Annotated in this window: 47 protein-coding genes and 1 pseudogene (1 of these 48 running past the window's edge); 15 read left to right on the forward strand and 33 right to left on the reverse strand. The window is 47.3% G+C overall.

Translation table 11 applies throughout. The features are described 5' to 3' along the window. From A372_RS34105 to A372_RS0116745, 5 genes are all read right to left on the reverse strand, one after another. A partial coding sequence (locus A372_RS34105; protein ID WP_019422026.1) for a non-ribosomal peptide synthetase occupies positions 1 to 6,279 on the reverse strand: 6,279 nt, incomplete at its 3' end. A 675-nt stretch (positions 6,280 to 6,954) separates the two neighbouring features. Continuing rightward, positions 6,955 to 7,101 (reverse strand): hypothetical protein, encoded by a 147-nt coding sequence (locus A372_RS37420; protein ID WP_157259593.1) that lies wholly within the window; start codon positions 7,099 to 7,101, stop codon positions 6,955 to 6,957. A gap of 430 nt (positions 7,102 to 7,531) precedes the next feature. Continuing rightward, a complete protein-coding gene (locus A372_RS0116730; RefSeq protein WP_019422028.1) occupies positions 7,532 to 7,873 on the reverse strand; it encodes a hypothetical protein in 342 nt (113 codons plus the stop codon). 629 nt (positions 7,874 to 8,502) lie between these two features. Continuing rightward, entirely contained in the window at positions 8,503 to 8,964 is a 462-nt protein-coding gene (locus tag A372_RS0116740) for a GNAT family N-acetyltransferase (protein WP_019422031.1), read from the reverse strand. A gap of 320 nt (positions 8,965 to 9,284) precedes the next feature. Continuing rightward, positions 9,285 to 9,464, reverse strand: a complete 180-nt coding sequence (locus tag A372_RS0116745; protein WP_019422032.1) for a hypothetical protein — start codon at positions 9,462 to 9,464, stop codon at positions 9,285 to 9,287. 235 nt (positions 9,465 to 9,699) lie between these two features. On the opposite strand from A372_RS0116745, the gene A372_RS0116750 reads away from it, so the two are divergent. Genes A372_RS0116750 through A372_RS0116770 form a run of 5 tightly spaced genes read left to right on the forward strand, consistent with a single transcriptional unit; the run spans position 9,700 to position 13,218 of the window. Next, on the forward strand, positions 9,700 to 10,077 hold the full coding sequence (locus A372_RS0116750; RefSeq protein WP_019422033.1) for a hypothetical protein: 378 nt from the start codon (positions 9,700 to 9,702) through the stop codon (positions 10,075 to 10,077). Positions 10,078 to 10,089: 12 nt separating this feature from the next. Next, a complete protein-coding gene (locus tag A372_RS0116755; RefSeq protein ID WP_233696910.1) occupies positions 10,090 to 10,287 on the forward strand; it encodes a hypothetical protein in 198 nt (65 codons plus the stop codon). A gap of 25 nt (positions 10,288 to 10,312) precedes the next feature. Then, positions 10,313 to 11,035 carry a glycosyltransferase family 2 protein gene (locus tag A372_RS0116760; RefSeq protein WP_019422035.1) on the forward strand — a complete coding sequence of 241 codons (723 nt, stop codon included), beginning with the start codon at positions 10,313 to 10,315 and terminating at the stop codon, positions 11,033 to 11,035. Next, complete coding sequence (locus tag A372_RS0116765; protein WP_019422036.1) at positions 11,025 to 12,170, forward strand: glycosyltransferase; 1,146 nt, start codon at positions 11,025 to 11,027, stop codon at positions 12,168 to 12,170. The genes A372_RS0116760 and A372_RS0116765 overlap by 11 nt, the downstream gene beginning before the upstream one ends. Positions 12,171 to 12,177: 7 nt before the next feature. Then, positions 12,178 to 13,218 carry a polysaccharide pyruvyl transferase family protein gene (locus A372_RS0116770; protein ID WP_019422037.1) on the forward strand — a complete coding sequence of 347 codons (1,041 nt, stop codon included), beginning with the start codon at positions 12,178 to 12,180 and terminating at the stop codon, positions 13,216 to 13,218. A gap of 220 nt (positions 13,219 to 13,438) precedes the next feature. Here A372_RS0116770 and A372_RS0116775 read toward each other — a convergent pair whose 3' ends face one another. From A372_RS0116775 to A372_RS0116805, 7 genes are all read right to left on the reverse strand, one after another. Then, positions 13,439 to 14,308 carry a GNAT family N-acetyltransferase gene (locus A372_RS0116775; protein ID WP_237728547.1) on the reverse strand — a complete coding sequence of 290 codons (870 nt, stop codon included), beginning with the start codon at positions 14,306 to 14,308 and terminating at the stop codon, positions 13,439 to 13,441. Between the two features lie 154 nt (positions 14,309 to 14,462). Then, the gene (locus A372_RS0116780) at positions 14,463 to 15,284 is read right to left on the reverse strand and encodes a DUF2935 domain-containing protein (RefSeq protein WP_019422039.1); all 822 of its coding nucleotides are present in this window, start codon (positions 15,282 to 15,284) and stop codon (positions 14,463 to 14,465) included. Between the two features lie 79 nt (positions 15,285 to 15,363). Then, positions 15,364 to 16,500 (reverse strand): ABC transporter permease, encoded by a 1,137-nt coding sequence (locus A372_RS0116785; RefSeq protein WP_019422040.1) that lies wholly within the window; start codon positions 16,498 to 16,500, stop codon positions 15,364 to 15,366. After that, positions 16,497 to 17,369 carry an ABC transporter ATP-binding protein gene (locus A372_RS0116790; RefSeq protein WP_019422041.1) on the reverse strand — a complete coding sequence of 291 codons (873 nt, stop codon included), beginning with the start codon at positions 17,367 to 17,369 and terminating at the stop codon, positions 16,497 to 16,499. The genes A372_RS0116785 and A372_RS0116790 overlap by 4 nt, the downstream gene beginning before the upstream one ends. Continuing rightward, complete coding sequence (locus tag A372_RS0116795; protein WP_019422042.1) at positions 17,341 to 18,180, reverse strand: hypothetical protein; 840 nt, start codon at positions 18,178 to 18,180, stop codon at positions 17,341 to 17,343. The genes A372_RS0116790 and A372_RS0116795 overlap by 29 nt, the downstream gene beginning before the upstream one ends. Next, the gene (locus A372_RS0116800; RefSeq protein ID WP_019422043.1) at positions 18,158 to 18,727 is read right to left on the reverse strand and encodes an RNA polymerase sigma factor; all 570 of its coding nucleotides are present in this window, start codon (positions 18,725 to 18,727) and stop codon (positions 18,158 to 18,160) included. Before A372_RS0116800 ends, A372_RS0116795 begins: the two co-directional genes overlap by 23 nt. 191 nt (positions 18,728 to 18,918) lie before the next feature. Next, positions 18,919 to 22,167, reverse strand: a complete 3,249-nt coding sequence (locus A372_RS0116805; protein WP_019422044.1) for a DEAD/DEAH box helicase — start codon at positions 22,165 to 22,167, stop codon at positions 18,919 to 18,921. Positions 22,168 to 22,451: 284 nt separating this feature from the next. On the opposite strand from A372_RS0116805, the gene A372_RS0116810 reads away from it, so the two are divergent. Further along, positions 22,452 to 23,060: a CatB-related O-acetyltransferase gene (locus A372_RS0116810; protein WP_019422045.1), complete on the forward strand. Its 609-nt coding sequence runs from the start codon at positions 22,452 to 22,454 to the stop codon at positions 23,058 to 23,060. A 41-nt stretch (positions 23,061 to 23,101) separates the two neighbouring features. Here the strand turns inward: A372_RS0116810 and A372_RS0116815 are convergent, their stop codons facing one another. Continuing rightward, complete coding sequence (locus tag A372_RS0116815) at positions 23,102 to 23,419, reverse strand: thioredoxin family protein (RefSeq protein WP_026011119.1); 318 nt, start codon at positions 23,417 to 23,419, stop codon at positions 23,102 to 23,104. Positions 23,420 to 23,716: 297 nt separating this feature from the next. On the opposite strand from A372_RS0116815, the pseudogene A372_RS39590 reads away from it, so the two are divergent. Further along, a pseudogene (locus A372_RS39590) lies at positions 23,717 to 23,806 on the forward strand (hypothetical protein); the annotation flags it as partial. A 51-nt stretch (positions 23,807 to 23,857) separates the two neighbouring features. On the opposite strand, the gene nagA reads toward A372_RS39590, so the two are convergent. Together nagA and A372_RS0116825 are read right to left on the reverse strand one after the other, a co-directional pair. Next, positions 23,858 to 25,006: an N-acetylglucosamine-6-phosphate deacetylase gene (gene nagA / locus A372_RS0116820; RefSeq protein ID WP_019422047.1), complete on the reverse strand. Its 1,149-nt coding sequence runs from the start codon at positions 25,004 to 25,006 to the stop codon at positions 23,858 to 23,860. After that, a complete protein-coding gene (locus A372_RS0116825) occupies positions 25,003 to 25,791 on the reverse strand; it encodes a DeoR/GlpR family DNA-binding transcription regulator (protein ID WP_019422048.1) in 789 nt (262 codons plus the stop codon). Before A372_RS0116825 ends, nagA begins: the two co-directional genes overlap by 4 nt. 251 nt (positions 25,792 to 26,042) lie before the next feature. Here A372_RS0116825 and A372_RS0116830 point away from each other — a divergent pair, with 251 nt between their 5' ends. Next, entirely contained in the window at positions 26,043 to 28,100 is a 2,058-nt protein-coding gene (locus A372_RS0116830) for a DUF5693 family protein (protein WP_019422049.1), read from the forward strand. A gap of 375 nt (positions 28,101 to 28,475) precedes the next feature. Here A372_RS0116830 and A372_RS0116835 read toward each other — a convergent pair whose 3' ends face one another. The 4 genes from A372_RS0116835 to A372_RS0116855 all read right to left on the reverse strand — a co-directional run bounded on the left by A372_RS0116835 (position 28,476) and on the right by A372_RS0116855 (position 36,701). Beyond that, a complete protein-coding gene (locus A372_RS0116835; protein ID WP_019422050.1) occupies positions 28,476 to 30,575 on the reverse strand; it encodes an S-layer homology domain-containing protein in 2,100 nt (699 codons plus the stop codon). 85 nt (positions 30,576 to 30,660) lie between these two features. Continuing rightward, positions 30,661 to 34,446, reverse strand: coding sequence for a DUF4073 domain-containing protein (locus tag A372_RS0116840; RefSeq protein ID WP_019422051.1), 3,786 nt, complete (start codon positions 34,444 to 34,446; stop codon positions 30,661 to 30,663). 204 nt (positions 34,447 to 34,650) lie between these two features. Then, positions 34,651 to 36,009 (reverse strand): HAMP domain-containing sensor histidine kinase, encoded by a 1,359-nt coding sequence (locus A372_RS0116850; protein ID WP_019422053.1) that lies wholly within the window; start codon positions 36,007 to 36,009, stop codon positions 34,651 to 34,653. Then, the gene (locus A372_RS0116855) at positions 36,006 to 36,701 is read right to left on the reverse strand and encodes a response regulator transcription factor (RefSeq protein ID WP_019422054.1); all 696 of its coding nucleotides are present in this window, start codon (positions 36,699 to 36,701) and stop codon (positions 36,006 to 36,008) included. Before A372_RS0116855 ends, A372_RS0116850 begins: the two co-directional genes overlap by 4 nt. Positions 36,702 to 37,044: 343 nt before the next feature. Between A372_RS0116855 and A372_RS34110 the strand changes: the two genes are divergently transcribed. Next, positions 37,045 to 37,719, forward strand: coding sequence for an NlpC/P60 family protein (locus A372_RS34110; protein WP_019422055.1), 675 nt, complete (start codon positions 37,045 to 37,047; stop codon positions 37,717 to 37,719). Positions 37,720 to 38,606: 887 nt separating this feature from the next. Here A372_RS34110 and A372_RS0116870 read toward each other — a convergent pair. Further along, positions 38,607 to 39,110: a C39 family peptidase gene (locus A372_RS0116870; protein WP_019422057.1), complete on the reverse strand. Its 504-nt coding sequence runs from the start codon at positions 39,108 to 39,110 to the stop codon at positions 38,607 to 38,609. Between the two features lie 210 nt (positions 39,111 to 39,320). Between A372_RS0116870 and A372_RS0116875 the strand changes: the two genes are divergently transcribed. The 3 genes from A372_RS0116875 to A372_RS36445 are packed head-to-tail and all read left to right on the forward strand — an operon-like array spanning position 39,321 to position 41,577. After that, complete coding sequence (locus A372_RS0116875; protein WP_019422058.1) at positions 39,321 to 39,875, forward strand: dTDP-4-dehydrorhamnose 3,5-epimerase family protein; 555 nt, start codon at positions 39,321 to 39,323, stop codon at positions 39,873 to 39,875. A 38-nt stretch (positions 39,876 to 39,913) separates the two neighbouring features. Next, entirely contained in the window at positions 39,914 to 40,849 is a 936-nt protein-coding gene (locus A372_RS0116880) for a Gfo/Idh/MocA family protein (RefSeq protein WP_019422059.1), read from the forward strand. Then, entirely contained in the window at positions 40,846 to 41,577 is a 732-nt protein-coding gene (locus tag A372_RS36445; protein WP_019422060.1) for a glycosyltransferase family 2 protein, read from the forward strand. Before A372_RS0116880 ends, A372_RS36445 begins: the two co-directional genes overlap by 4 nt. Before the next feature lie 119 nt (positions 41,578 to 41,696). Here the strand turns inward: A372_RS36445 and A372_RS38645 are convergent, their stop codons facing one another. The 4 genes from A372_RS38645 to A372_RS0116905 form a co-directional block, all read right to left on the reverse strand. Beyond that, positions 41,697 to 41,807, reverse strand: a complete 111-nt coding sequence (locus A372_RS38645) for a hypothetical protein (protein ID WP_019422061.1) — start codon at positions 41,805 to 41,807, stop codon at positions 41,697 to 41,699. A 151-nt stretch (positions 41,808 to 41,958) separates the two neighbouring features. Next, positions 41,959 to 42,831, reverse strand: a complete 873-nt coding sequence (locus A372_RS0116895) for a polysaccharide deacetylase family protein (RefSeq protein ID WP_019422062.1) — start codon at positions 42,829 to 42,831, stop codon at positions 41,959 to 41,961. Positions 42,832 to 42,925: 94 nt separating this feature from the next. Next, entirely contained in the window at positions 42,926 to 44,404 is a 1,479-nt protein-coding gene (locus A372_RS0116900; RefSeq protein ID WP_019422063.1) for an oligosaccharide flippase family protein, read from the reverse strand. 86 nt (positions 44,405 to 44,490) lie between these two features. Beyond that, positions 44,491 to 45,627 carry an amidase domain-containing protein gene (locus A372_RS0116905; protein ID WP_026011121.1) on the reverse strand — a complete coding sequence of 379 codons (1,137 nt, stop codon included), beginning with the start codon at positions 45,625 to 45,627 and terminating at the stop codon, positions 44,491 to 44,493. A 196-nt stretch (positions 45,628 to 45,823) separates the two neighbouring features. Between A372_RS0116905 and A372_RS34115 the strand changes: the two genes are divergently transcribed. Beyond that, a complete protein-coding gene (locus A372_RS34115) occupies positions 45,824 to 46,618 on the forward strand; it encodes a divergent polysaccharide deacetylase family protein (protein WP_237728548.1) in 795 nt (264 codons plus the stop codon). 203 nt (positions 46,619 to 46,821) lie between these two features. Here A372_RS34115 and hprK read toward each other — a convergent pair whose 3' ends face one another. Together hprK and A372_RS0116920 are read right to left on the reverse strand one after the other, a co-directional pair. Continuing rightward, positions 46,822 to 47,727 carry an HPr(Ser) kinase/phosphatase gene (gene hprK / locus A372_RS0116915; protein WP_019422066.1) on the reverse strand — a complete coding sequence of 302 codons (906 nt, stop codon included), beginning with the start codon at positions 47,725 to 47,727 and terminating at the stop codon, positions 46,822 to 46,824. A 151-nt stretch (positions 47,728 to 47,878) separates the two neighbouring features. Then, entirely contained in the window at positions 47,879 to 49,057 is a 1,179-nt protein-coding gene (locus A372_RS0116920; RefSeq protein WP_019422067.1) for a cation:proton antiporter, read from the reverse strand. 361 nt (positions 49,058 to 49,418) lie between these two features. On the opposite strand from A372_RS0116920, the gene A372_RS0116925 reads away from it, so the two are divergent. Further along, positions 49,419 to 50,006: a TetR/AcrR family transcriptional regulator gene (locus tag A372_RS0116925; protein WP_019422068.1), complete on the forward strand. Its 588-nt coding sequence runs from the start codon at positions 49,419 to 49,421 to the stop codon at positions 50,004 to 50,006. Between the two features lie 38 nt (positions 50,007 to 50,044). Here A372_RS0116925 and A372_RS0116930 read toward each other — a convergent pair whose 3' ends face one another. From A372_RS0116930 to A372_RS0116960, 7 genes are all read right to left on the reverse strand, one after another. After that, entirely contained in the window at positions 50,045 to 51,124 is a 1,080-nt protein-coding gene (locus A372_RS0116930; protein WP_019422069.1) for a hypothetical protein, read from the reverse strand. 17 nt (positions 51,125 to 51,141) lie between these two features. Next, complete coding sequence (locus tag A372_RS0116935) at positions 51,142 to 52,284, reverse strand: AI-2E family transporter (RefSeq protein WP_019422070.1); 1,143 nt, start codon at positions 52,282 to 52,284, stop codon at positions 51,142 to 51,144. A gap of 142 nt (positions 52,285 to 52,426) precedes the next feature. Further along, positions 52,427 to 52,816, reverse strand: coding sequence for a DUF350 domain-containing protein (locus A372_RS0116940; protein ID WP_019422071.1), 390 nt, complete (start codon positions 52,814 to 52,816; stop codon positions 52,427 to 52,429). Next, positions 52,813 to 53,502, reverse strand: a complete 690-nt coding sequence (locus A372_RS0116945) for a hypothetical protein (RefSeq protein ID WP_019422072.1) — start codon at positions 53,500 to 53,502, stop codon at positions 52,813 to 52,815. The genes A372_RS0116940 and A372_RS0116945 overlap by 4 nt, the downstream gene beginning before the upstream one ends. A 5-nt stretch (positions 53,503 to 53,507) precedes the next feature. After that, entirely contained in the window at positions 53,508 to 54,698 is a 1,191-nt protein-coding gene (locus A372_RS0116950) for a glutathionylspermidine synthase family protein (protein WP_019422073.1), read from the reverse strand. Beyond that, a complete protein-coding gene (locus A372_RS0116955; protein WP_019422074.1) occupies positions 54,698 to 55,369 on the reverse strand; it encodes a hypothetical protein in 672 nt (223 codons plus the stop codon). Before A372_RS0116955 ends, A372_RS0116950 begins: the two co-directional genes overlap by 1 nt. Positions 55,370 to 55,401: 32 nt before the next feature. After that, positions 55,402 to 55,611, reverse strand: coding sequence for a hypothetical protein (locus A372_RS0116960; protein ID WP_019422075.1), 210 nt, complete (start codon positions 55,609 to 55,611; stop codon positions 55,402 to 55,404). Positions 55,612 to 56,115: 504 nt separating this feature from the next. Here A372_RS0116960 and A372_RS0116970 point away from each other — a divergent pair. Then, positions 56,116 to 57,671 carry the 5' portion of an acyltransferase family protein gene (locus A372_RS0116970; RefSeq protein ID WP_019422077.1) on the forward strand. Its footprint extends 370 nt past the window's final position, so only the first 1,556 of its 1,926 coding nucleotides appear in the window; its start codon is at positions 56,116 to 56,118; the stop codon falls past the right edge of the window.

Here is a 57,671-nt window from a genome sequence, read left to right on the forward strand (position 1 = left end):
GCTGTTCGGCACGCTTGTCTGCAGATGCGCCTGCGTGAGCATCACGCTGATTGCTGTATCTTCCAGCATGGCATTAATCCGTTCTTGAGGATAGGAAGGATCGATCGGAACGTATGCCCCGCCGGCTTTGAGGATTCCCAGCAGTCCGACCACCATCTCCAAGGATCTCTCCGCGCAAATGCCGACCAGTGTGCCTCGTGCTACGCCTCGATCCCGCAAGAGATGAGCAATTCGATTGGCAGCGGCATTCAGCTCCGCATAGGTCAACCGTTTGTCCTCAAATATCACCGCCACCGCGTCCGGAATTCGTTCTTCCCGTTCTTCAAACAATTGATGAATCGTCTTCTCCCGCGGGTACTCGACAACTGTGTTGTTGAACACATCCACAATCTGCGCTTTCTCCGCTGCTGTCGCCAGTTCCAGTTCTCCCACCGGTATTTGCGGGTTGGCCGCGATTTGCTCCAGCATGTTCACTAAATGACCCTTCAACTGCTCCATACTCGTTCTGTCAAACACGATTCCGTTATAATCCAGACGAATCACAATTTCGTCCCCGGGCATGATGACCAGGTTGAAGTCATAGTTCGTTTGTTCCGTTACCATGACATCCTTCAATTTCAGCCCTTTGCCGTCGAGGCTTTCCAATTGCTCGATTTGCTCTTCCATCGGGTAGTTCTCGAATACCATGATATGATTGATCAGTTCTTGCTTCTGCGCGCTCTGTGCCTGAATCTCATACAGCGGATAGTGATCGTGCTTGGCGGATGCCAGCGCCTGTTCCTGCAGCCTGCACATGATGTCGGCGAAGCTCTCCCCCGCATCGGCGGTAACGCGAACAGGAATCGTGTTGATGAACAGGCCGATCATCTCTTCAATCCCCGGCATGTCCGCCGGTCTCCCCGATACGACGCCGCCGAATACCACGTCGCCGGTTCCGTTATACTTCTGCAACATGATGCCCCATGTTGTTTGCAGTAACGTACTCAGGGTCACCAAATTCCGTTTCGCCGCCTCGTTGAGCCGCACGCTCAAGTCTTTGCCCAGTTCGCAATCGATGTGCTCCGCAGCGTATGCTTCGCTTCGTCCTTGATCTTTCCCTTGCGGCAGCGCCGTATGCTGGTCGTATCCAGCCAAATACTCGGACCAATATGCGGATGCCGCCTCTTCATCTTGCTGTTCCAACCATTCAATATATTGACTGTACGCAGGTACCGTTGTCTTTTCGAGATGCCGATGCCGCACATAGGCAGAGTACGTATCGAACACTTCTTTGGCAACCAGCGGCAAGCACCAGCCGTCCATCAGGATATGATGCGAGCTCCAGAGCACGTGATAGCTCTCTTGTGCCGTACGCATCACTAACACCCGCATAAGTTCATCTTGCTCTAAGTCAAACCCGCGCAGCTTGTCTTCATTCACAGCGTTCTCGATATGCGCTCTTTGCTTAGCCGGCTTCAGAGCGCTCACATCTTCATAAGCGAACCCAATCCGCTTGTCACGGTATACGATTTGCAGCGGTTCGCCCTTCCAACCGTTGTGGAAATTCGTCCGCAACACAGTATGCCGCGCTGCCAATGCGGTCCAGCTCTTGGCGAAGGCATCCACGTCGAGATCCCCTTGCAAGGTAAACCGCGTTTGTTCAAAATACGCGCCCGCCTGCCGATCCATGGCGCTGTGGAACCACATACCTTTCTGCATCGGTGTCAACTTGTACATATTTTCAATGTCCCCGATGTGCTGTGTCTGTTCCACGATCTGCTCCAGTTCCTCCACACTCAGTCCCTGCAGCAAGACATCGCTCGGGGTCAATTCCGGCCGCTCCTTCGCAGTGCAGTGCGCAATGATTTCCCGCAGGATCTCTTGCAGCATCCCGGCAAGATCCTCAATCGTCTCCCTTCGATATTCCTTGCTGCCATAGCTTAGATCGAAGACTAACGAGCCATCCATAATCATTCCGTTGATGTCCAGCGCGTATTGGCGCGCTTGGTTGCCGCTTGTGTTCGAGCCGCTCGACAAGGGAGACATGAGCATCCCGTTGCTTTGCAAATCCTGATCGAACTGCCCCAGGTAGTTAAAGCTGATTTCTGGATTCGCGCCCCAAGAGGCTTCATACGGGAGGTCGGACATATAACGGCATATGCCATACCCAATACCCTTGTTCGGGATTTGGCGCAAGTCCTCCTTCACCTTTTTAATCCGGTAGGACAAGCCCTTGGCCTGCTCCATTTCGAGCAGCACCGGATACTCGCTTGTAAACCAACCTACAGTGCGTGAGATGTCGATGTCTGCGATGATGGCCTCGCGGCCGTGTCCTTCCAGATTCACCAGCACCCGGTCGCGGCCGCTCCATCTCTGCACAGCCGTCCCTAGAGCTGTCAACAAAATGTCGTTCATTTCCGTGTTATATGCCTTGTGCACGTGTTTCAATAGCTGCTCTGTGTCCTCTGGGCTCCACTGGACGATGACGGATTCGCTATCCTTCTGCAAGGAGCAATCCGCTTCATAATCCTTAGGCAAAGGATTCATTTCCGTCTGTGTGATACGCTGCCAATAGGCACGTTCATTAATTACAGTCTGACTGTCAGCATAAGAGGCCAGTCGCTCGGACCAAGTGCGATAAGCATCGGTTTTGCTCGGAAGACGAACCTCTTCTCCCTTCAACGCTTGCTCGTAACCAACCGCGATATCTTCCAGTAAAATGCGCCAAGAGACGCCATCAATGACAGTATGGTGAATGACGAGCAGTAAATGATCCCCATCCGCGCATTGGAACAATCCTGCCCGCACCAATGGCCCTGTCTCGATGTCGATCCCGCCTTGAATCTCGTTCGCTTGCGCTGCAATCAACGGCCCGCAAGCCGATTCATTACGGAAGTCCGCCACATTCAGCCTGTATAGCTCGCCTTCTCCGATTCCTCGGTTCCAAGCGGCGTATCCGGATTCGGTCTTGCGGAATACCATCCGCAACGCATCGTGATGCTCGGCGATCTTCTCCAGCGTCTTGCGAATCGCTGCTTCGTCGAAGCCTTCCTTGCGGTACAGCATGATCGATTGGTTATAGTGATGCGGATCGGCGAACCGTTGTGCGAAAAACCAACGCTGGATCGGTGTCAGCTCCGCTTTCCCAACCACTTCGCTCTGATCGGCCATTCTTCCGGCTGGCTGGATGTGCAGACTCAGCTCCGCAATGGTCGGGTATTTGAATAAATCCCGGATCTCCATTTTGTAGCCGGCCTGACGCAATCGGGAAGACACTTGAATCGACTTGATGGAATCGCCGCCAAGCTCGAAGAAATGCTCGCTCGCGCCGACCCGTTCTATACCCAATACAGCTTGCCACACGGCAGCCAGCATCTTCTCCGCTGCAGAACTCGGCTCCACATATTCCGTTCCGGTATGCGCGCTTCCTTCCGGAGCCGGCAGCCCCTTGCGGTCGACCTTGCCGTTCGGCGTCAATGGCATCTGTTCCAGCTGCATGAAATACGATGGAATCATGTATCCCGGCAGTTCTTCCGCCATCTTTCCCCTCAGCTCATTCACTGTGAGCTCGCGGTCTGCCACGTAGTATGCACACAGCACCTTCTGTCCGCTTCCGTCCTCCCGTGCGACGACGACTGACTCTCGAACGGACTCCGCTTTGAGCAATTGAGATTCAATTTCGCCTATCTCGATGCGGTATCCCCGAATCTTCACCTGATGATCGATCCGCCCCAAATATTCGATATTGCCGTCCGGCAACCAACGCGCCAAGTCGCCCGTCCGGTACATCATCTCGCTTGGCGCATATGGATTGTCGACGAACTTCTCGGCCGTCAGATCTGGCCGATTCAAATATCCTCTTCCCACACAAGCCCCGCCGATATATAGTTCGCCCGTTATCCCGATCGGCTGCAACGAGCGGTTATCGTCCAGAACCATCATGGATACGGCTGGTAATGGTTTGCCTATCGGCAGCGTTCGAAGCGCATCGGAATCCGTCTGTTCGAAATAACTGGCATCGACGCACGCTTCGGTTACGCCATAGCTATTCAGAATTCGCATTTGTGAGCCGAATCGTTCCATCAGCTTCTGGAATTCTTCAGCCGGACAGTAATCCGAGCCGATGATTAACAATTGCAGACTGTGAATGTCCATTTTGTTGTCGTATATATATTCCATCAGCGGGACAACGAGGGCCGGCGTCGACTCGAACATCTGGATGCGATGCTTGCGAATCAATTCGCAGATAGCTTCCGGGTTCGCCCGCGCGTGACCGGGACACAGAATAAGCTCTCCGCCATTCAAGAGCGTGCGGACCATGTCTCCCGAGAATACGTCGAACGAGAAGCTCGCCCACTGCAACCAGCGAATGCCCGCCTCATGCAAGTGATACCGGGATTTCCAGGCGTGTGCCATGGCCACCAGCTGTCTATGCTCGATCATGACCCCCTTCGGCTTGCCTGTCGTCCCTGATGTGTAGATGACATAGCTCAAATTAGACGGGTCATTGTTCGATTCAAGGTTGGTGCCGTCTTCGTCGTAGAACGCATTCTCATCAAGAATCACCCATGTGCCGGTGAACGCAATTCGTGCCTGCAGATGACGCTGGGCCAACAGCACCCGCGCGTTCGAATCATCCAGCATATAGCGGATGCGCTCCTCCGGGTATTCCGGATCGATTGGCACATAAGCCCCGCCAGCTTTCAAGATAGCCAGAATGCCCACAATCATCTCCAGCGAGCGGTCTGCCATAATGCCCACTAATTGCTCCGGCTGCACGCCCTCGGCTCGCAATGTCCGCGCTAGCCGATTGGCCCGTTCGTTCAATTCCCGGTATGTCAACTGCTCATCCTCATACACGGCCGCAACATGATTGGGCGTGCGCGCCGCTTGCTCCTCGAATAATTGGTGCACGGTCTTGTCCCTAGGGAACTCTGCGGCCGTGTCGTTGAATTGGGTCAATATTTTACGCGCTTCTTCGTTGTTCAACATGGTCAGCTCGTGCAGCGTCTGCTGCGGATTATGCAGAATTCCATCGACTATGGTAAGCATCTGCTCGATAATTCGAGTGATTTCACGCTCTTCGAACAATTGAATCCGATAATCCACATTGATGACAAGCTGTTGATCGTCCAGCATATCTTCGACATGAACCGCCAAGTCATCCACTTCGTGACCGCAAAAACTGCTCCGCTGCTGAATGCTGAGCTGTCCATAGCTGGACCAATTAATAGGCATATAGTCCACAGACACGCCATAGAGATCTTGGATATCGCTGTGCTTATGCTCCTTTCTCAAATCCAGAATAAGCTGGTTGTACGGATATTTCTGATGACGCAAATTCGTCTTTTGCTCTTTGGAGACATTATGTAGGATGGAAATCAGATCTTGGTTGGGATCAAGCGACAATCGAGTCGCGACTGTGCTTACAAACATGCCCAACATTTCTTTTTCTTTCCTTGACGTCCGGTTCGCGTATGCTGTCCCCACAGCAATATCCAAATTTCCAGTTGTTTTATATAAAAACATGTATACCGTTGCCAAAAATAGTGTGAACAGGCTAATGTTGTTTTGCTCGCTGAAGACCTTCAGCTGTTCGTAACGCTCGCCGGTGAGGGCAACGTACGCTCTTTTCGCCTCGGTGCTTATGGAGTATGGAGGATACGGTTTAATTCCTGTCGTCTCGGGCATGGTTTGGAACTTTTCCAGCCAGTATGCCTTATCTTTCTGATAGCGATCGGACTTTTCATATTCCTGCTCCGCATAAGTGTAATCGAGATAAGAGTTCTTCTTGTCATTAGCCGAGAACGTTCCGCTTGTAAGCTCCATATAGGTTTGCATGATTTTATTGCCTATAAGATGCGAAGTTACGCCATCAGCTATAATATGGTTAATTTTTAAGTGAATCCAATACTCTTGATTGTTAACGTTAAATACTGTGAAATTATATAATTTATCATCAAAAATACTGATTGGAATTCGATTGAAACGATTCAACCAGTCTTTAGCTTCCAAATGGTCATCCCATTCCATATAGTCTACTTCTGGAGTGATAGCCGATTCGGGCTCGAGCCGCTGAATGGGTTGATTGTCTTGAGTCATGATTCTGATGCGGAAAGCATCGTGCTGCGTAATTACTTGGCAGATAGACTCCTTCAGCACAGCCGCGTCTACCTCGCCTCGAATGACTAAAGTTCCTGCAACGGTAGAGACGGTGGTATTCGGATGCATCATTTCCATATACCATATTCTTCGCTGCGCCTGCGTCAATGGAAATAATTTGTTCGGATTTTCGTTCACATGGACTCTCCCCTATTAGAAATATTCGTAACTGTCTAGGTACACAGCTATTTGAATGTTCTTCTGGATGAGTAAATAAACATTTCCGTACAGAAATGGATTAAAACCGTTATCGTTATAGAATAGATGGATATTTCACTTATGATTGGTTAGGTTTAATTTGGTTTGGTTAGGTTAGATTTGGGCATATCCCGTGCGATAGTGCGAGTAGGTAGCTTGAATACGGTTCGAAAAGGCAGGTATAGCGTTTCTTGGGGTCATCAAAGGTGTATGGCCAGGGCAAGCCGATCTGGCACATGTGTTAAATAGCCGCATGGTTGGTGGAAACAGATGATTGAGATTCGCCGAAGAATCCAGATAAAGATACTTCACCCCCTTATATGCAATAAAGCGAAGTATTTTAATACATTTAAAAGACATCCTTATAAGTTAATTATTACCACCCCGTATTATAGTATCATTGGTTGTATTTAACAATATCATTTACTATAAATTAGTATAATATATTAATTTTCCGCAAATTAAAGGTTTATATTGTCATAAATATGACATAAATATCCGCGTTTAAAAGAACATGAAAAATCCCCATTTGAACTGTACCCCGTAGGATAGACACCTCTAAAAAAAATGCCCGCCCTACGGGGTACGTCGTACGTGTTCGAAGTCCGAAGAACATCATCGCCTAGCTGAAAAAAAACCTCCACCGATTCCAATCGTAATCACACTTGCGAGCACGAACGGCCCGCTTCCGTAGAATAATCCACGCATACCGAGCAGGAATAGCAGACCGGAAACGACAGCCAAGACCCGTTGATTCGACATACGCGCTGCCACTGTAGGTACGATAAATGTAAAGGGCAACAGCGGAAACTGTACGGGTTACAATTCAATTAAGTAAACAGCTTTTAATACGCACCTGTTTATTTAATGAGGATAATTTTTAATGTCATTATTCAATTATAGGATCTTTCCATTGCGTCGAGTAAAGCAGTTAAGAATTAGATTGGACTCAGCCACGTATCGTTCTTGTTGAAGATCTCGCGAGGGTGTTGGATGTACACTCCCAGCGATTGAAACTCATTCGGAAAGTCGTGAAACAAAGCGGACTGTGCAGCTTCTTCTGTCAGCTTTACAGGAAAACATCCGATTTCTTTATATTGTTTTGGGTACCGGAAAAAGACCAAAATTCGAATTCTCCAAATATAGGATCATGTTCTATGCTTTTCGTAAAAGAGTCGGGTTTTACTAACTCTCAGTCTCCGCCTATGGACTTCCACGTATTCAAGATGTCTTGCGGGATCGATTGATCCAGTTCATCAAATTCATAATCGGCGGACGCGCGTCTAACTTCGCCTGTCTTTTTGTCAATATAGACGATATGACCATGTTTGGACGATAATGCCCACTCCCCAGTCACCACTCCGTCGATCGATCTTTCCCTATCGCCGCCGATCACGGTAAGCGCAGAGTCTTTAATCGGCTTCAATCTTTGCGCAGCTTCGTTCGCCGCTTTGAGCACTTGAGGCTTTAAGCTCTTATAGGCCTCTTTCATATCTTTTTTCTTTTGCTCCCAAAACAGTTTATACGGTTTCATATGAAAAATTCCTCCTCGTTGTTTTTGCTTACAAGGATTGGATACAGCAAGGTCCAGGCTCCACCTAATTTTAAATTTTCGTGTGCAGGTGTGCAGTCGTGTCTTTAGACTGAAGGCAATCGTTCGTCCGCCCCTTTGCTGCATTCTCCCCTTGCATCAGAAGAGGTACGATATACTTACAGGGGGAATGATTTGCAACTGTCTGAATGAAAGGGAGAGTGAAGCAATCGCTCAAAGGGGCAGCAGGGGTCTTCTCCAAGCGGCATGTAACTCTGACTCCTCCTCATCGGGTTCCTGCCTTTCTGACTGTATGGGAGAATGGAGCTAAGGGCCGAGCGACAATATGCGTTTGTTCGAAAGAGGAGGAAAAGGTGACACCCATAAAAAAACCTCCCCCGTTTCTCCAAGGGAAGGTTTTCGCGTTAATGGCCTATCGGAATAGACTGTCCCATCTTTTCAATTAACTGTTGGCTTTCTTCATTCAGTCCGATTATGCTGATATGTTTATTCATTTGCCGATACTTCAATAAGACCTTCGAGATCGATGTAACCGCAGAATGATCCCATCGCCACAACGTTGGACAGAATCCAAGCTCCGCCCAGACACAACAAGTGATTGGCAACCGCCCTCATGACGCGCCCTTGTTCTTCTGGAAAAAGGCCAATGTCAGCCCGGGAGCTGCTTCTTGCTCACGGACGAGCTCATAACCATTTTTCTCATACAACCGTTTGGCTGGATCGTTGCGCGCTCCGGTAGCGACGATGAACGTGTGTGCGTCAGGGTGCAATCGTTCTACATGCTGCAGCAAAGCTTGGGCGATACCCTGTCGGAAGTACTCCGGATGGACAATCATCCGGTGAATGTCGATCGTCCCCCCTTCCCGTTTGAACGAGACGGCACCTGCCAAGTGCTCGCCGTCGTAATAGCCGTGGAATGTTTCACCGCATTGCTGCAACGATAATACCTTGTCCTTCAAAGGCGGGATGTCCTCGAATTGGATGAGAGCCGCCTCCACGCGGTAAGCCGGTAATTGAACGGCCAGGACTTGAGCTGCCGTCTGTTCGTCTTCAATCGATATCCGTTTTATCATGACATACTCCTTCAATATGAATAGGGTTAATCATTATATATCAACTGCAATACGAACATTCAAGATCTAATTACTAATATTCTCTTCATCATTCCGTCTATTGCGCTATCTACATTGTGAGTCAACCAGCGTGTGAGTGGACGGATCCCAGCGCCAAGATGCGTCGCGTCCCTCCAAGCGAACGCCGCCAAGCCATTCGTCCATCCCATTTATGACTACCCAATCTGCTTGTCCAGCAAGGACGCGGCGGCCGGTCTCGGTTAAGCTGATTCGACAATCATTGAATTCGGGAGCTCGATTCGAGAAGCTCGGAAATGAGATTAGGCCTTCGATGTGCAGTAATGGATGCGTTCCTTGAGATAATTTTTTGAGGCATATCCAATATTGAAGGTCACCCATACTTCATACGCCATGGCATATGCCATCCCCCGAAACGCTTCAACAATCGGTTCAAAGGCTTCCCGCTTCCCCTGCTTAGCTTCTTCGATTGGATGAAGCACGAACAGCCACTCCTTTCTGCCATATCTAAATATAAGTGCCTTTAAGGACGTAAAAGCTTACGCAAGCTTGCTAAAAAGCAAAAAAATTCGCGATATACGCGTCCCTTACTGGCAATATTGCATATCTTTTTTCACGTTCAAACGAACATATTTACGAGAAGACAGGGATAAGTTTAGTCACTGAATCTCATTTTGTATACTCTATTAATATGGAAATGGAAGGTAGGTGGTAAATATGAAAATTTCAGTAAACGTAAAAGAGTTGCGAGAATACTTTGAAGGACTGGCTCAAATTATGAGACGAGTCGTCAAAGATCCCTTCAATGAGGACGAGCAGCAAGCAAGCCGTCTCGTGCAAGCTCTGCGGACAGCGATTCGGGAAGAGCTGTGGAACGACTCCGCGCCGCCGCATTCGGGGCATGGAGGCTCCGTTTCCCCGCTGAAGCAGCCGATTGAAAGATACGTTCATCGGCAGGTTGAATTGACCTCCTTCGGGGGAACGATTCAAGGAACGATAACCGAAGTCGGAGAGGACTATACAGAAATCAGTGAGCCAGATGGCACGACTGTGCTCGTACATCTGAATCAAGTCATCTCGTTCCAAACTCAATAGAAGAAGGTGATTATGATGAAAGAAAAACTACGTTTGTTAATTGGAAAACAAGTACAGGTAGCAAGCGCATTGGACATGACGACGGGCGTTCTCGTGTCCGTCGATGACACGAAGCTGACTGTCCGCACATCCGGATTTCCGGGATATGACAATGGACACTATGCCATATTTCAAATCAATATGGTGTCATATGTCCGCATCGTCTCATAACAAATGAAACAAGGTGGTGAAAATAATGACCTACCTAAGAATACCGGGTCTCGTAAGCATCGTCATAACAAATTATAACAAATCAGCCTTTCTGATTGATTGCCTGGACGGCATTTTGCGGCAAACCTACCCGAATTGGGAAGTCATTCTCGTGGATGATGCCTCAACAGACGATTCTTTGACGCAGGTGGAGAACTGGCTGAATGACAATCGGCTGCAGCTGGCCGAACGTACGTTTATAACGTTGCCTCTTCCCCGAAACATCGGGTATGCCGGGGCGATGACCGCCGGCTTGTATTTGGCCAAAGGAGAACTTATAGCGGTCCATGATTCGGATGATATTTCACATCATGAACGTCTGGAGCGTCAGGTGTCTTTTTTGCAAAGCCGTCCGGATATTGAGTTGGTGGGGACCAACTATGAGGTTTTCGAACACAATCAGATGGATCAAAGGTCAAAAGCGGGCTGGATCCGGTATGGAGATCAAATCCGTAAGGTATATGCCAGCGGCGGCCATTGTGTATGCCATGGAACCATCATGCTGCGCGGCGGCCTTTTCGATCATATCGGCGGGCATACAAGAAGGATAGAAGGCGCAGAAGACTATGAGTTTATAGCTAGAGCCTTAAGCGCGACGGCCTTGAACATCGAAAATATGCCCGACATTCTTTATTATTACCGCAAGCACCCGAACCAACGGTCCCGACAATACTTCGGAAAGGAACGGTTGAAGCGCAATGAGAAATAATGCCTATCGAGTGCTGATGGTGATGGATAGCTTGGCAGTCGGAGGCACGGAAACTCACGTACTAAGTCTTGTTAACGGGCTGCAAAAGCTAGGCGTTAAACCGGTTTATGCCGGAGCAGGCGGCTTGATGTACAATGCCTTCGCAAAAGCGGCATGTCCGATTCATGCCATCGATCTGACAGCGGGCGCATTTATGCTGGAAAGCTCGCAGAAGCAAACCATCCGTACGCTCAAGCAGATTATGCTGCACCGCAAGATTGATGTCGTCCATGTGCATCAAACCCCTTCGGGCATGTATGCGGCCATGGCTGCTAAAGAGCTGGGGATACCCGTTGTGTTTACCGTCCACGGGGCTTATTATCCCGAGGATCAGCTGATTCGGACGTCCCAATGCTGCGATGCGGTCATCAGTGTCAGCAAGCCCGTACAGCGCTATCTGCAGAATATGGGTATTGCTTCCCTCTTGGTGCCGAACGGGGTCGACCCGGAGGAATTCTATCCGGTCCCCTCCCAAGAGCTGCGGAAGTCACTGGAGATTCCGGATGATGCTAGCGTTGTCGTATATGCAAGCCGGTTGGCATGGGATAAAGCCATCGTCTGCACCATGTTGATTATGGCTGCCGAGCGGCTTCGCAAGTCAGAGATGCCTAATTTGCATGTGGTCGTTGTCGGCGATGGCATCCAATTTGCCGAAATTAATGAGATGGTCAATACCATCCATAAAAATGCCGGACAGACCTTCATTCATATGACTGGCAATCAGACGAAGGTCCGGGAATATTACGGTCTCGGAGATATCGTGGTCGGCACGGGCCGGGTAGCCTTGGAAGCGATGGCGTGCGGGAAACCGGTACTAGCCATTGGCAACCACGGCTTCTTCGGAATTGTCGAGCCAACCGTATACGGACAAGCGTGGGACTATTATTTCGGAGATCACGCTTCCGAACGAAAGGCGACGGAAGATGCAGTAGCCGAATCATTGCAAAAAGCTTTATCCGATCGGAAAGATCTCAAGCAGATCGGCGCGCAAGGACGACAATGGACACTGAAACATTTTAATATCAACAAAATCATTTCGCGGATGGATGAAATCTATACAGCCATTCAAGCCCGAAACTCAATAACGGGAGTGTGATGTCAACGTGAAAAACATTTTCTACTTAGGATGGATTGGCTTCAATAATCTGGGCGACGAATGGATGTGGGCCATGTTCGAGCACATGGCGCAGCTGCATCTGAGTCCGGAAAAATATAAGGTCATTCCTTCGGTGCCTGGAGTCGATATCAAGAATCTGTCCGTGTATGACACGATTGTAATGGGAGGCGGCTCCCTGCTGATACCGGGCTATCTCGATATTTTGCATGAAGCCGTTCGGCAAGAAAAGCGCGTAATCATTTGGGGCAGCGGCCATGATCGCTTGAATCCGTTCAGCTTCGGCTCCGGTGAGCCTGCTGAGAGCAAGGAGTTTTGCGTTAAAGTGCAGGAGGTCGTTGAAAATGCGGCTTTCTGCGGCGTACGGGGTCCATGGACATTTGAATATATGCGGCAAATGGGCGTCTCGATGGATCGGGTGACGGTGAGCGGCGATCCGGCCATGCTTACGTCCTCGCCTGCGTCTCATGCGGATGACGAAGAAACCCGTGAACGGTGGATCGGCATCAACTGGGGCACGTCCTATAACCGGATTTACGGCAAGGATGAAGCGTATGTCGAGAATCAATTGGCTTCCGCGGCGAGCTTCCTAATCGAGCAAGGGTATAAGATATATTTGTACCCGGTATGGGGTCCTGACCAGGAGGCCTGCAAGCGGCTATATGACAAAATAGCGGCTCCCGACAAAGTGGTGTACGATGCAGAAGTGCATACGTACGAACATTATTTGCAACTAATGAAACGATTCGACCTCACCATCAACTTCAAGCTTCACGCCAACGTTCTTTCCGCAGCGGCGAATGTTCCTTTCATCTGCTTGGGTTACCGCTTTAAGTCGTTTGATTTCACCCATTCCCTCAGCCTTCCGCAATTGGTAATCTCAACGGACGCGGCGCAACTGGCCGAGCGCATTCTAAAAGCAGCGGATTATGTGCAGGCAAACAAAATGCCTATTCTCAACCAAATCGACAACCATCGGCAATCGGTCATAGCAAAATTGGAACAGCCTTTTCTGGAGCAATTATTTTAACGGCAGCGAAGATAGATTCGACTGCATGAATTCACCAACTTAAACTTGAAGAGCACCTGACCTCACAGCGGGTGCTCTTCAAGTCCGCTGGTCTTCCCTATTCAACAGTCGTTTACAGTCGTTTGTCTTTCCAAAAATTCAACGGGAAATGGTCTTTTTCCCGGTACACTCAAATTCATACCCTTCCTTCTTCATCAAGATGAAATCAAGATCGGTGAAGCTACCCAAAAATCTGAGCTGCGATACCAAAAAGAGTATGATTTCTTTCAGGCAACGAGCTCGAATTTTTGATCATAATAGGCGGTTGACTTTCTTTCACAAATCCAGATTTCTCTAAGCTCCGCACAAATAAAGGCTGTCCATCCGGAACATCGATTCTTAATCTTCCTTGGTGTTCTTTCGCAAGCTCGCGAATGATGCAACATGCGACATCATGATTCGTGGCTACAATAGGTCCAAGTATCATATTGACAGGTCCGGCAATACCTAATCCATACCCTGCCAAATTTCCATTCCGATGTGTGACAACTACGCCCTGTCTCGCTTGTCGAATTCGTACTGCAAGGAACGGTCCCCTATCTGCTCCCACTGCGTCTCGATCCATGGCGCGAACTTGTTCGAAGTGGATATCTGTTAATGGAAGCACGTCGTATTCTAGCCCTCCATCTTCTTGGTGAAAGGGTACATAATTATCACTTATTAACTTATGGACACAAGTAATCGTATCAAATCCTAATATTTCATAAAGCGGCTTTCCTTCTTTCGTTGCAATCAGCATAATCGTCACATCATCAGGCACGGAGCGAATACAAGCCTCTGTCAGCTCCTTCCCTAAACCATGGCCCCGATAGCTATCGTTAACGATTACCATCCCGATAGAAGCCAGCTTTTCGGCATAAGAAATCATTGCTGCGCTAGAGATAATCGTTCCTTGTTCATTTTTATGTCCATATACTGTACCTGCTGACATCACTGTACGAATTTCTTGTTCATCATAATCCCAACCAACAGACGCTGATAGTTGAATAAGTCCGGAAATGTCACGTTCACTCAACTTGCTCATTCCAAATTTCGTTTGCTTTTGGTTCACAAACACACACCCTTCATCCCTATCGCTATTCTTTTCATATTTTACCACCTGGGAAAGATGTATCCTACCCAGCCGAAGTGGTAAGTCTTGATTGCATGACAAAGAAGCCAGTCATATTGCCCCTGGCTTCATGAATTATTTAGATAGCTTTTATTCAATGTTCTAACTGTTGAATCGGAACAGGGTATCCTGACAAATGCTGTTCAAACATCTCGATAATAAAAAGAAATCTTTCAGCTTCGCGAAACACATGATCGGCTAACAAAGGGTGGATAATACTTTTTATTCGGCAAGCCTCTATCAATTCACGGGCTGTTTTCTTGAAATCACGCAAAGCTTTTACCGATACTCTGTTTTGGTCCAAAAATTGATCGAGCAGCGGAACGGTTTGCGATTGAGGGCGCATGGACTCTAAATCTTTAGCTTGAAATAGCAATTGGTCGAAATCATGGCTGAAACCGCGCGCTTGTTCAACTAGCTGCCGCTCCGAAGGATCCAGCAGATGGCTTATGAATTTAGCGTGATCTGCCATAATGCGCAGGAAAAATACATTTTCATCGATGATGGCATCAGGCAGCGGCTCCAGTCTTCCCGTATTTAATTCCTCTAACCGATTTCTGAAATAATTAGCTTCTCGGCTTGTATGATCAACTAATAATGGGAAGTTATTCCCTCCTGGAAGCTGGCAGCTTACGATGAGACCCAGCACCTTTCTTTTGAAGGCCCAGATATGAGAAGCCGCATTCTGAACTTCCGAATTAAATCGAATCATAGTCTGGGGATCTATATCGGCAGGTAATGCATGTGCTCTGTTTTCAATTGCTTCAAACACGGTGTAAAAATGATTAGCTTCATTAATTAACTGAGTATCTTCACATCTAAAGCCCAATTTAAGGAATAGGGAATGCTCCTTCATGATACGGGACCAAAAGCGTATTTCATCAATGGAACGAGCCACAAAGGCATTGGGTGTCAATCGCGCAAACCTCCCAAATAAGTATGTTTAGAAGAGATCATATGTGCGGGAAGCTGTTATTTAGAACCATAAATTTGCTTTACGCGCTAACTTGATGTTTACGGAATACAAGCCGCGTCCCCCATACCAACAATCCCGTGACAACGGTAATGACAGACAAAGCGGCAACCGGATAAAGGACGGGTATATTCCCTAAGTTAACAGTCTGAAAATAGTTAAACAACCGGGTCACGCGCATGAGTTGGCTATAGCTATAGAAGGACAACCATTCGATAACCTGGATTTGCATGTTGAACAAATCATTTAATAAATAAGGGACACCCAGAATGCACCCCGATACGAATAAAGTTACAAAAGAAGACGCGCTTAACGATGAAATAAACATGACAGCAAGTCCAAATGCAACACTTCCAACAAGATGCACCCCAAGCTGGATCGCATAATATTGTCCGACCATTAACGAATACGGGGATGTCCCGAACGGATGAGAGTCACCGTACTTGCTCAGACTGTACAGCGGAGTATTGGCTCCGTCTAGATTGCCGAATAACAGCGCATGCACGACGATATTAATGAGCGCGAACAAGAAACAACAGGAGCTTGTGTAAATGATCGCGGCACAGCACTTGGCAGTGATTAGCTTCCCTTTCCCCTTCCTGCTGCTTAAGAGCAAACTATCCATGCCGGTTGAGTATTCTTCCGAGTATAGAGAAGCGAGTCCGATAAGGATCATGGCACCCATAAAGGCGACTCCAAATTGATCAATCATATCAATCATGTAGGCCCATGGCTTGTTATAATAGACCTGCCCGGAAGGAGGACCTTTCTCTAACAAGAGCTGTTCATGCAGGGCATGTTGCTTGTATTCATAAGATCCAAGGACGCTCCGGTCCAATTGTGCGCGAATTTCTTCCAGTTGCCGCTCATAACCTGCTTGCATAGACTGGATATCCCAAATATCCTGAAGCAGCCCGCGTTCAGAAGGTGGTGTATCCTTATTATATCGCTCCTCATCCTCAAATACTTTCAAAACCATTTCCCGATCCGCTTCGGTTATCACTCTCTCGTACGGTTTATACTCTTGCGATGCATTGTGGTAATGATCGCTTCGGGAGGCGATAAACAGTCCGTATGTAAGCAATAGCAGCACAGCCACGATCAGCACGCTTTTACGCGATATAATTTTGAACAGTTCATGCTTCAGCAGATCCATCATTCGGCTAACTCCTCATTGAAATAATATAAATATAAATCCTCAAGCCCCGGCGTTTCCGTGCGAGCAGATGGGAGAGGCTGCTCTTTCGACAGAATGCGGACTTCAATGCCGCTCGGCTGCCGCAGTATATTTCCAACCTTATAGTGCCGTTTCAGGCTGGAGAGCTGGCTTTCATCGATCATCGCCTTCCATACCATTCCCTTGAGCTGCTCCAGCAAAGTGACGAGTCTGTCTTGTTTCAAAAGCTGCCCTTCGTTCATCAATAACACTTCCTTGGCGACATACTCGATATCGGACACGATGTGCGTTGATAATAAGACAATCCGGTCACCGGATAATTCGGACAAAATATTGCGAAATCGGATGCGTTCCTTCGGATCCAGACCAGCCGTCGGTTCATCAAGGATGAGCACCTTCGGGTCATTCAGCAGCGCCTGTGCGATGCCGAGACGTCGCCTCATCCCGCCGGAGAAGGATTTGATTTTGCGGTTCGCATGATCTGCCAAACCGACCAGATGCAGCATCTCATCGACTTTCGCCAGCGCATATTTCTTCTCCTGTCCTTTCAAGGATGCAATATACATCAGAAATCGATGAGCCGTAAATTGTTTGTAAAATCCGCAATGCTGCGGCAAATAACCGAGCAGATCCCGGTATCCGTCTCCCATCGTCCGGATGTCCTCGCCGTCAAGCAAAATGTTGCCGGCAGTCGGCTGCAAGATGTCGGCCAACATTCGCATAAGCGTTGTTTTTCCGGCTCCATTCGGTCCAAGCAGTCCATAGACTCCGTTGCTCAGCTCTGCCGAAAAATGACTAATTGCCCATTTGTCCTTATACTGTTTAGATATATCCTGAATCGTTAGCTTCATAATCCAAGCTCCTTTCTACAAAGAATGAATGTTTCCGTAACAGCTGCTTTCCTTGATTGAATAGAAGCAACATCGCCCCGGCATTCACGATGAATGCTGCAAATAGGTTCACTTGCAGCAGTTTGTTTACGATATCGGGATTGGTTAATCCGATCATCCCGAGCGCGATCCATACCGAGACGAGAATCATAACAGCGGAACTGCCGCGGATGCGCATCGCCAACCACAAGGAAGTGCTGGCAACGATTAGAAACGGGGTCAGCCAGCTCCACGTCAAGTCCCAAAAGGGAACGTCATTCCTAAATAGAGAGAGTATGCCGGACAGACACGTATTCAGCACGATGCTGTTCATCACGACGAATAGCAGCCTTGACAGCATAATCTCTTGCGCAGATACTTTACAGGCCAGTTCGATCTCCAAGACGCCTTGCTCTCTCCCTTTGAATACTTCCAACAACCCGATGATAAACGGAACGGGGGCAAACAAAATGGCAGCGGCATACGGATGCGGCGCGTCCGCCGCGGCCAACCACAGCCCCGCCATTAACATTGACAAACAGCAAATCCAGTACAACTTTCCAAAAAACGGTATTTCCTTCGCAGCCCGGTTCATCAATTCTAATAATCGTTGCCTATTATGTGAATCACTCTTGTTTTTTTGCGGAACATATGGTCTTAACGATTCGATCATACGATCGATATGCGCATCCGACGGAAGCTCCACGCTGTACTGCTCAAGCAGCGAATCGATTCCCGAATAATCATCATTTGGTGGTTGTTCCCTCGTTTTATATTTGCTTTCTCTTTTCACATCCATCATCTCCTGCAAGCAGTATTTGCTTAAGTTTGGATATCCCTGCTTTTATTCTGGATTTTACGGTGGATTCATTGGTGTCGGTCATGTCGGCAATCTCCTTCACTTTCAAATCGTGATAAAAATTGAGAATGATGACATCCCTTTGATGCTCGGGCAGAAGAAGCACGGCCTGCTTCGCTTTTTCCCGCTGGTATTGAATATGAAATAAATCCCACACATTACTTTTGTCATCAGAAACATTTGCATCCAGTTCGGTTTGTGTATGATTTTGTTTATAATGCTTGCTGCGATAATAATCCAAGCAGTGATTGACCGCAATTTTCATTAACCAATTAGCGAATTTCCCGTTGTTCCGATAAGCTCCAAGCGACTGCATCATCTTCATGAACACTTCCTGCGTCAAATCATAAGCCGTATGACGATCACCGATTTTTCTATATATGTAGGAATAGATCGACGAATAGTGACGTTTCACCAGCACTTCCATTGCTGCCTGGCTCCCGCTTTGTATTTCCTGGACAAGGTCTTCATCCGTCAGCACCCAGCTCCCTCCCTTCTACCTGATTAACGTAATGAAAACGGAAAAAGACGAATTGATTTGAATGTAAAAATAAACCATACAGACACAAAGAAAAAGCCAGATTACCCTATGATAAGGCGATCGGCTTCTTTGGCGTTATGACGTCTTCTTCATTTCTACGATACGAAGCGGACAGTTCGCAGAGCTCTTTATCATATCATCAGAATCTCCCGGATATCCTGCTCCGTCAGCGCGGACAGTGCCTCGTGGCCCGGCTGAATCACTTCGTCGATCAGATTCATTTTTTTCTGCTGGAGCTCGAACATTTTGTCTTCCACGGTGCCTTGGGAGACGAGCCGGATTACTTGTACGACGCTCTTCTGCCCGATGCGATGCGCCCGATCGGCTGCTTGCTGCTCCACGGCTGGGTTCCACCACAGATCGTAGAGGATTACGGTATCCGCTCCGGTCAGGTTCAGTCCAGTGCCGCCGGCCTTTAAGGAGATGAGGAACACATCCCGCTCACCTTCGTTAAACCTGCTGCACAGTTCCACACGCTCGGCCGAAGACGTTTTGCCGTCCAAGTAAAAATACGGCACGCCTTGATAACCCAACTCCCGCTCGATTAGGCCCAACATTTCGGTGAATTGGGAGAAGACAAGCATCCTTTTGCCCGCGCTTCGGCATTCCCCCACAATTTCTATCAATTGCTCGAACTTGGCCGAACTGCCAGCATAGCCTTCAACGAACAGGGCGGGGTGGCAGCACAGCTGGCGAAGCCTTGTCAAGCCAGCCAAAATTTTGAGCCGGTTTTTCTGAAAATCGTTATCGTCCAGATGCTTTAATGTTTCCTGCTTCAGCTTGGCCAAATAAGCTGCATACAGCTTCTTTTGTTCCGGCAGCAGCTCGGAGGCTTGCAGCGACTCGATCTTCTCCGGCAGCTCCTTCAGCACGTCGGTCTTCAAGCGCCGCAGCAAAAACGGACGGACACGCTTGGACACCGTTTCCCGGGATAGTTCATTGAATGCTTTTCTGCCCGGGAACAGATCGGGTTGTACGGCGCCAAAGATGGACCACAGCTCCTCTAGCGAGTTCTCCACGGGAGTGCCCGTGAGGGCGAAGCGATACTGAGCCTGAATCTGCTTTACCACCTGTGCCGTCTGTGTCGTGTGGTTCTTAAAGAATTGGGCCTCGTCCATTATGAGTGTATGGAACGATTGCTCGGCGTACAGTTCGATATCCCTGCGCAGAAGCGGGTAAGATGTAATGACTGCGTCGACCTGGGATGCATCTTTCACAATTCCGCTCCGTTCCGTCTTGCTGCCGTCTGCAATCACGGCCCGAATTTCCGGCGCGAACTTCTTCAGCTCATTCTGCCAGTTGTACAGGAGCGAAGCCGGAGCGACGATCATCGCGGGCAGTCCCTGAGTTCTGATCTCGGGCAGCACGGAGACGATAAACGCGATGCTCTGCAGCGTCTTGCCAAGACCCATATCGTCTGCAAGTATGCCCCCGAACTGATATTGCGCCAGCGTCTTCATCCACTGGAACCCATACTTCTGATAATCCCGAAGCACGGGAGCCAGACCGTCGGGTACGGGGAAATCCAAATAGTCCGGATTCCGCATGTTCTCCAAAAGCCGGCGGAATGATTTACCCAGGCTAACGGCATTTCCTTGTCTTTGGGAATCCATTAAATGAAGCCCGCGGATGACCGGAAGTCGGAACTCCGTTCCCTTGACCTCACCTTTGCGGACGCCCATTTCGTTCATGAAGCGGATGATCTCCTGAAACTCCGCGCTTTCCAGCGGCAATAACGCCCCATTGCGCAGCCGATAATATTTGCGCTTCTCCTCCAAGGACTTCAGCAGATTGCGGATGTCCGATTCAGGAATCCCTTCCATATCGAACCGGAATTCGAGCCAATTGATTCTGTCATCGACGTCTACTGTTATCTTCGGCGGGGCATGTTCGGTGCAGATCCTTTCTTTCACGGCGGAGGTGGCATATACCTGCACCAGCTGTTCCAGCTGGGGAACGACGTGAACCAAAAATTCGTATTCCGCGTCTTCATCATCCATGAAATACCCGGCTTCCGTCTGGGTGAAGGAGCTATTCTCCATAAGCTCCAAAATTCTCCGTTCCTGTTCCCCGTCACGCAAGAGAATGCGGTCCTCGCCGCGCCTCTGCACGTTTCTTTCCAACGGATTGATGACAATATCGCCATATTGGAATTCCAATCCGGCAAGCAGCCGATCCCTCACACGGTCCAAATATAGTCTGGCCTTCAGCTGCGTCTGCATAATGCGGCCGGAAATGGCTTCATCGATGTGGACACAGCCCAACTTCATCAGACCGGGTATTACTTTTTCCATGAAAGGTTCCATCTGCTCCGGAGGAATTTGGATTTGATGCTTGCCGGAAGCTTCGAGCATTTGCTTCAGCCCCGCGAGACGCTTGCACTGGTCGGCCTGCAGCTTCAACAGCTTGCCTTCACTCAGGACAACCCCGTACGATTCCATGACGATAACCCCTTCCAAGCCTTGGACGTCCAATTGATAGCTTTCTGACTGTGCTTGGCCCAGCTCGAAATGGAGGGGGATCGGATCGTCGGATATACGGATGCCTTCGTATGTGTCGCCCCCCTGCTCAAACTGTACCGATGGAGCTGCGGCGAGCATGGGAAGAATGGTATCCCATAAGAAAGGAGGAATCAACAGCATCCGATCGCCGCTCATAGCGCTGGCTCGGAAATAAATGTTCGCAGTTTCGCGGTACGTCTCTTCGTTACGATAGATTTGGATTAATTGCTGAATGACCGCGTCATCTTCTTTTTGGAAGCTGTGGAGCTCCGGATCATAAGTGAATAGTTTGGAAAATGGGTAGTCTCCTCTCCGATCGATGTGATCGAGAAATTCTCTAATTTTTTGCACAACATATAGCCGTTTGGGCCCGACCTTGAACTCAATGCCGAATATGTGCTTCCGATAGCCGTAAGAGACGGGTCTGCAGGTGAACTCCACGTGAAGAGGAGTCCTTGTATCAAAAAAAGGCCTTGTGCCGCTTGGGCCCAGCGTCTTGTCGCCGAACAGCCCCAGCATGCTTTTGGCCAATTGAATATCCCTCGCCGAAATCTGGCACGAAGCACCGGTTTGAATCGGTCGTCTGCCACCATGCTGCATATGATGGAGATTCAGCAGCACTGCTGCGATATGTTTGCAGTAGTTGTCGTAAGAGGGAAGCGCGGGACAAGTGCACTCCGCCTCCACATCCCCATTTTGACCGATATGGACTGTAACTTTGCAGCTTTCTCTTTCCTCAACCGTGGCCTCGTAAATAGAAGCCCCTAGATCATAATTCGTGATAGTCACCTTTCCTGCTCGGTAGCAGGCTGCTCCTTTTTCAAAAGAGATCTGGCCGCATAACGACTTAATGAACCGTTCAGTTAGTTGCAAACTCATGCCTTGGTCCTTCCTTTTGGATGGAAAATTGATTTTCCGGAATTGTTCTATTTCCTATGATAACAGAAAACATTTGCATGAAGCCAAGACTTTGCGTATCGGGGAAATCGACGCTTGTAACGGCGGGATTTAAATTGAATTTAATGGACTAATGTATTGAATTTGATTAAAATGATGATGTATGAAAAATTTTCTGAGAGTTGAAGGTGAAAAATTAATGATTAGAGCGGTGGATAATGCCTCCTGCATCGCGAAATGATTAATCATGCAGGAGGCGAACCAACATGCGCGAAGATACATTTAAAAATTGGATGCATAGTCATTGGCTCAAAGAACAAATATCCAATCCAAATATCGAAGTTGGAGATTATACGTACTACTCAGGTTATTACCATAAAGAACAGTTTGAAGATTATTGCGTAAGATATCTGTCTGCGGAACGGAACGATGTTGATCGACTTATTATCGGGAAGTTCTGTTCCATAGGTTCTGGCGCTGCATTCATTATGGCCGGCAACCAGGGACATCGATATGATTGGGTTACGACGTTCCCCTTCTTTTATGCAGGGGAACAATGGGGCAACGAATCGGTAGATGGCTTCAAGCGTGCCGGTGACACGATCGTCGGCAATGATGTGTGGATTGGAACAGAGGCTATGATTATGCCCGGAATCCACATTGGAGATGGCGCTGTCATTGGTTCACGCGCCCTTGTGACCAAGGACGTCCCGCCCTATACGATTGTGGGCGGCAATCCGGCCAAGCCGATTAAGAAAAGATTTTCTGACGAGGAAATTGAATATCTGATGGCGTTGAAATGGTGGGATTGGCCAATAGACAAAATAAAAGGCCATATGCATCTTCTATGTTCTGAGCGAATCACCTTGCTATAATAAGATAGACCAGAGGCGGCCTGCCTCTGGTCTCTTATCCATTAAGACAACGTGCTTAAAAATTCTCTGATCTGATCAGGCGTCTTCGCGAACTTGCTGTGCAAATGGCCGACCTTTTGGCCATTTTTAAATGCAAGCAGACTTGGGATGCCTCTTACATCGTTCTCCTCGGCAATATGTTGTAATTGCTCGGCATCGATTTCCAACCATTCTTTGTCCGAGTTTTCGATAACGACATCCCCGATAAAGCGGTCGAGGTTTTTACAGTCCGGGCACCAATTCGTGTAAAATTTCAAAATGGTGAACTCATCTTTCCCGATTTGATTATGATACTGTTTTTCTGTAGTTATTTTCTCCATTGCAATCATCCTCCATCTCCTACTTCACTAGCTTATTTTATTCGCGGCACCGCTAACCGTCAATCCCGCTGCACTCGCGATTCGCGCTGATATCATTCATTAATATGCAGCTTTGTACTGCTTCTGAGATGCGGCATCCTTGCTTACAGCTTGAATGGCATGGCCCAATATGAATCCTTCAGCATGCCGCGCCCTACAGCTGCCAAATCCGCATCCTCCTATTCATGAGAATCTCTGCGATAGAGTATATGGACGGAGGATACGATCTCGAACACAGCATCGAAATGTGCAGACAGTATAAGGAAGCAGGCATCAGGGGCCAAGACACTTTCTCTTCGTTTTAGAGAGTTGGAGGATCATAGAATAGTGGAGCGAAGAGTATATCCGGTAGTTCCGCCAACCCCGACCGGAACTCGCCCGGCTGAGGTTATTGTATTTTCATCCTATCCTTTTACCAGCGATCATCGTCCACACAACTTGAAACTGTTCGTCCAACAACACGAGATCTGCATCGTAACCGGGCTCGATTTTCCCTTTATCACGGAGTCCAAGTATATTTGCAGGTGTAGTAGAACCCATGTGTACAGCATCCGTCAAGGAAATCCCTGTATCGACAGTAAGGCGTAATGCTTCATTCATCGTTACGGTACTGGACGCTAAGGTACCATCCTCCAGTCTTGCGATGCCTTCTGATACAGTGACATGATGGCCGCCAAATACATAATTTCCATCCCCCATCCCCATTGCCTGCAAAGCATCTGTTATGAGCACCATACCTTCAGGCCCTTTCAAACGATGCATCAATCGAATAATAGCAGGATGCAAATGAACTTGATCCACGATCGCTTGCAGACTTACATGATGTTCTTCAAATGCGGCTACGATCAGACCCGGGTCCCGGTGATGAATCGGGCGCATGCCGTTAAAACAATGTGTAACATGACTGGCACCGGCTGCAAAGGCCTGTTTCGCTTCCTCGTATGTGGCATCGGAGTGAGCGACCGCGATGACAACTCTCTGTTCTTTCAGGAAGGAGATAAGCTCCATTCCTCCAGGTAATTCCGGAGCGATCGTTACCATTTTAATCAGTGAGCCCGCTTCCTGGAAAATCTCCTGCATTTCGTCCATGTTGGGATGGCGGAGATACTTTTCATTCTGCATTCCTTTACGTTTCGGATTCAAATAAGGCCCCTCTAAATGAATTCCCGCAATCTTCGCTCCCGCTTCTTGTCCGATGACTCGCTTGACGCTGCGAATCATGTTCAGCAGGTCCTCCATTGTAGAGCTTACTGAAGTGGCGAGAAATGAGGTGCATCCTGTCGCGGCACATGCGTGCGATACTTCTTGAATACTCGCTTCCGTACCATCCATCATGTCAAAGCCATTGGCGCCGTGAATATGAACATCGATCATTCCAGGTATTAGCCATTGCCCTCTCCCATCAATCCGTTCATATTGATCTTCTACTGCAGAGTGATATTCGGGCTCGACTCTCTCTATTTTCCCATCCCTAATCCATACCGTGGCTGACGGGACGATTCGGTCTGGCAGCAGCAATTGCACATTTTGCACAACTTTGTTGTTCATTGTTGCTCGTCGCCTCCCTGCTGGATGTCTGCTTGACACTCAATAACCGTAATGTTTTTCTGGTCAATTACTTCTCTGATTTCAATCGGAATGTCCTGATCGGTAATGATGATATCCACGCATTCGAAATCTAACCTAAATCTCGATTTGGCTGCAAACTTGGTGTGATCGGCGACGAGTATCACTTGATCCGCTCGACGGGCCATTTCCCTTTTCACGCGGGCATCTTCTTCATAAGGATAATAGAATCCATCAGAATGAATGGCAGTTGCACCGATAAACGCTTTGTCGGCGCGGATTTCACTAATTTTGTCTATGACAGACGGCCCATATAGCAAGCGATTTTTGGCATGCAGGTAACCGCCGAGAACATAGATTTGAAGGTCATCTCGATTCGATAGTACACTTACGTTATCAATGGAATGAGTGACTGCCGTTATATGCTTCGCTTGGATTTGTTCCGCTACAAACTGTACGGTGGATGATACGTCCAAGAACACAGTCTCCTGATCCTTGACTAGCTTGGCACCAAGCTTTCCAATATTTTTCTTGCTGTCGGATTCATCAATTAAACGCTCCTGATAGGAGGACAACTCCTTTTGCAGTTCGGGTAAGGCGACCCCTCCATGCGTCCGAATGACAACACCTTCTTGAACTAGCTTGACAATATCTCTGCGTGCCGTATCCCTCGACACCTGAAATAGCGAACATATATCTGCAACGCTCATCGATTGGTGTTGACTTAAGTGCTCGAGTATTTTCAGCAAGCGCTCCTCTTGGTACATAAGCCGCACCTCCTTTGTATGTAATTATAACTCATTTTATAAGTATTTAAAAGTACGTTTCGTTTAATAGTAAGTATATATAAGTATTATGTGATTTAATTTAAGTATCTGCTTCAAAAATGCAGCCTACGCAATCTGATTCAGAGCTTTATACCAATAGCAATTTATGGTATAGTCGTTTTTGGTAGTTATAGGTATTGCCGTTTTTAAGGCAAAAAAGATTGTACTCTAAGCAGATGGAGTTGAGTGTAGTGCTTAATTGGTATCGACGAGTGAATTGCCTGACACTGCGTTGGTTATGGTGTCTAGTTATTTTAGGGATCGTATCCTCTATTCCGATAGCATATCAGCGTGTCATTACAGAAAGCTCATCTAAGCAAGTAGAGTTTGTTTTTAATTTCAGTAATCTTCTTGCCATTTCGGACTACAAAGCCAATCCGCGACAGTTTGTCGCAGACCAGCTTGCTCTGATGAAGCAAGCTGGTATTCAATCGATGGCCGTAAACGAAAGCACACTTGATCTACTGAAGTTAAGTCGGAGGATAGAATTGTTCTCATCACACGAAGCCGCAGCTGTAACTCAAACCTCGATTTCTCCACACGAAAATTTTACGTACCTGTTGTTTCCCGAGAAAGAATCGGAAGATGAAATGAAAACCATGATCGAAACAAGCTTTCAACGGATGAATGTGAAGCTAAAACCATGGACTTTTAAAAATCAAAATGGTCTCATTATCGAGATGCCTATAGCAGACGCTGCTCACTTGCCAATGGATCCGGATCCAGTAACGTTGGAATTGTTGAAAGATAGAGGATTTCACATCATTATTTCACTATCCAATCGCCGCCACCCCTTTTCGCCCCGGGACATGAACGATATGTTGAATCGGCTCGTTCCGTTCGATGTGACATCCATCATCATAGATGGAGATGCCGTTCCCGGATACACGAACGACGAAAAGACGGATGGCATGTCATTAATGGCTAATCTGCTGAAGAAACATCAGGTCGGGTTAGCATACACGGAGATGCAAAAAGCAGACCCATTGGGATTCGACATTCTGGCTAAGGATCTAAATTACGATGTTTTTCGCTTGCATCAATTCTCGGAAGCAGATGCGAATAAGCTCGTGCAAAATATTTCGCTGCAGGAACTGGAAAATCGCGTTCAACGATTTGCAGACCGCTTTGTTCTCGCCGTCAAGGACCGCAATATTCGAATGATTCTTTTGAACGCTGGCGCAAGCCAAAGCACGGGTACGGGAATGTATGCCGATCCCCTTGCCTCCATCTATTCCATCCTGAATGGCAAAGATGGAGCGGTACAGAGAATTCAAGAACAAGGATATGTGTTGGGCCCGGCGCATTCTTTTACATTATCCAATACGAATTTGCACGAGATTCTAAAGCTATTGGCCGTTTTGGGCAGTATATCCATCATCGCCATCGCAATATCCTACTTTGTTCCCTCTTCTTTATTGTTCATCTTTGTAATCGGTTTGTTGGGCGCATGTGGAATCGGCATGCTGTCCACTAGCTTGCTATATAAAATGCTTGCTCTCGGCGCTGCGATCTGCGCTCCGAGCGTAGCGATGATGATGGCTATTAAATGGATACGCAGAAAACAACAAAAAAAGGAAGCGAAACGCCTTTGGTCCCCCTTCCTACTGTTACTATGCACATCACTGTTGTCTCTAATCGGTGGTATTTATATTGTTGCGCTTCTCGACCATATCGTTTATTTCCTCAAAATTGATCAGTTTATTGGAGTTAGTGCTGTTAGTTCGGTACCTATTGCACTTGTTCTCCTGTACCTTGTCTTTTTCAGTGAGGATCTTACGACTGAGGAAAAGATGTTAAAAGCGAAGCGAATACTGATTACTCCCATTAGCGTTCTATGGATTCTGTGCGCTGGGTTCGCGTTGGTCGTCATGCTTTATTATTTATCCAGAACGGGAAATTCGGGAAATGTATCTGCGATCGAGTCGTTATTCCGGTCTTTACTGGAAAATACAATCGGAATTCGGCCAAGAAATAAAGAATTTCTGTTTGCTCATCCTCTGTTTATCTTAGGGGCTTACCTTGCCTTGAAAAATCGACCAAGCGCATTGTACATCATGGCTGTAGGAGTGATCGGACAAGCGTCGCTCGTAGATACATTTGCCCATCTGCATACGCCCCTGCCTATTTCCATCATACGAGGCTTTTACGGAGTGGTATTTGGTTCTCTCGTTAGTTTACTGTATATTGGGGCGTGGAATTTGCTTGAGTACATTTGGAGAAAGTGGGTTCCTGCGCCTTCTCCGTAAGTGGAGCATCAACACTTGGGCTTGTAAGTAAGTACTGATTATAAAAACAGGTCGCACCAAAGGGAATATTCTCCTGGTGCGACCTGTTTTTCGCGTATGAGCGAGCTTGCTAGCTTCCACTCGCCTTGACTGAGTAGCCAGATCCATTGGAAAATATGCAGCAGAATGCTCACATGAGGTGGCTGAACGGCAATTAGACTGTACTTTGTCCAGTGGATCTAACTGTTTTCAGCGCTTTCTGCCTAATAAACGTCCAAACCATTGGATGAAATCCAACGAAGCCTGCTGCAAAGAGAAATATCGTGCTGTTCCACTGTACATAATCCAATGAATGATGAGACTAGACGAATAGAATTCAGCATTCAGCGCCGATACTTAATAGTTTTCACTGTATTGACTTGCATTCATCGATTTATAATTGACAGGGATCCAATAGTACACTCCTTCAGTACGCAAGTACAGATTCAGCGAGTCCTCCTGGAATGGGCCAGCGCTAACCTTGAATGTGCCCTGGCTATCTACAGACACGGATACATCCTGGATCTGCTGGGGCTTGGAGCCGCCTGTCTGCACCATAAGCGTGAGCTGCTGGCCGGCCAATTGCGCAAACTTTCCTTCAACCGCCAACATGTAATCATCTTGAAGTTCTGCCCACATCATACGATCTTCCATCGTATCCGGCTTCACATACACCTCTCGTTCCGGCAAGCGAGGCAACACCGAGATTGGCGTTATGTTCGCAGGCCGGCCCCGCAGTTCCTTCAGCTTCGGTTGCAAATATTGCAACATTTGGGCCGCTTCCCCGCGCGTAAGCGCATCCCCCGGCTTATAGCCTTCAATTGATAATTCTGTTTTCCCTTTGGCATAATCCTTCCCGAGTATGTACCATACTACATTGTTGCCGGCGAAGTTGACTCCGTCGGCTGCCGAGATGATCTCTGCCGCTTTCAGCCGGGTCATCTTGCCGTCTCTCGCAGAGAGCGATGTCAGGCCATTCAAAGGAAAATTGCGTTCATCCGCAATAATGTACGCCGCATCCGCCCAATGCTTCTTCTTCGCTGGCGCATAAGCGTCAATATTGACCTTATACATGCGCAGCAGCATCGTCCAAAAATCTGCTTCGCTTATTTCAGCGTCTGGTTGAAACGAGCCGTCGCGAGAACCTGCAATGATGCCGGATTGCACCGCCCATGCGACAGCTGATTCGGCCTTGTGACCGCCAATATCCGTCAGCTTAGACGGATCCGATGTAGCTGGATAAGCTTTCGTCTTCAACCGGGGCAGCACCTTGACCTTCACTTGTGAAGACACCCCTTCCGAAGACATCGTAACAGTATAATCGCCGGCCTTGATACCTTTCAGGATTCCTGATGACGATATAGTAAGGTTACCCGGGCTGCTGCTTGCGAATTTCACGCCGGAAGCAAGCGAGTCGCTCGTGCCGTCGTCATAATTGCCTATCACCTGAATCGGATACTCCTCGCCCTCGTTCACGACAATCTCCGCATAATTTGCCGATAACTCCAACAAGCGATGCCCTTGTCCGGTCGTGAACGACCATGCTTTGCGCTGCGTTGCAGGAGAGTCTTCTACTTGGTATGCGAGAGACACTGTATACGTGTGGAAGCCTTGCAGCACTGATTTTGGATACAAGAACAACGTATCGCTTTTGAGCTCTTCATGGTACGGTATCGTGACGCCCGTCTCGTCCGTAATAGTCGCCTCGTGCCATGCCATCGGCTTTTCGGTTGTAGCCGAAATAATATAGCCAGAAAATTTGACGTCAAATTGATCCAGCGGGTTCGGAATTTCATGCCCGTAAAATCCTACAGGAACGCCAGTCATCTTATCGTGCGGGTATACAGATACGCCTCCTTCGATTACTGACGTCGAATAGGAACCCGCCATATTGATGACGGCAGTACCGTCGACGAGCGCGATGCCCACTTCACTATACTTCGGACTGAGGATAATCTCGCGGTGATACGCGGTATCTAGCCATCCATGAATCGCCTTCACGCTGCTCTTCTGTTTGAAGTGCATAACTTCTCCAGAACTGTATCCCTGTGATCCGGGCAGCCATCCGGCAGCCTTCATCCTCTCCAACACCGACTTGCCTGTAAATCCGGGCATCCCTGGTGTCTCCTTGTGTGCGCTCAGACTCGGCTGGATGTTATTGTTGTTATAATAGGAGGCATGCAGTGTCGCTGCCTTTGTAATCGCCGAATGGAGACGAACGGGCTGTACGCCAGCATTGACGCGAACCTCGTTCAGCAGAGCAAGCCCTGCGAGCTGATCCTCTGTATAGCCGGACGATGCATCCGCCGTATTTGCTGCCGCAGATACTGGTTCGGCATTGAACGGGCAGACGTAAATCCCGGCTGCGAGTATTGTCGTCAGCGCAGCATATCGAGCGAAGCGCCTCATGCCGCGAATGACCGATGAATGTACTGAGTTCTCATTAGTATCTTGCATTGTGTTTCCCCTTCTCTTTATATTTACAAAAGACATACAAGTCCTCTCGCACCATTGCGAGAGAACTTGCCTGCTTCTATCCTAGTTAAAACAAAAAAACTCGGGGCTGACCAGCAGAAAAAATGCCTCGTGCCTCTTCACGCACCTTAACGTTATCCCCTGGCTTAAAGAATACTTGTTCATCGAAAGGCATGTGCACATATGGACCATCGTTAACCGAGTATTCATAATTGTGACTACTGTTAGACAAATAATCATTGCCCTCAAATTGCATTCGAATGGTTGAAGTAAATTCAAAGGTCTGGACATCTCCCGGCGGTAAAATAGAGCTTCCGCATTCTCTTATTAAGACTGTCATATCTCCCGGAAACTCTGGAGGATTTTGTTCGTCATATGCGGTCCAGCTGCTCCCGCCATCTGTTGACCACTCCATTGCCGATGTCGCGTCCGAGAAGGTATTGGAATGATCGCTTGCCCCCACAAATAGATAAACATTGTCGACAAACGTAAAAATATTTGTTTTTCCCGCTGGAACTTGGTTGGCCGGATCTGCCTGATAGCGGATATAGACACTTACAGCGCCCGGAAACACGGGCGGCTCCTGTTCATCGTATGCAGACCAGTTAGCTCCCCCATCGATAGAGAATTCCATCGTATGATCGGCGCCAATTAGAATATTGCGCTTGTCATCTTGAGTGACATTCGGCGCGGCAGGCTTCTCCGGCAAGGTATCTTGAATACGGACAAATAATGCTTCGGTGGTCGATTGATCGCCCCGGATCCCGCGGATGCCCATTCCCCATAATCCATCTGGGATTGCAGCTTCAGTAAGCATGTACTGATGTCCCGCTGCTTTCTCTACCATTGCGATAGGTACGATATCCTGGTTGTTTAATTTCCAGAGCAGCTCGTATTTCTCGATATGCTGCTCCTCGCCTGGGGTCCACTGCACTTCTCCGGCCACGAAGCCTGCTCGAGTGTCGGTATCAAGGAACGTCAAGGCTAGAGGCGCGTCGTTATACCGCGAGCATGCCTCATCGAATATTGTCCGCACTTGCTCTGCGCTAGAGAACTTCCCCCTCGGCTGCTGAGAACGCTGACTCCATACATATTCAGATACTAACAGTTTCATAGCTGAATCCAATCGGTTATAGGAACTCAAGTCCAAACCAAGCGCACTTGCGCCCTTCTCCAATTGATACTTCATTCCATTGGAGCTTGTCGCGTTATTCAAGTACATCAACGTATTCACAAGATCGCTCGGTGGCGCCGGATGCTGGGCATTGATCCGATCGACTATCGCTTTTACATCTGCGTAGCTTTGAAGTTGATTGAGCGCTTGAGATAGCTCCTTCTGATAGAGTTCAGCATTATGATCAATCAAGCCGAGCTCCGTATTCAATGGATATGGATAGGCATTCAACACATGCAGAACATCATCTGCCTTGCTTGGGTCGTCAACGGAACCCGTTTCAATCTGTAATTGCTCTGTAATTAACTCCACGAGTTTCTCCCCGCCATAATGCCTGAAGGCTCCGATTCCGTGCTTGGTGGACATGCCGTCCGGCCGTTGCTCATTCATGTAAATGGCGTCTTTTACAAATGTCGCTTCCACTCCAAACCCTTTTTCGTTGCCTAGGTTAATCTGATCAAAATGAAGGGACAGTATCGGCATATCCGGATAATCCAGATTCCATGAGATGGAGGTTACAGGAAAGAAACCGAAACCATAATTGCGCAGCTTCCCGCGTTCGATAATCGAAGCTACATTCGTATTGCTCGTAATAGAGTCTTGGACCGGACTCGAAAACTGAACTCGAATCTCTGACAAGTTTTTGATGTCATAGGGAAGAACATTGTGCGAGTATGCATAGTGACGTTGGATCTGGAATAAGTAAGTCGGTATTGACTCTTTCCCCGTCGCTGCATCTTTGAACATGGACCAAAACCGATAACTGATATTCTTGTCTAGGTCGGCAACCCGATGCTGCGCTTGTACGCCTCCGGCAACCGTAAATTGGCCGCTTGCCGCAGCCTGACTTCCATCATATTGCAAGCCATTTTTTATTTGCTCCGCCGTTGGAGCTCCCCATGGCGCATCGACTGGCACGGCGATGTAATATACCGTTCCGGTTTGTTGCGTCTGGACTTGAAGATCTACGCTCGTTTCCATGCGGTTCACATATGTTTTCGTATCGAAAACATCGCGATATTGATTTCCCGGCTGATCCGGATTGCCCGTATCTCCGCCTGAGCTGGAACTTCCTCCGTTGCCTCCCGTGCTGCCCGTATTACCACCCGAGCTGCCACCGGCAGACCCTGTGATCTTATGATCGGAATTCAATTTGTTATTCACTTGCGCAATGCTTTGTTTCACTTGGTCATAATTATGGATAACATGTTCGATCTTAACGCCTTCGGGCAATACGATATTTCCAATGGCAACGCCTGATGGCAGCGTTATCTTGGCATCTTTATCCGAAATAGTTACCGTTCCGATGGCTCCGGTAGTATTGACGGTCAATTTGCCGCCGCCGATAATAGTCAAGCTGTCAACGGCGCCATTGCCCGAAATCGTAGTTCCAGATTTCCCCGCTGCAACCTCTAATTTCTGTACATGCCCATAAATGCCCGCTGAGCTGACTTTTTCCGAAATTTTCAACGAGCTATATACAATTGAACTGTCCCCCCAAATCGCTGCGAGATTTGCAGTGAGCTCGACGTCCCCGATGACGGCTTTGTTCTTCGCTTCCACACGTACTCCATCTTTGTTAATAGACATGCTGCCTAATTTGGAATTATCGAATAGAACGGTATTATCGTCACCGCCATTAATCAGTGTTTTTCCCTCAACAGTCAAGCCCTTTCCATAAAAATCATGCTGCAATTCCCGGCCCACTTCCAGGTCGCCTTTTACCATGACATTGCGGACCGATATGTAATCGTTTGCAATCTTGAGCTTGCCATCGATAACTACTCCATTGCCGTTCAATACAGCGTTTGCGGAAAACTCGGCTTGTCCGTCGCTTGGCGGCTTCCCGCCTGTCACAAGCTCCAAGAAAGAAACTTTTGTAATTACGCTGCCAGCTGCAGTAAATTTTATTTTTGCATGCTGCAAAATGTTTTCATTTGAACTGTCGAACAAACCTTTCAATTGATCGGATACCGAATATTGTTTACCGTTAACAGTAACGTTTCCATTGTTGATTTGTTCAATCGTATAGCTTTGCTTGGACGAAACCTCATCCATGGTCCGCAGAAGAATTGCGGCCATCTCTTCCCGCCTCACTTCTTGCTTGGGTCTGAAATGCTTGCCATCCCCCTGCATGAGACCCGCATTCACTGTTGCCAGTAAATAAGGCCGTGCCCAATCAGATATCTCATCTGCATCAGCTAATGATAGAGGCTGTTGTTTCTCTTCGAGGGGAAGCTGTGCAACTTTAGCAAGCAATGCCGCCATTTCTTCCCGGGTAATTGCATCTTGCGGCCGAAACTTGCCGTCCCCGTCTCCATGCATCCAGCCTGCCTTGGTAACGGTTTCAATCGCGCCTGAACTCCAGGAGCCCTTCTTGACGTCGATGAACGACGATGCTGCAGTCGGCCCAACCTCTGATTGAAGCGCTCTCACTAGAGCTGCTGCGGTTTCTTCACGTGTGATGCTCGCCAAGGGCCGGAACCGATTATCTGTTCCTCCGAGCATCAGAGCTTGCTGATTCGCCCGCACGATCCATTCTTGCGCCCAAGAAGATGCATCGCGTAAATCTGCAATGGATGCGGACTGAGATGATCCCGCCGCATAGGAGCTCGAGAATTGCCCGCTGCTTAAGGCAAGCACAAGCGCCGTGACTGTCATTTTGCTGACAAAATTCATAATTTCCTCCTGCCCGATATTGGATACCATCTGGGTAATGAGTCTATTCTACTATATGAGATTCTGAACAATCAATAATTAATATAGGTCTTTTTTACTTCTAAATAGTAAATAAGTCTCATAAAAATATACAAATTACTCTTAAAATCACAAAAATAAAAAAGCCATCCATCAAAAGGATGACCAGCTTAAACATGGGCAAGTTCATGATGTTCCATCCTTAGGCAAATGAACGATCACTTCCGTTCCCACTCCTTCTTCGCTTACAATGTCAATCGACCCATAATGCTCGCGCACGATCGACTGTGCTATGGGGAGTCCTAAGCCAGCTCCTCCTGTTTTACGTTGACGGGCACGATCGACACGATAAAAACGTTCAAAGACGAGGTCGATTTCATCCTCAGCAATTCCGATGCCAAAATCTTTCACCCGGATAATCATATCCCCTTCTGCTTCAGATATGTATATTTCGATAAATTTTGTGCTATATTTTAATGCATTGTCAATCAATATAATAAGGAGCTGCTTTATTTTTGTTGGATCGGCGACAATGATGAGTTCTCTTGAGGTTGAATGAATTTTGATTTCACGGTTATGCAGCTTGCGCACAAGCTTTGACGCCTGTTTGCAGCATTCCACAAGATTGAACGGTTCACGTATCGGCTCGATTCCCTGTTGTGAGGATGCCAAATCCAGCAGCTGCCGCGTCATCTTCCTCATCCGTTTGGATTCTTCATAAATGGATTCAATGGACTCTTCTTGAATGCTCTTATCGTCCGTCCCCCATCGCCGAAGCATACTGGCATAGCCTTCAATAATGGTTAGTGTCGTATTTAATTCATGAGAAGCGTCCGACACGAACTGCTGCTGCTTCAGAAAGCTTTCTTCCAATCGTTCCATCATTCGGTTAAAGGTTTCCGTCATCTTGTACAGTTCATCTGTCTTTTTTCCGTTAATAGGAATCTTTTTAAATGTAAGACTGCTTTCAATTTCCTTCATGGTCTCAATGCTTTTCGATATCGGCATTAGTATTGTCTTGGATAGAACTAAGCCCCCAATGAAACAAAGCAGCGCCGCCGCAGCTGTGGACAAAATAAGTATCGACACGAGGATGTCCAGACTGCTTTCAAGTGCAGCCATCCGTTCCACCATTTCAAGCGTCCCGATAATTTCCGGACCGTATTGAACGGGAACTCGCACCGTAAGCACTCTTTGACCGTCGTCCCGTATCAACTTTGCCTCTTTTACAGGACTGAATTGGGGCTCGGGAAGTTCGATTTCGTAATCTTTTTGGATGAAGTTGACCATTTCCGAATGAGGATTAATAATCCGTATTGTCGTGTTCTCTAGCATGTAATATCGTATCTGGCGATTCTGTTTATTTTGCATAATCGCATTTGGGCCGATTTTTTCAATAATCTGTTCGGCTTTTGTTTGCAAGGATTCGATTTCGTTTTGCGTTGCAATTTTGATAAACAAAAAATAGATGACGAGATCGACACAAAGCAAGATGCAAATCAATAAGACGGATGTGAGCAAGGTTATTTTATTTTTTAGCTTCATGCTTCTTCTTCCCTCATACTGTACCCTATCCCGCGGACGGTTTGGATCAGTTTAACTTTGAAAGGGTTATCGATTTTTTTTCTTATATATCTTACATACACATCGATTACGTTCGTATCGCCCACGAAGTCATAGCCCCATACTTCGTTAATTATTTTTTCGCGATCCAATACCTGATTTTTATGTTCCATTAAATAGATAAGAAGGTCATATTCCTTAGGAGTAAGTTCAATCTTCAGTCCTTCACGAATCACTTCCCGAGTTTTCTTATTGACAATTAGGTTGTCTACCCGGAGCTCGTCATTGTCATCGTTAGCCGATTCATCACTCCGGCTTCGAAAGCAAGCTCTTATCCTTGCAAGTAATTCTTCAATTTCAAAAGGTTTTGTAATGTAATCATTCGCGCCCTGATCCAGTCCGCTCACTTTCTCGGGAGTCGTATTTCGAGCAGTCAAAATAATTATGGGGGTGCAAGTGTCGATTTTTCTCAGCCTTCTTAATACTTCGATACCGTTCAATTCAGGCAGCATAATATCAAGAATAATCAGATCCCATGCCTTGGATAATGCTTTCTGCAGGCCCTCTCTGCCGTTCTCCGCTAATTCGACATGGTAGCCTTCATGGGATAACTCCAGTTGCAGAAGTCTTGATATTTTCTCCTCATCTTCAATGATCAAAACATCTTTTTCCATCCTCGAATCATCCCCTTATTTAGTTGTAGACCAATTTTCTTTTCTTATTTGAGGGAGTATTATTCTTGAATTATTTTCCCTTAAGCACTCCAAAATATACGTCTTATGGAAATGGAAGCGCATAGGTTCACTCTCTTAAAATAAAAGATACTATTAAACTATACATTCTCTCTGTTCTCAAGAGATTGAACATTAAGGATTTCTCATCAGTTTTTAATAATAGGGATGAATTAGCTATGGTCACAGGGTTTGCTTCAACGCTGGTAATTGATGGGGTTGATTGTTGTGTTATGTTGTTTTTAGAGCGATTACCAAAACGAAACATGCCCATAAGGAGGAAGACATGAACAACAAGAAGAAAAGCCATATCGGTAAAACAGTAATGGGAATCAGCCTGAGCCTTGCGGTTGCCTTTTCCGGAAGCATGCTAGTATCGCCTCAACCAGCTCAAGCAGCCTCGGTATCCAAATCATCGGTTGCGGATAATGTAATTGCAGCAGGAAAGAAATTGATAGGGGTACCCTACAAATTCGGAGCAAAATCAGGAAATACAAATGTTTTCGATTGTTCTTCATTTACTCAGTATGTATTTAATCAAAATGGAATAGACATTCCGCGCTCGTCGCAGGAGCAATCCAAGGTCGGCACTTCAGTGTCCAAAGAGGATCTGCAATCAGGGGATTTAGTGTTCTCAGATACGAACCGGGATGGGGTTATTAATCACGTCGCTATTTATATGGGCGGAGATAAAATTATCCACACCTACAGAGCCGGCATCGGTGTAACCATTTCTGATTTCTCCGGCAGCACGTGGGACAAAACATACGTAACCGCACGACGCGTCATTTCTAATGGTGGACAAGATGGAACAGTAACGCCACAGCCTGCCCCAACAGAACCCGAACAACCTGCTGTAGAGGCTCCTGAAGAGCAACAAAAGGATACCTCTCCTTCTCGCTGGAAACAAAATAGACAGTGGGGCTGGAATTATTGGGATAACAACAACGATGATAATTAATAGTCTCTAATAGAAAGCAGGGCTCTCATTGAGGACCCTGCTTTTTACATATGAAATAAATTGATCATGCCTGCAACGAGTGTCAAAAGAGTAAAGCCTGCCATGCATGTAACCGTGACAACTTGAGTAAACCATACATCTTTGTATTCTTCCATAACCGTAGTCTCCTCTGTGCGAATTGAAATGATATCGTGCTTTTAGTTTACATGGAACAGGGCATCGATACTATCGAATTGCATAACGGATTCCTTACATTTATGCAAGGAACCTCACTGGAGGCGATACTCTCTCCGTTCGGCGCTTCCGATCACTCTCCCCTTCGATCAGTAATAACGATTCCCGTATGCCTCAGGAGCTAGGCGGGGTGATCTAACGGTGATGTTGCTGCATCGTCCGAGAAGCAAGGTTACTAGAGACATGTACACCACAGTTAACCTCACCCTACGGAGGGATGCCCCTTCTGAACGAGAGGGAGAATGGAGAGAAGTACTTGGCAGCGTATCGTTATCAATTCATCGCTCATTACAAGCCTGAACCTACTGTATTTCCTGCTTGACACCATACTTGAATCATTGCCTGGATCTCCAGCTCCGTATCGAGTCGCGAGAAATCGGCCTGCAACCGCCAATTCACAAGCAATCTAAGACCTACTGGTCCACCCCCTGCTACTGCCACGTCAAAATGTTTATCAAGTTTAACGTAATAAAGGACAGCTTTTCTTCCATTTCAAGGATTATTTCTATCAGGAAAGAGATTATTTTGATCAAGCCAGAAGATTGTTAAGAGGAGGATTAAAACGCTGCAAAATTAGAAAGCCGGTAACGTAATAGTTACCGGCCATTCGTGAAATTCCTACATACTCGATAGAGGCATGCCCAGAAGTGCGGCTAGGTTAATATTTGACATGCAATCCCTGTGTAGTACCTATGAAAATCAACGGAAGACATATGTTTAATATAGTTATTTGTTTCTTTTTTGTGCCAAGGATCCAGATATGTAAAAAAGTCTTTGTCTCTCTGCACCAATACGACCCAATGAGAATTGCGAAGACCAAATTCCTCCTCATTTCCAGTCATTAATACCATGATCGGAGCTCTCTTTAAGCTATCTTTCCATTCATCGTCATAAAATGACATCCGAAACGCAATATTGTTCAAAACGCAAAACCTAACGAGATCTTCCGGATAGGTTCCAATCGCTTGATCGTCCTCATCATATCCCTTTTCCTTCGGCGGCACAGTCAGCTTCAGTTCTTCAGCGAGCTCATTGAATGTAATATTGTCCATGATACGGTTAAATTTCAGCAGCATCGACAGACTTGCCACCCCGCAAGTTGCTTCCGGATAATAATTTTGGTCATTTTGACTAATAAAAAAATTATGAAACTCCACGCGCTCTCACTCCTTAATAGGCAAAGTTCTATCTCTATAATATTCTCCATGCGAAAACAAAACAAGGGAATATATGTTATACAATTGTCTATTTCTTTCATTTCCATCACTCTCAAGAAGAAAAATACATACTCATATAATGGAACGGCGTGACTCTGGTGTGAGCAGAGAGAATCCACGATTCTACAGTAAGAAGGGAGAAGTCTTGCTATGGGCCATCATGCTGCAAATCTGCCTGACGGCGTGCGAAAGCTGAGTTTAAAACGAATGGAAGACAATCGAGGATGGTTGATGGAAACGTACCGTAAAGAATGGTCTGCCGATACTCCCGCCGTCTTGCAGTGGAATATCTCTTTCAGCCACCCGGGCACATTGCGTGGTTTCCACGTGCACTGGTCACATCATGATATTCTATGTGCTATATCTGGAACGCTTCATCTCGGATTGCAAGATATGCGTCCTTGGTCTTCCACTTACGAACTGGCTACTTTGGTAAGTTTAGATGCGGATGAACCGGCGGTAGTTTATATTCCACCAGGTGTGGCACACGGATTCTGGTTTGATACTGAAACGAAAATCTTATACGGGGTGACTTCCTACTGGGATCCGGACGATGAGCTTGCTTGCCGGTGGGATGACGAGAAAGTAAAAGTTCCATGGCCTTCTACCTCACCTAAAACCTTATCCGAGAAGGACGTAAAGGCGGGAACGTTTGACGAGATGCAGGCAGCGTTACTGAGAAATTTGCAGCCACCTACAACATAAACCAATGGCAGACTATTTACAAACTGGGGGGAACACCAATGAATCAATATTCATATTCCAGCCTGCACATCGGATTAGTGGGATGTGGAGATTGGGGCCGCAACATATTGCACGATTTGAAACAATTAGGAGTCGCGGTAAGTGTAGTTGCCCGCTCAACAGTTAGCAAGGCCAACGCCATTGCTTATGGAGCCGATCGTATTGTAGACACAATTGAGGCTTTGGATATGAGCATCGACGGTTATGTCATTTCAAGCATAACTACCGCTCATGCGGAAAATGTTCATGCCTTGCTCCCGCGCCAGCGGCCCATGTATGTAGAAAAGCCCTTGGCTACGATCCTAGATGAAGCAGAGAAGCTCGCGCTAGAATCAAAAAAATTGATTTATATCATGCATAAGTGGCGTTATCATCCGGGCATTAACGCCCTTGCAGCACTAGTCCAATCAGAGGAATTGGGCAAAATGAAAGGCCTGCGTCTTCAACGAACGAACTGGGGCAAGCAGCATAAAGATGTGGATTGCGCGCTCCATCTTCTCCCGCATGATATGTCAATTATCTTGCAAATTTTAGGGTATCTGCCCAATGTAGACACGGTAATCCCCAACCCACTGGGCGATAATCATTTTGGATTTGTCACAACTCTTTCGGATCAAGATAAAGATATTTATGTCACCTTGGATGTCAATAACATCTCGCCCGGCAATGTGCGTTCCTGTGCGGTTGGATTTGAGAACGGTGTAGCGGCCTTAACCGGCAGCTACGCAGAGGGAATCACGGTTTGCCGATACGGCGCGAACCAACCGCCTGAGGTCCGTCCGATTCGACAAGAGCTGCCTTTATTACGGCAATTGCAATTTTTTCTGGATTATCTGTGCGGCGGTCCCCCTCCACTGAGTTCAATCGAGGATGAACTGCTAATTATGCAACGTATTACTGCAGTGCGCAATCAGCTATATGGAGGCGGAAAATGATGGAGCCGATATTTACTATTCTAGTTCCGACCTATACTCACGGCCGTCTGCTCCATTTTGCGCTTGATAGCATTCTGCAACAAACCTGCCAACAATTCGAGGTCTTTGTCATCTGTGACGGTGCTGTTGACGAAGGCCGTGACATTGCTTGGGAATATTCCCGCAAAGACGCGCGATTTCATGTATTAGATCGTCCGAAAGGTTTCCGCAACGGGGAAGTGTACCGTCATGAGGCATTGCAAATTGCGCAAGGGAAGTTCGTTTGCTACTTATGTGACGATGATCAGTGGTTTCCTGATCATTTAGAACAAATGGAACAGGCTCTAGCCAGAGCCGATTTTGTACACAGCAAGCACGTATCTGTACTGAACCAAGACGAGATAATACCGATACAGGAATCGCTGGAGGACGCCACAGTTCGTGCTCTCATGCTTAAAGGACCATATAACATATTCGGTCCTACAGTTGCGGGCCACCGCATCGACACCTATCGGCGGCTTCCCGAAGGGTGGGCTCCCGGTCCTGAAGATGTGTGGAGCGATCTTCATATGTGGCGAAAATTTCTGCGGCTGGATAACATAACCTTTTACACCATACCTGCTGTCACCGCTCTTGTGTTCCCTTCCCCCTGCAGAACAGCCATGACTTTGCAGGAAAGAGCAACAGAATCTGCGCATTGGGCAAAACAAATAAATTCCTCTTCTTTCCGCTCCTCCTTTCAAGCTTAGTTCTTGCATGCCGGAATTTAATCATAAAAAAACCTGCCGACTTATCATCGGCAGGATTCAAACAATAATGTGCCTGAACCATTACGAAGGGTATGATGTATTTAATCTTATTATCGTTCTTAACAGAATCCTGTAGAGACAATAACTAGAAGGATGAAGAGAACCAGAATGACTGCCGTTGAAGTAAAGAGTGGACCGAAGCCTCCTACACCTTTAACGCATTCGCCCATTGATGAACCCTCCTTCATATGATGATACGTAAATATTATATTAGGTCAATCTACATCCTGACACGGCAATATGCCTAAATTGACGCTCAGGTTGTTATACTTCATCCTACCCCGGAGCGTCCCCATTGCTGTAAAGCCACAATTGCTTGGCTCACTTTACCGCAGAGTTAGATTTGGCTAAACGGACGATATAATCGTGCAATTTTTGCGGAGTGATTGAAGGATTTCCGGCATTAATTCTAGGGATCGTCATGCGATTGGCATGCCGTGTCATAATTCCAGGCCGGATGGTGAATGCATATCGGATCCCAGCCTCATAGATGGCGGATTTCGCATCCTTTGAATATTTTCCGTATGGATAAGCGAAGCTGTCGACAGGTCTCACTTGAAGCGATTTCAGCTGTTTCCTGCAGATTAATGTATCATCCAACACCCGTTTACGATACATGCCCCTGCTCTCCATTCTGCCGTGCGGAAGCGGCAACCGGTACGCTAGCACGGCCCTTCCATTTACTTTTTTATGCATATTATGGGTATGGAACTGGATATCGATTCTTGGGACCGTATTCAGCATGTTCTTGATTTGATCTCTCTTCATGGGAGGAACATGCAGACCTCCAGAATAGAACATACGTCGGGTAACGTAAAAGTTAACAGCCGGAACATGGAGCTCTTGCAGTATCGGGAAAGCATTCCAATAAAAGCTTTCATACCCGTCGTCGAATGTGACGAGTACCGCATTGGGAGGGACTTTGCCCCCATTTATGTACTGACGGAACTCTTCCAGAGATATAAAGTGATATCCACGCTGTTTTAAATAGGATAGCTGTGCTCGAAATAGGCTTGTCTTTATCGTCCCTGAGCTGCGGTCCGTTTCATGAACATGATGATACATAAGTACGGCAACCGAGTCTGTGTATATCGGTTGTTTTGGTGCCGGTGCCGAAACAACCGTCGATAAAAGGAACTGTGTAGTCAGCATTATGAGCAGAAAACCAAGTATGCACCTTTTAATCCTTTTCATTCCAACTATTACTCCTTATACAGGTTGTGCAAAATGTCCCCTTTTGATTACGACGTCATGCATGAAAGCAGATACGACGACATCGGCGTTGTCCTTATTTAAGATGTTTCATCCGTATTCCGATGATGAATGCCGCGCATGTACAGTACAAGAGCATACTGCATGCAACCGTCGTTACATGACTCAAATGAATATGCTGCATAGCAAAAGGAAAGACGAACAGCATGATTACGATAAATAATACGAGATCCCACCCTATCCATTTCAACTGGAATAAGGTAGTATCTTTTGAGCGGAGCGCCCGCAAATTCCACAGTACCGCCACCGTTTCTAACGTGAGGGTGCCGATGGATGCCGCTTTATATCCGAATCCCGGAAGCGCCAACAGGAAATAAAGAAGCACGGTAGACAATCCGATGCCGCCGATCAGTCCTACCAAGGGTGTACTTTTTCGTTCTTGCGCCCACAGCATGCTTGTCGTCAACTCACGAAGTCCTACGATGAGTGGAATAGCTGATAAGAAACGTATCGGTTCCGTTGCCTCAGGCGTACCGAATATGAAATTCGATAGCTCACTTGCATATAGAAATAAAAACATCCCGCTCAAACTACCCCATGTCCAACCGAGTTTCAACACTTTCTCGATTTTACGATGGTATTGATACATTCGTCCCTGCTGAAAGTCTGCAGCAATCTTCATCGTCATCGTGTGCGATACCGCAGCCGTGACGATTGTCGGCACATACGCTATGACGATGGCCATCCCCATAAAGACGCCATACATCGCGGTTGCTTCCGAGACCGAATTCCCGGCTGCTTGTAACCGCCTCGGAATTAATATCGAGTCGATAAAGTCAGACGCCGGTACAAGCATCCTTGTGAATCCGATAGCCAAAGAGGTACGAAATAGGATACTCAGCTCTCCGCCATACGACCATGTCTGTGCAGATGTTGTTGCAATCTGCTTCGATGCGGCAACGTATATCGTTATGATGATGAACGCAACTAGCGCGCCGATCGCCGTCCCTGTAATGCCAGCTCCAAGCGCGGCTCCTATCCCATGGGAGGAGAACAGAATGACGAGTGTAATCAACAGCGCGACCCGTACGCCTTGTTCCGCTAGCTCGGAGACGGAGATCACTCCGTATCGCTCTGTGCCTTGCATATACCCTCGCAATAACTGAAGCAGCGGAACGGCGATAAGAGCCGGAGCCAGGCAACGCACCGCTGCCGCGAGTTGGTCGTTCCCGAGCATTGTGGCGATCACGCCTGAATTCGAGTATACAAGAAATCCAGAAGCAGCTCCTATTAGGGCTACGAGTACGGACATGTTCCGAAAAGCTCCCCACCCCTTGGCTGGGTGCTTAGCTGTGAACAAGGCTAGAGCAGTGGGCAATCCGCCTGTGATGACCATCAGTGCAATCCCGTAGAACGAATATGCAATCTGGTATAGGCCGATTCCTTCTGCTCCGAGCAGCCTTGTCAATGTGACTCTTCCGACTAAACCGATACATTTTCCCGCAAAAATGGCTCCAGTGCGGAGCGCCGTCTGCTTTACGATTGCTGGCAGCATCAATAGAAATCACCGACCATTCCGTCTTGTCCTCATCATTGTATGAACGGAATGATTGTGTTATGTTCCCTGTGCTGCAAGTCAGTTCAGTCGCGAATATGAATCAGTAAATAAGTGGTATGTTTATCCCAACCGAGATCAAACGGAACCCGATATCGATCCGCCGTATGAGAATTCACAAGCGGATATCCGTTCATGTCAAAGCCAACGACGATCGAAAAATGGTCAACGTCGCCTCGGAGCATGTAAGCAATCAGATCTCCAGGCCGCAGCTTCGCGATGGCGCCAGACGGGTGCCGTTTGTTTGCGGAAACGATGTCTTGAAAATTCCCTCTTGCGATGAGCGTGCCATAACCGCTGCGGAGAAGGAAATCCTTGAAAGCATCGGTCTGAACCCATGTTCGGCTTCCACCCCCGGATTTGATATGACGCCAACCTCCACTCATCCGCAAGCCGCCGCCTTCCTGCCGATCCCCGATGCATTGGGATGCAAAGTTGGTGCAATCGCCGCCTAATCCGGTATAATCCCGGTATTTCGGGTTATAACGATGCTTATGGCCTGAGCCCCAAGCTGCACCAGCATATTTGTTCGCATATTCAACAGCTTTATGGCGATTATATCTCCGCTTGGAATTCGAGGCCGACTGTTTCTCAAGCTCGGATGACTCGACATGACGATTGGAACTCAGGATCATACCGTCCGAATCTGGAATCAGTTTCGGATTTTCCTCCAGCGGATCCAAATACCACTCACGCAGCACATGCCACTTTCCGTCTGTCTTCGTAATAGTCAGAGCATGACGGGTCCCAAGACCAAATGATTGAACAGGCATCATACTATGGATGTATGCATAATCGAGCTTCAAGGATTCTACGGTCGAAATATAAGCTTTATCTTTTTGTTTGCTTATTCGAATAATGCGCACATGGCTTTTCGCGTTTACGAATTGGATTCCTCTGCGTTCGGCCCAAGCTTGAACATATTCGGATCTGTCCGTTTCATGCCGCATAGCGTTCCGGCTCGATGCACTAGAGCTCAAATAGTACCTGCTCAATTTGCCTTTGTCTTGATGAATCAAATAATGGGCCCGTTCCGAGAAAAGCTGTCGTATAAAGACAGAAAGCTCTTCATCCAGCTCCTTAGGTGCTGCGGCTGCCTGCGGCAACATCGCCATGCTACAGAAACAAATAACCAATATCATTGAGTACATTTGCCTGAACATCTTCTCTTCCATTCTCCCTTACTTCAAATCACTGCTTACATGTATTGATGCAGGAACATGAACGTCCTGTTTAATATGTCCAGCACAGGATATATGATGCTGTCAAAAAATTTCAGATTAAATTCCGATAAATGTTCACACGATATGTACTGAATCATGAAATAGGGTGTGGATGATGAATCGTACGAATATAAACATGAAATGGTGTAAGTTGTTAATCCTTGCATCCGTCATGGTATCGCTCCTGCATTCTCCTGAACCTGCTCAAGCCTTATCGCAACTGAAAGTGCACGGAAAAACAGCGACCGTCGTAATCGATGACTTCGGCAATAACACAGGAGGCACAAAAGAAGTGATGGAACTGCCGTTTAAGGTAACCGTTGCCGTTATGCCCTTTATGCCGAACACGGTCAACGATGCCAAGCGGGCGCACGCTGCCGGACATGATGTCATTGTTCATATGCCGATGGAGGCGTTATCAGGGAAGAAGCATTGGCTTGGTCCGGGCGCAATCACGACCGATTTGAGCGACACTGAAATTCGCACGCGTGTTCATGCCGCCATAGACAACGTCCCTTATGCGGTGGGGATGAACAATCATATGGGTTCTAAGGCTACGGTCGATCCGCGAGTAATGAGGAATGTACTTCAAGCATGCAAGGAGCGCGGTTTCTTTTTCTTGGATAGTCACACCAATTATCGCAGTATCGTTGCAAAAGTAGCTCGTGAGGTCAAAGTTCCTTGTTTTGTAAATCATATTTTCCTGGATGATGTTCATACAAAGGCAGCGATCCAAAAGCAATTCATGTTGATGCGGCAGCATCTCAATCAACATGATGTATGTGTTGCCATTGGACACGTTGGCAATGCCGGGAAAATAACGGCATCCGTTCTGAAAGAACAAATGGAGAAAATGAGCAAGGAACAAATTACGTTCAAGAAAATAACGGAGTTGTTGGATCCAGTAAACAAGACCATGGTCAATATGTGATCATGCAAGGTTAAAAATGAAAGAAAATCATTATCAATAACCTCAGGACCATCTCCTGAGGTTATTGTACTGCACTAGGTCTCGTATAACTGTTAGGAGGTCATTAACGATTATTCAGCGGGCGACCCAAGTAGAGGATGGTTGCGTGCCCCATATTCTCATCCGTTACAAATAGAATCCGCGTTAATCATTTTGCTCATAGGTTACATATTCAATCGTTGAATGAAATCTTCTGCGGCACTATAGCCTTGCAGCTGCAAATACCAGCTATTCGCTGCCGCTTCGACCAGACTGGCTACATCGCGGCCTGGCTGCAGCTGGATTTGAATCGTAGGCACCTTCACACCCATATACTCCACATAACCAGGCTCCAATTGCAGTTCATTGTTCAATTCATTCTCTTTCCACTTCGCCAATTCGATGTCCAGCACGATTCGAGTCTCTTCCTGAAAGGCGCTCCGACCATAAATGCGTGCCACATTAATCAATCCAATGCTGCGCAGCGCGAGAAATTCTCTCGTCTTGCCGTCATGAGTGCCGATTAAGGTCTCGGCATTCATCTTCTTCAGCACAACCGCATCATCGGAGACGAGACGGTGTCCGCGCCGGATCAACGTCAAAGCCGTCTCGCTCTTTCCTATCCCCGACTTGCCTCGCAGAAGCACCCCAATTCCTGCCACGTTGACGCACACGCCATGCACTTGGATTTCAGGCGCCAGCATTTTCGTTAAGTACGAGTCCACGACGCCAATGAATTTGGAAGTGTCTTCTGTTGTGCGGAGCAATGGTATGCCCTCTCTGTTGCAATGCTCAATTAAATACGTGAGCCCTTCCTGATTCCGGGTAACGATGAAGCAAGGCGGATGGTACCGAACCACATTATGGATTCGCTCGTTACGTTCTTCTTCGGTCAAAGTATGAAGATAGGTAATCTCCTTCTTTCCGAGTACTTGAATTCGTTCCTGCGGGAAGAAATCGTAATATCCGGCGAATTCCAGTCCAGGACGATGCACGCGCGTCTTTGAGACCGTACGTTCGGAACCGGCATCATCCGATAATATTTCCAATTGAAAGCGGTCAATGAGCTGCTGGACCGTTATCTTTTTCACAACGTTTCCTCCTTTGACGTGAACACTTTCACAATTATACAACCAGTTTGCGACAAATACACTACATTCCATCGTCCGAAAAGGGATAAGTTCCAGAAAAAACCTCAAAAATAGTAAAGCCTACAGCTTAGAAACTGTAGGCTCCCATTTTTTATAAGTTCACTGCTTTTTCACTGGACTTGATTTGGTTTTTATCTTTTCTATTAAACATGATTTTCAACAATGGCGGTGTGACCAAGGTCGTAATAATAACCATAATGACGACGGAAGTGAAATACTCTGGCATCAGCAGTCCAGATTGTAATCCGGTCGAAGCGATAATCAGCGCTACTTCTCCCCTGGAAATCATTCCGGATCCAATGGCGAGAGCAGATTGATTGTCAAATCCAGTAAGTCGCGCTCCAATCCATCCGCCCACCAGCTTGGTAATGATAGCCATGATGGTAATCGTAATCAGCAGTCCAAGTTGGTCACCGATCCCTTCGAACGATACATTCAGACCGATGCTTACAAAAAAGACAGGAACGAAGACGGCGTACGCAATCGGCTCGACCTTCTTCTCAACCTCGTGCTTGAAGGTCGTTTGCGATACAGCGATACCAGCAGCAAATGCGCCGATAATCCCGGCCATCTGCATCCATTCAGCAAAGTAGGCGAAGCCGAAGCAAATAATTAAAGCGGCGCTAATGACCGCCTCGGTAACCTTTAACGGCGCTAACCATTTCATCACTCGCGGAACGAGGAACATGCTCGCCAAGAAGATGACGACAAAGAACAATATTTTTTTGCCAATCAACAGTCCAAGCGAAACATCCGAACCTTGTCCAAGAATACTCATTATAAAGGCAAGCAAGATAACGACCAATACATCATCGACTACTGCTGCACCTAGGATGGTCGTCCCTTCCCGAGAGTTCAATTGGTTCATTTCTTTCAGCACTTGGACTGAAATGCTGACAGAAGTGGCACAGAAGAGAACTCCAAAAAATAAAGCATAGCTAGGGGTAAAGCCGAATGCAATGGCTGCACTGTAGCCTCCGATGAATGGCAGGATGATTCCGCCGATGGCTACAGCAAATGCAGACTTCCAATTTTTTCGAAGCTGTTCCAAATCAGTCTCCAAGCCAGCGATAAACATAAGCAGGAGCACACCAATCTCGGATAGCTCATGAATGAAGCTGCTATTATGAATCCAGCCTAGAACGGCTGGACCCAGCAGTATGCCCACTAACAATTTACCCAAGACTGCCGGCTGCCCGATTCGAACGGATAAATCACCGGCTATCTTTGTGAATAGTAGGATTAAGAGAAGATACAAAATGAATTCCATTAGCTGTCTCACACTCCTTGAAATAATTAACAATTGTAAAAAAGACAAAGAGGAGCCCAGAATGGCAGGCTCCTCCAATTAAAACATTATTTTTTTATTCAAATATAATCATATTATACGGGAGTGCAAAGTAAGTTGCAATACTTTTTTCACTAACCCAGTTAATGGATAGTTCCTCCTTCGACCATGGAAACATCCATCTGCAATCGAACCGGAACGTCATATCTGCGGGAACATGACTTGCGGACGTGTTTTTATGCGCGGTTGACGAAGAAAAGTCATGATGATAACATACAGTTAAACAATGATTTAAACGTTGTTTAAATTCAGGAATATGAAGATGTGCACGAGGAGGGATAAGATGAATCCACCGTTGGATAATGACGTATCGACAAAAGAGATTATTTTGAACGTCACCTTAGAATTAATCAAAAGTGAAGGATTCGAAGCCGTAACGGTCAGAAAGATTGCCTCTCTGGCCAATGTTAACATTGCGCTTGTCAATTACCATTTCGGATCGAAACAAAAATTAATTAGCGAAGCCGTAAAAGTCTTGCTTACTTCATTTCAAGAGAGCTTCGAAGTACTAGACGATCTGACGTTGTCACCCAAGGAAAGATTAAAGATGTTCCTGCTTCAATATGTCAGCACCATTCAGCAATACCCCGAGTTGGTCAAAAGAATCATTACTCAGGGAGCCGTCACCTTTGAATCTCAATACGAGTATGGAATCTTTCTAAAAACAATGGGATTTCACAAAGTCCAAGCAATTCTGCAAGAACTGACGGGAGAAGAAGATGCAGAAAAGCTGATGATGATGATGACGCAAGTGTTCGGTGCTGTCTTCCTCCCAACGCTCATGCTTCCGATTTTGCAAGCAGGTGCAAATGTGAATTTGCCTCCAATTGAAATGCAACTAGATATATTGATTGACCGCTACTTTCACTAATATGAGGTAAATGGAGGCCGTATACCCGGTTGTCGTTACTACACTCGGATAAAAGGTTGATACCGTTCCAACCAGATTAGCTTGCTGTCGCTCAGCCAATTCACGAACGTGCCTTGACCGATCTTTTTCCATTTCGATGTCTTGAAGGAATATAGCCATAACTGATCATTATGCACTTGATACACAAATGACTTGCGATCCGGTGAATAGTGAACGAGAGGCCGTTCATTCTCCATAGAAGTTAATGAAACGCTGAGGTTTTTCGGAATGGGTAGCGTTTTGAACTTGGCTTCATCATTTGGGACAGTCATGACATTGCCTTTAATATTAGCATAAGGAGTTGGAGTGAACCCCCTCTCACCCGTACGCCATTTCCATGCCATTGTACCCTGTACCGCATTTTGATCGGTGTGTGCGGCATATTCGGTCAGCACCTCGATTGTATCCTTGTCGGAGAATCGCATCGGATACATGCTGAACATGCCATCGCTGTGGGATAAAAAAGCAGCATTCTGCCGTAAGCGCAGCAGCTTTCCTTCTCGCGAGAACACGTGCAAGTCAGCGCCTGGTCCTTCATACTTATCGGTGGTGATGAGCAATGCCGCATATTTGCCATCCGGCGAGGAGGAGACGCCGTATATTTGCTTGCTGCTCTCGAACAGCTTGACGTACTGTTTGGTGCTGACATTCAGCCGGTATAACGTGCGGCCGTTCTTCACAACATACGTCTCCTGCTTATGCATCCGATCGGACACCAGTTCATCGAAATTATCCGTCTTCACCCCAGGGCTGAATTTCGGGAACGGTGTGAATGTCAACTTGGTCAAGTCCAGTGCCTGATGCGATTGACCCGTTCCGTACAGGATTAGCCGCTTCCCTTGCTGTGCCCCGCCGTCCATGAGACGGTAATCGATAAAAGGAGGCAGGTTGACATTGTAATCTTGCCCGCTTCCGCTCACGACATGAAGTACGGCATGTTCATTGATGGGCCAGTCTTGAATATCAGCTTCGTCTCCCCCGCTTGCAAATGTAGATACGGGCAGTCCGAGGGCGAATGCGACCGTGATGACTGCAATGAATGATAGCGTGCGCCAACAGGAATGCGAATGTTTCAACATAAAGCACCTCACTTTGACTAAATATCATCTGGTTCATACAGATGTGAACGAGCTTTAAACCAATTGAACAAATGAGTGATTACCACCTTCAACACGGCATAACCGGGAACAGCCAAGACGATGCCAAGAATTCCGAATAAGTTACCGGCTGTCAGGATGACAAATATAATCGTGATCGGATGGATTTGCAATGACTTACCCATTATCTGTGGCGAAATGAACTTGCCTTCAATCAATTGGACTACCGTCCAGACGACGATCATCTTGAGCAGCATAACCGGTGATGTCACAAGCGCTACGATTAACGCCGGCGTGATAGCAATGGCAGGCCCCAAATAAGGAACGATGCTCGTGCAGGCTGCGATAACGGCCAAAATGAGCGAATACTCAAGACCGATAATAAGATAGCCAATGTAAAGCAGAATTCCAATACAGAAGCTAACGACGATCTGTCCGCGGATATAGGAGCTAATCTGATGATTCATCTCCGTCATGACTTGTTCGGTCTGCTTCCGCAGCGTAGTCGGTACGAATGACAGAATGTACTGTGGCAGCCGCTTTCCATCTTTCAGCAAATAGAATAATATGAACGGCACCGTTGCAAGAGTAAGGACAGTTTCTGTCACAGCCCCTAAAAAGCCGCCGATGCCTGACCATGTGTTATTTAAGAGGGTAGATGCACGTTCGGATATCGTATTCATCAATTTCGATGATTCAAAGGCAATCGTCTGCTGGAACCGATTAATGAAGTCACTGCCGATTAAATCGGTGAATAGCGTCTGGATTTGCTCGCTGAACACAGGGAAGTTGGCAATCAAGTCGGATACTTGTCTCTGGATGACCGGAATGACGGCCAACACGACAATCGTAATGATTCCGAGAATCAATATATAGAGAATAAGGATAGAAAATGGGCGCTTTACCTTTTTCTTTTCCAAATAATCGACTATGGGATTGAGCAAATAATACAAGACCCCCGACAAAAGCACCGGAAGCAGCACCGTCTTGATTAGGATGAGCAATGGAGCAAAAACAAAAGAAATCTTGGTCAAAACGAATATGTTCAGTCCGATAAGCAGCAAAATTAGCAAAAACAGGACAAATTTATTGTTGAGAAAAAACATCCTGAATTTGGTTGTCCTCGATGGAGGTCGCTCCATTCCCATTCCCCCTTCTCTACCTTCCCTAATATCAGCGTTGGGCAATCAATAAAAATATTATACAATAAAAACCAATCAAGCGTCATCGCGCTCGATTGGTTTACAAATTGGTATTCGTTTATCGCTTCTCTCGAACTGACGATTATATGATTAAGCTGCTAATCGCGAAGCTCATACCGATATACAAGAAGCAGAGCAGTACGCCTACGGCAACGTTGCCTTCTTGCAGCTGCTCGGACAGTTTCATCCTTGGCGTAACCCAATCGAACAGCAAATAGGTCATCATCAAGCATACATAACCGACTGCGAACCAGAGAGCCATATGCCAGATCGATGTATTGGTGTAAGCCGAGATTCCAAGTACAATTGCCGTCGACAAAAATTTGCCGCCCATCGCAAGCCCGACAGCGACGTTTCCTTGCTTCAATTCATCGAAATCGTTATACGGCGTCAGCAAGCTGAAAATGTACATCCCAACAAACTGCAGCACAATGATAACGATAATACTAATCATAATATTGATGGCGATCAATCTGCCCACCCCCTGAATTTGGCCATCGCCAAATCATAATCAACAAAGTCATGCACTTCTTCCAACACAGCCTTCACCTTTTTCTTATCTTTCAACTGTAAGTAACGAGCCTCGTCGATCGGCTGTTTGACGGTATGCCCCGAAGGCAATGTCATGACGGCGAACTGACGGAACTTGCCTTGATACTCCGTTTTATATACACCGAGCAACTCGACATCGGCGCTTAAATTTACCTTTAAGCTTTGCAAATCTTTCTCCGCGTCCTGCTTGGATGGATACGACTTGATCGGTTCCCAGGACGATAATCGGACGTCATTGCGTCCTTCGTTGCCCGCGATCATTTCAGCGGTCATATATTGCAGCGTCCAAATCTTGTCTCCTGTCGCATAGTTGTTGTCATTCGGCAGCAGCTCGTTATCCGGCAGCAGCGTCATATCCCCGCCGATGATGTCGCCGACCGTGGCGCTATCAATTTTGTAGTCCCATGGGACTGTATTGGTCGCGGTTGCGCTTGTATATCCGGCATCGTCCGCTCCAGAATTGAACAGTTGACTGGCTATTACTATGAAAAAAATGATAACGACAAACGCTATAATTATTTTAAGCGTGCGCTGGTTATCTAGGCTTGAATGGCCCTTGCGGTGACGGTTCGAATCCCGTCTCTGACGGTTCCAGTCTTGGTTCATGACTATCACCTCACTCCAATCGCTACGAAATGACTGCTATTGCCTGTAATAAGCCCCCCGGCGCGTCCGAGGATGCCGCACGGCTCTCCATTAATGACGAATACACCGGTCAGCAGGTGATAATCTCCGTTGTGCAGCCGTACGGTTGCCAGTTCTGCCCGCTTCTGGAACACCCTGCTGAAGAAACAGCTTGTGTCAAAGCCCTCTTCATCTTTGGTTTCCATGTTGCCGTGCGAATCAAACAGACATACGGATCCGCCTTCACGCCCGAACATCGATTTGGATACGTAGCTTCCGTCGAACACGGCTTTGTTGTAGGTTGGAAGCATATACTGTTCAATAACGGCGTGCTCTTCCGGTGTATACAGCTCGGACCCTAGTTCATGTACCGCCCAGATGACGGCTTGCAGCCCCTTCGACTGCAAGATGACCGCATGCAGTGAATTAAAGAGCCGCACATTGCCCGTTTCAATGGCATAAGATAACGCTTCTCCCCCATCATCGATCGCCATCCACTCTTTCGGGTACAGCGCGAAGAGACTGTGAATCGCCTGCTGTGTGGCATCCTTTACCACGCCATCGTCGATCCACAGCTCCAGACAATCTACGCAGCGAACCGGAAGCCCGGAATGTTGTACGAGCATATCGATCGTTCCTGAATCTTCAGCATGCTCCCCATAGCCCACGCAAGCGGCATAGTCCGGCCGATCCACAGCCCAAGCTTCCTTCACCCGGTCGGCCATGGCCGAGTTCGGTGTCCATGCGCCGAGTTGGTCGCACATCCACGGCGTTGCCACTGCTGCTTCCACATATCCGGTTGGCGTATCCGCGTTTAATTCCAACAGCTTGATGGCCCCGTTATCCGATATGGCAAAGTCAAAACGGGCATACTTGCTCAGCTTGCCGAACTCGTCCAGCGTCAGCGTGTCCAATCCATCCCACAGCACTTCCGGAATGGACAACAGGTCGTACAGATCCCTCCGTCCGATAACGAAGCGGGCTGCTTTGTCAAAAATGCTCCACAGCTTTGCCGATACGGAAAAAAGCTCCTGATACGTGTGCCTATTCATGGTGACAATCTGGTCTATCCAATACCGTTCCTCCTGCCAATCGGCCCAACCGAATCCAAGCGCTGCAAGCTGATCGACACGTGAAGCCCTATCGGCATGAGGCGTCCCGATTACTTCGAATCCCATTATCCGCCGAAGCCTCCTCCCTTCGAGCTGTTCGAAGAACTGAACCCGCTCGATTTGCCGCCGATACCACCAGGAGAGGAAGAATTCGATTTAGTGCCGCCGACGGACGAACGCCGAATTATCGAACCCGATCCGTTCGACGTGTGCGGGCGAATCGCCGAATTCACGACGGGACGATTCTGAAATGCATCAGCCGAAAACGATTTGGTCTTATAGGGCGCATTAGTGCGCGTATCGTAGACTCCGCCTCTCGTCGACCAACCGGAAGAAGAATAGGCTCTTCCATTGTTGAATATCAAATGGTACAGCAGCATATCGTCCCATCCGAAGCCGCCGTGATGGATGACGGTCGGTGATTGGCTGCTAGCTCCACCTGAGGCAACAGCGCCTCCACTGCCACTTCCTTGCTGCTCCCCTTCCTTCTCTTGGGGCAGAGGAATGTTCCAATCCACATTCGCATCGAAATATTTCTTGACTTCCTCCGTAGACCATTCTACTAATTTGGCCTGATCGGCCGGTGCAGCCGCTTCCTGTCCCAATGCCGATGGGATTAAGAGCAAGTTGGCCGCCAAGGCGACGCCCAGCGAGGTGCTTAACACCTTTAATGATTTCTCTTTATGTCTAGGTTTCTCTTCCGGAGCTTGTTCACCGGTTCGTTTCTCCTCATTCATCTGTTCTTGCCTCCTCCCCTGCTTCATCCGCTTTATGGCTTCTGTGCCGCAACGACAAGCAGTTCAAACTCCCCCGTGTTTACGTTCAGGCGTCCTTCCAGCATCTCGTATTCGATGTCGTTCACGAGCAAATAATTAGCATGATCCAGCAATTGGACCATATTTGCGTTCCATTCCCGTTCATCGATAGGAAGAAGTTCCCCGGAGGCTGATTTTTCGAAAATAACGATTTTAGTGTGCAATGAATTCTCCTCCAAACTTGTTCATTATCCGTTATCAAAAAGGGACTTTTTGAACTACCTCTAATCATATCTTTTTACGGCGTTAATATATGGTAAGTTTCATATCTAAAACAACCAAGGCATTTTTAATGCGTAACAATAACAGGTGTTACGCTTTTGAAGCGTTTTTGTGATGACTTTGTAACGATAACGGTTCAATAGTCATTTATAGTTATGACAGGAATACATATCGTGATGACTGCGGGCAGTGAATCGGATTCAAGTCGCTTGATGAAGTATATATGCTGTTGAGGATAATCCCCCGTTTTCTTATGTAGCAGATAACGGGGGTTTTTATGCCTTCATTCATGCGGACGCACCAATTGAATATAGAAAGGATAGAGAAATGAATGGATCGCATGTGGATTGGTGATCGGGTTATACATAGCATTTATCAGTGGAATGACAGAGCATTCCATTTCATACATACGGTTTCGGTTTCAGACTATGAAGGAGATATGAAATATGAATGGCCGGAGTAAGGAACAAGGACGCTATATGACAGGGTTGGATGGACTCCGCGCATTGGCGGTGCTCGCGGTCATCATTTATCACCTTGACCCGAGTTGGCTGCCTGGAGGATTTCTGGGAGTCGGCGTGTTTTTCGTATTGTCTGGCTATCTCGTTACGGACATTATCATTGCCGCACGGACACGAAATCATCGAATTCATCTCAAAGACTTCTGGATTCGCCGTTCACGCCGGCTCCTTCCCGCCATGCTCGTCATGCTTGTAGCCGTCGTGGCGTGGATTACAATTATGGATAAGTCCCTGCTCCCTACGGTAAAAGGGGATGTGCTGGCAACATTGTTGTATTCCAGCAATTGGTGGCTTATCTTTCATCAGGTTTCGTACTTTGATCATTTTGGGCCTCAATCCCCTTTTATACATATGTGGTCTCTTGCAGTGGAAGGACAGTTTTACCTGATATGGCCGCTGCTGTTAGCTATTGCTTTCCGTTATGCTCCGAAGCGCGGACAGCTGTTTGCAGCAATACTCGCCGTTGCAGCGATTTCATTTATGGCTATGGCGATTATGTATGAGCCTGGAACCGATCCTAGCCGAGTCTATTTTGGAACGGATACCCGGGCATTCGCTTTGTTGCTTGGATCAGCGCTCGCCATTCTGTGGCCGAGCGCTAGATTGCGCATTGGAATTTCTCGCCCGGAGCGGGTGATGATTGAAATTATCGGCTGGTCCGGACTCATTGTCATCATCGAGATGTTTTTCTTAATGAATCGATATGACGATATGCTGTATCGCGGCGGATTCGTCCTCCTGTCCATAGCTGCTACCATGGTGGTCGCAGCGGTCGCTCATCCGGCAAGCAGCTTGAGCCGGCTGTTGAGTTGGGGACCGCTCCGGTGGATTGGCGTTCGATCATACGGCATTTATCTATGGCATTATCCTGTTATCGTATTGACCAGTCCGGCTGATCGGAGAGGGGAAACCGATTGGAGCCTGATCATTGTACAGATCGCCCTCAGTTTCATCGTTGCCGCAATATCATGGCGGTTTATCGAAGAACCGGTTCGTCGCGGCAAGTTGGGGTCGGTCCGCCAACAAATCGCCGACCGGAGTTGGCAGTGGCATCAGGTACGGATAAAGCATTGGATTGCATCAGTATGCATTTTGGGCGTATTCATCGTATTTTGCTTCGGCATGAGTTATCAGACTCCCGTCATCTCGGCCAGCAACGAGACGCATGAGAAGAGCCCTTCTGTTATGAGGGATCACCGTAAGCCAGATAAGCCCGACAAGCCTGCTCCCGATCATTCCAAGCATGAGGGTGGTAAGGCTGAGACAAAGAATAACCCCGATCCTTCTCGCAAGCCTCATGTCGATTCGGTAGTTAACAAGCAGCCGGATCCGCCGGACTCGGGAAGTATCCAGGCAGAGCTCATGGTGACGGCCATCGGTGACTCTATTATGGTCGATGTCGCGCCCTACTTGGAGCAGCAGTTCCAGAATATCGAAGTCGATGCGGAGATCGGCCGCCAAATGTCCAAAGCTCCCGACGT

The organism is Paenibacillus sp. OSY-SE (genome assembly GCF_000283315.1).
Classification (GTDB): Bacteria; Bacillota; Bacilli; order Paenibacillales; family Paenibacillaceae; genus Paenibacillus_B; species Paenibacillus_B profundus.

Bases quoted from the DNA above. Each gene is read 5' to 3' on its own strand.
- A372_RS37420 (WP_157259593.1), bottom strand. From the start codon at position 7,101: ATGTCGAATCAACGGGTCTTGGCTGTCGTTTCCGGTCTGCTATTCCTG.
- A372_RS0116730 (WP_019422028.1), bottom strand. From the start codon at position 7,873: ATGAAACCGTATAAACTGTTTTGGGAGCAAAAGAAAAAAGATATGAAA.
- A372_RS0116740 (WP_019422031.1), bottom strand. From the start codon at position 8,964: ATGATAAAACGGATATCGATTGAAGACGAACAGACGGCAGCTCAAGTC.
- A372_RS0116750 (WP_019422033.1), top strand. From the start codon at position 9,700: ATGAAAATTTCAGTAAACGTAAAAGAGTTGCGAGAATACTTTGAAGGA.
- A372_RS0116755 (WP_233696910.1), top strand. From the start codon at position 10,090: ATGATGAAAGAAAAACTACGTTTGTTAATTGGAAAACAAGTACAGGTA.
- A372_RS0116760 (WP_019422035.1), top strand. From the start codon at position 10,313: ATGACCTACCTAAGAATACCGGGTCTCGTAAGCATCGTCATAACAAAT.
- A372_RS0116765 (WP_019422036.1), top strand. From the start codon at position 11,025: ATGAGAAATAATGCCTATCGAGTGCTGATGGTGATGGATAGCTTGGCA.
- A372_RS0116785 (WP_019422040.1), bottom strand. From the start codon at position 16,500: ATGATGGATCTGCTGAAGCATGAACTGTTCAAAATTATATCGCGTAAA.
- A372_RS0116790 (WP_019422041.1), bottom strand. From the start codon at position 17,369: ATGAAGCTAACGATTCAGGATATATCTAAACAGTATAAGGACAAATGG.
- A372_RS0116805 (WP_019422044.1), bottom strand. From the start codon at position 22,167: ATGAGTTTGCAACTAACTGAACGGTTCATTAAGTCGTTATGCGGCCAG.
- A372_RS0116810 (WP_019422045.1), top strand. From the start codon at position 22,452: ATGCGCGAAGATACATTTAAAAATTGGATGCATAGTCATTGGCTCAAA.
- A372_RS0116815 (WP_026011119.1), bottom strand. From the start codon at position 23,419: ATGGAGAAAATAACTACAGAAAAACAGTATCATAATCAAATCGGGAAA.
- nagA (WP_019422047.1), bottom strand. From the start codon at position 25,006: ATGAACAACAAAGTTGTGCAAAATGTGCAATTGCTGCTGCCAGACCGA.
- A372_RS0116825 (WP_019422048.1), bottom strand. From the start codon at position 25,791: ATGTACCAAGAGGAGCGCTTGCTGAAAATACTCGAGCACTTAAGTCAA.
- A372_RS0116835 (WP_019422050.1), bottom strand. From the start codon at position 30,575: ATGCAAGATACTAATGAGAACTCAGTACATTCATCGGTCATTCGCGGC.
- A372_RS0116840 (WP_019422051.1), bottom strand. From the start codon at position 34,446: ATGAATTTTGTCAGCAAAATGACAGTCACGGCGCTTGTGCTTGCCTTA.
- A372_RS0116850 (WP_019422053.1), bottom strand. From the start codon at position 36,009: ATGAAGCTAAAAAATAAAATAACCTTGCTCACATCCGTCTTATTGATT.
- A372_RS0116855 (WP_019422054.1), bottom strand. From the start codon at position 36,701: ATGGAAAAAGATGTTTTGATCATTGAAGATGAGGAGAAAATATCAAGA.
- A372_RS34110 (WP_019422055.1), top strand. From the start codon at position 37,045: ATGAACAACAAGAAGAAAAGCCATATCGGTAAAACAGTAATGGGAATC.
- A372_RS0116875 (WP_019422058.1), top strand. From the start codon at position 39,321: ATGGGCCATCATGCTGCAAATCTGCCTGACGGCGTGCGAAAGCTGAGT.
- A372_RS0116880 (WP_019422059.1), top strand. From the start codon at position 39,914: ATGAATCAATATTCATATTCCAGCCTGCACATCGGATTAGTGGGATGT.
- A372_RS36445 (WP_019422060.1), top strand. From the start codon at position 40,846: ATGATGGAGCCGATATTTACTATTCTAGTTCCGACCTATACTCACGGC.
- A372_RS38645 (WP_019422061.1), bottom strand. From the start codon at position 41,807: ATGGGCGAATGCGTTAAAGGTGTAGGAGGCTTCGGTCCACTCTTTACT.
- A372_RS0116895 (WP_019422062.1), bottom strand. From the start codon at position 42,831: ATGAAAAGGATTAAAAGGTGCATACTTGGTTTTCTGCTCATAATGCTG.
- A372_RS0116900 (WP_019422063.1), bottom strand. From the start codon at position 44,404: ATGCTGCCAGCAATCGTAAAGCAGACGGCGCTCCGCACTGGAGCCATT.
- A372_RS0116905 (WP_026011121.1), bottom strand. From the start codon at position 45,627: ATGTTCAGGCAAATGTACTCAATGATATTGGTTATTTGTTTCTGTAGC.
- A372_RS34115 (WP_237728548.1), top strand. From the start codon at position 45,824: ATGAAATGGTGTAAGTTGTTAATCCTTGCATCCGTCATGGTATCGCTC.
- A372_RS0116920 (WP_019422067.1), bottom strand. From the start codon at position 49,057: ATGGAATTCATTTTGTATCTTCTCTTAATCCTACTATTCACAAAGATA.
- A372_RS0116925 (WP_019422068.1), top strand. From the start codon at position 49,419: ATGAATCCACCGTTGGATAATGACGTATCGACAAAAGAGATTATTTTG.
- A372_RS0116930 (WP_019422069.1), bottom strand. From the start codon at position 51,124: ATGTTGAAACATTCGCATTCCTGTTGGCGCACGCTATCATTCATTGCA.
- A372_RS0116935 (WP_019422070.1), bottom strand. From the start codon at position 52,284: ATGGAGCGACCTCCATCGAGGACAACCAAATTCAGGATGTTTTTTCTC.
- A372_RS0116945 (WP_019422072.1), bottom strand. From the start codon at position 53,502: ATGAACCAAGACTGGAACCGTCAGAGACGGGATTCGAACCGTCACCGC.
- A372_RS0116950 (WP_019422073.1), bottom strand. From the start codon at position 54,698: ATGGGATTCGAAGTAATCGGGACGCCTCATGCCGATAGGGCTTCACGT.
- A372_RS0116955 (WP_019422074.1), bottom strand. From the start codon at position 55,369: ATGAATGAGGAGAAACGAACCGGTGAACAAGCTCCGGAAGAGAAACCT.